General features: G+C 66.4%; 33 protein-coding genes and 2 pseudogenes. 17 read left to right on the top strand and 18 right to left on the bottom strand.

The genetic code is table 11. From position 1 onward, the window contains the following. Positions 1 to 628: hypothetical protein (locus LDO54_RS39335; protein WP_436975752.1), on the bottom strand; the 628-nt coding region annotated here is incomplete at its 3' end. A gap of 36 nt (positions 629 to 664) precedes the next feature. Here LDO54_RS39335 and LDO54_RS39330 point away from each other — a divergent pair. Next, positions 665 to 1,414, top strand: coding sequence for a pseudouridine synthase (locus LDO54_RS39330; protein ID WP_436975751.1), 750 nt, complete (start codon positions 665 to 667; stop codon positions 1,412 to 1,414). 124 nt (positions 1,415 to 1,538) lie between these two features. Here the strand turns inward: LDO54_RS39330 and def are convergent, their stop codons facing one another. From def to LDO54_RS34500, 5 genes and pseudogenes are all read right to left on the bottom strand, one after another. Continuing rightward, positions 1,539 to 2,072 (bottom strand): peptide deformylase, encoded by a 534-nt coding sequence (def, locus tag LDO54_RS34520; protein WP_224016817.1) that lies wholly within the window; start codon positions 2,070 to 2,072, stop codon positions 1,539 to 1,541. Next, positions 2,069 to 4,129: an NAD-dependent DNA ligase LigA gene (gene ligA, locus LDO54_RS34515; protein WP_224016826.1), complete on the bottom strand. Its 2,061-nt coding sequence runs from the start codon at positions 4,127 to 4,129 to the stop codon at positions 2,069 to 2,071. Before ligA ends, def begins: the two co-directional genes overlap by 4 nt. A gap of 387 nt (positions 4,130 to 4,516) precedes the next feature. Continuing rightward, a complete protein-coding gene (locus LDO54_RS34510) occupies positions 4,517 to 5,881 on the bottom strand; it encodes a cell division protein ZipA C-terminal FtsZ-binding domain-containing protein (protein ID WP_224016815.1) in 1,365 nt (454 codons plus the stop codon). Between the two features lie 111 nt (positions 5,882 to 5,992). Then, positions 5,993 to 9,511, bottom strand: coding sequence for a chromosome segregation protein SMC (smc, locus tag LDO54_RS34505; RefSeq protein WP_224016813.1), 3,519 nt, complete (start codon positions 9,509 to 9,511; stop codon positions 5,993 to 5,995). A 535-nt stretch (positions 9,512 to 10,046) separates the two neighbouring features. After that, positions 10,047 to 10,953 (bottom strand): annotated as a pseudogene (locus LDO54_RS34500) (DMT family transporter); the annotation flags it as partial. Between the two features lie 372 nt (positions 10,954 to 11,325). Between LDO54_RS34500 and dapC the strand changes: the two are divergent. The 6 genes from dapC (at position 11,326) to cls (ending at position 17,745) form a co-directional block, all read left to right on the top strand. Next, positions 11,326 to 12,549, top strand: coding sequence for a succinyldiaminopimelate transaminase (gene dapC, locus LDO54_RS34495; protein ID WP_224016809.1), 1,224 nt, complete (start codon positions 11,326 to 11,328; stop codon positions 12,547 to 12,549). Positions 12,550 to 12,678: 129 nt separating this feature from the next. Then, complete coding sequence (gene dapD / locus LDO54_RS34490; RefSeq protein ID WP_027814838.1) at positions 12,679 to 13,506, top strand: 2,3,4,5-tetrahydropyridine-2,6-dicarboxylate N-succinyltransferase; 828 nt, start codon at positions 12,679 to 12,681, stop codon at positions 13,504 to 13,506. Further along, positions 13,506 to 13,874 carry an ArsC family reductase gene (locus tag LDO54_RS34485; RefSeq protein WP_065060178.1) on the top strand — a complete coding sequence of 123 codons (369 nt, stop codon included), beginning with the start codon at positions 13,506 to 13,508 and terminating at the stop codon, positions 13,872 to 13,874. The genes dapD and LDO54_RS34485 overlap by 1 nt, the downstream gene beginning before the upstream one ends. A 148-nt stretch (positions 13,875 to 14,022) precedes the next feature. Next, positions 14,023 to 15,162 (top strand): succinyl-diaminopimelate desuccinylase, encoded by a 1,140-nt coding sequence (gene dapE, locus LDO54_RS34480; RefSeq protein WP_224016807.1) that lies wholly within the window; start codon positions 14,023 to 14,025, stop codon positions 15,160 to 15,162. A gap of 32 nt (positions 15,163 to 15,194) precedes the next feature. After that, entirely contained in the window at positions 15,195 to 16,091 is an 897-nt protein-coding gene (prmB, locus tag LDO54_RS34475; protein ID WP_224016805.1) for a 50S ribosomal protein L3 N(5)-glutamine methyltransferase, read from the top strand. Positions 16,092 to 16,305: 214 nt separating this feature from the next. Then, on the top strand, positions 16,306 to 17,745 hold the full coding sequence (gene cls / locus LDO54_RS34470) for a cardiolipin synthase (RefSeq protein WP_224016803.1): 1,440 nt from the start codon (positions 16,306 to 16,308) through the stop codon (positions 17,743 to 17,745). A 9-nt stretch (positions 17,746 to 17,754) separates the two neighbouring features. Here the strand turns inward: cls and LDO54_RS34465 are convergent, their stop codons facing one another. Continuing rightward, positions 17,755 to 18,237, bottom strand: a complete 483-nt coding sequence (locus LDO54_RS34465) for a glutathione peroxidase (protein WP_224016801.1) — start codon at positions 18,235 to 18,237, stop codon at positions 17,755 to 17,757. A 156-nt stretch (positions 18,238 to 18,393) separates the two neighbouring features. Between LDO54_RS34465 and LDO54_RS34460 the strand changes: the two genes are divergently transcribed. Together LDO54_RS34460 and LDO54_RS34455 are read left to right on the top strand one after the other, a co-directional pair. After that, on the top strand, positions 18,394 to 20,349 hold the full coding sequence (locus LDO54_RS34460; protein WP_224016799.1) for an ATP-binding cassette domain-containing protein: 1,956 nt from the start codon (positions 18,394 to 18,396) through the stop codon (positions 20,347 to 20,349). 103 nt (positions 20,350 to 20,452) lie between these two features. Further along, positions 20,453 to 21,472 (top strand): annotated as a pseudogene (locus LDO54_RS34455) (CaiB/BaiF CoA transferase family protein); the annotation flags it as partial. 437 nt (positions 21,473 to 21,909) lie between these two features. Here the strand turns inward: LDO54_RS34455 and LDO54_RS34450 are convergent. From LDO54_RS34450 to alr, 3 genes are all read right to left on the bottom strand, one after another. Further along, the gene (locus tag LDO54_RS34450; protein WP_224016796.1) at positions 21,910 to 22,173 is read right to left on the bottom strand and encodes a DUF2866 domain-containing protein; all 264 of its coding nucleotides are present in this window, start codon (positions 22,171 to 22,173) and stop codon (positions 21,910 to 21,912) included. Positions 22,174 to 22,307: 134 nt separating this feature from the next. Then, positions 22,308 to 23,684, bottom strand: a complete 1,377-nt coding sequence (gene radA, locus LDO54_RS34445; RefSeq protein ID WP_224016794.1) for a DNA repair protein RadA — start codon at positions 23,682 to 23,684, stop codon at positions 22,308 to 22,310. A 71-nt stretch (positions 23,685 to 23,755) separates the two neighbouring features. Continuing rightward, positions 23,756 to 24,826: an alanine racemase gene (alr, locus tag LDO54_RS34440; RefSeq protein ID WP_224016792.1), complete on the bottom strand. Its 1,071-nt coding sequence runs from the start codon at positions 24,824 to 24,826 to the stop codon at positions 23,756 to 23,758. A gap of 217 nt (positions 24,827 to 25,043) precedes the next feature. Here alr and lplT point away from each other — a divergent pair, with 217 nt between their 5' ends. Then, positions 25,044 to 26,354 carry a lysophospholipid transporter LplT gene (lplT, locus tag LDO54_RS34435; RefSeq protein ID WP_224016790.1) on the top strand — a complete coding sequence of 437 codons (1,311 nt, stop codon included), beginning with the start codon at positions 25,044 to 25,046 and terminating at the stop codon, positions 26,352 to 26,354. A gap of 111 nt (positions 26,355 to 26,465) precedes the next feature. Beyond that, complete coding sequence (gene thiD, locus LDO54_RS34430) at positions 26,466 to 27,272, top strand: bifunctional hydroxymethylpyrimidine kinase/phosphomethylpyrimidine kinase (RefSeq protein WP_224016788.1); 807 nt, start codon at positions 26,466 to 26,468, stop codon at positions 27,270 to 27,272. Between the two features lie 17 nt (positions 27,273 to 27,289). Here the strand turns inward: thiD and LDO54_RS34425 are convergent, their stop codons facing one another. Genes LDO54_RS34425 through tsaB form a run of 4 tightly spaced genes read right to left on the bottom strand, consistent with a single transcriptional unit; the run spans position 27,290 to position 30,855 of the window. Then, positions 27,290 to 28,561: a DUF1853 family protein gene (locus LDO54_RS34425; protein ID WP_224016785.1), complete on the bottom strand. Its 1,272-nt coding sequence runs from the start codon at positions 28,559 to 28,561 to the stop codon at positions 27,290 to 27,292. After that, positions 28,558 to 29,583: a uracil-DNA glycosylase gene (locus tag LDO54_RS34420; RefSeq protein WP_224016783.1), complete on the bottom strand. Its 1,026-nt coding sequence runs from the start codon at positions 29,581 to 29,583 to the stop codon at positions 28,558 to 28,560. Before LDO54_RS34420 ends, LDO54_RS34425 begins: the two co-directional genes overlap by 4 nt. Then, positions 29,570 to 30,064 (bottom strand): ribosomal protein S18-alanine N-acetyltransferase, encoded by a 495-nt coding sequence (gene rimI / locus LDO54_RS34415; protein WP_224016781.1) that lies wholly within the window; start codon positions 30,062 to 30,064, stop codon positions 29,570 to 29,572. Before rimI ends, LDO54_RS34420 begins: the two co-directional genes overlap by 14 nt. Beyond that, positions 30,061 to 30,855 carry a tRNA (adenosine(37)-N6)-threonylcarbamoyltransferase complex dimerization subunit type 1 TsaB gene (gene tsaB, locus LDO54_RS34410; RefSeq protein ID WP_224016779.1) on the bottom strand — a complete coding sequence of 265 codons (795 nt, stop codon included), beginning with the start codon at positions 30,853 to 30,855 and terminating at the stop codon, positions 30,061 to 30,063. Before tsaB ends, rimI begins: the two co-directional genes overlap by 4 nt. Positions 30,856 to 31,028: 173 nt before the next feature. On the opposite strand from tsaB, the gene LDO54_RS34405 reads away from it, so the two are divergent. The 3 genes from LDO54_RS34405 to aceA all read left to right on the top strand — a co-directional run bounded on the left by LDO54_RS34405 (position 31,029) and on the right by aceA (position 35,264). Continuing rightward, positions 31,029 to 31,298, top strand: coding sequence for an acyl-CoA-binding protein (locus tag LDO54_RS34405; protein WP_224016776.1), 270 nt, complete (start codon positions 31,029 to 31,031; stop codon positions 31,296 to 31,298). A gap of 507 nt (positions 31,299 to 31,805) precedes the next feature. After that, complete coding sequence (locus LDO54_RS34400; protein WP_224016774.1) at positions 31,806 to 33,536, top strand: DEAD/DEAH box helicase; 1,731 nt, start codon at positions 31,806 to 31,808, stop codon at positions 33,534 to 33,536. Between the two features lie 420 nt (positions 33,537 to 33,956). Beyond that, positions 33,957 to 35,264: an isocitrate lyase gene (gene aceA, locus LDO54_RS34395; protein ID WP_224016771.1), complete on the top strand. Its 1,308-nt coding sequence runs from the start codon at positions 33,957 to 33,959 to the stop codon at positions 35,262 to 35,264. A gap of 208 nt (positions 35,265 to 35,472) precedes the next feature. Here aceA and LDO54_RS34390 read toward each other — a convergent pair whose 3' ends face one another. Together LDO54_RS34390 and LDO54_RS34385 are read right to left on the bottom strand one after the other, a co-directional pair. Beyond that, positions 35,473 to 35,910, bottom strand: coding sequence for a universal stress protein (locus tag LDO54_RS34390; RefSeq protein ID WP_224016823.1), 438 nt, complete (start codon positions 35,908 to 35,910; stop codon positions 35,473 to 35,475). Between the two features lie 173 nt (positions 35,911 to 36,083). Beyond that, complete coding sequence (locus LDO54_RS34385) at positions 36,084 to 36,992, bottom strand: LysR family transcriptional regulator (protein ID WP_224016769.1); 909 nt, start codon at positions 36,990 to 36,992, stop codon at positions 36,084 to 36,086. Positions 36,993 to 37,160: 168 nt separating this feature from the next. Here LDO54_RS34385 and LDO54_RS34380 point away from each other — a divergent pair, with 168 nt between their 5' ends. Continuing rightward, complete coding sequence (locus tag LDO54_RS34380; RefSeq protein WP_224016767.1) at positions 37,161 to 37,925, top strand: haloacid dehalogenase type II; 765 nt, start codon at positions 37,161 to 37,163, stop codon at positions 37,923 to 37,925. 70 nt (positions 37,926 to 37,995) lie between these two features. After that, positions 37,996 to 39,588, top strand: coding sequence for a malate synthase A (gene aceB / locus LDO54_RS34375; RefSeq protein ID WP_224016765.1), 1,593 nt, complete (start codon positions 37,996 to 37,998; stop codon positions 39,586 to 39,588). Between the two features lie 104 nt (positions 39,589 to 39,692). Here aceB and LDO54_RS34370 read toward each other — a convergent pair whose 3' ends face one another. Next, entirely contained in the window at positions 39,693 to 40,121 is a 429-nt protein-coding gene (locus LDO54_RS34370; RefSeq protein ID WP_224016763.1) for a gamma-glutamylcyclotransferase family protein, read from the bottom strand. Positions 40,122 to 40,332: 211 nt separating this feature from the next. Between LDO54_RS34370 and LDO54_RS34365 the strand changes: the two genes are divergently transcribed. Next, positions 40,333 to 41,217 (top strand): AraC family transcriptional regulator, encoded by an 885-nt coding sequence (locus LDO54_RS34365; RefSeq protein ID WP_224016760.1) that lies wholly within the window; start codon positions 40,333 to 40,335, stop codon positions 41,215 to 41,217. Positions 41,218 to 41,307: 90 nt separating this feature from the next. Here the strand turns inward: LDO54_RS34365 and LDO54_RS34360 are convergent, their stop codons facing one another. Continuing rightward, positions 41,308 to 41,772, bottom strand: a complete 465-nt coding sequence (locus tag LDO54_RS34360) for a GNAT family N-acetyltransferase (RefSeq protein WP_224016758.1) — start codon at positions 41,770 to 41,772, stop codon at positions 41,308 to 41,310. Between the last annotated feature and the right edge of the window lie 225 nt (positions 41,773 to 41,997).

The raw sequence follows: 41,997 nt of genomic DNA, 5'->3' as shown, positions 1-41,997 counted from the left end.
GGAAGGCGGCGAACGCCGTTCGTTCCAGCGACGCGATGAGGGTGGCGAACGCCGTCCGTTCCAACGCCGTGACGAAGGTGGTGAGCGTCGTGAATTCCGTCCACGTGAGGACGGTGGCGAACGCCGTCCGTTCCAACGACGCGATGAAGGTGGCGAACGTCGCCCGTTCCAACGCCGTGACGAAGGCGGCGAGCGTCGTGAATTCCGTCCGCGCGAGGAAGGCGGCGACCGCCGTCCGTTCCAGCGACGTGATGAAGGTGGCGAGCGTCGCCCGTTCCAACGCCGTGACGAAGGCGGCGAGCGTCGCGAATTCCGTCCGCGCGAGGAAGGCGGCGAACGCCGTCCGTTCCAACGACGCGATGAAGGTGGCGAACGTCGTCCGTTCCAGCGTCGTGACGAAGGCGGCGACCGTCGTGAATTCCGTCCGCGCGACGAAAACGGCGAACGCCGTCCCTTCCAGCGCCGCGACGAAGGCAACGACCGCCGCGAATTCCGTCCGCGCGAAGACCGCGGTTCCGCACGTCCCGTGAAGTCGTCGTGGGGCGAGCGTGACGGCGCGCCCGCGCGCAAATCCTTCGACAAGGGTCCGCGCCGCGACGCCGATAGCAGCGACCGTGCCGCCCCGCAACGCGCGGCGCGCGCCGAAGTCGACGGCGACAACGCGATGCGCCTCTCCAAGCGCATGTCGGAACTCGGCCTGTGCTCGCGCCGCGAAGCCGACGAGTGGATCGAAAAAGGCTGGGTCTTCGTCGACGGTGAAGTCGTCGACACACTCGGCGCCAAGGTCACGCCCGAGCAGCGCATCGAAGTCGATCCCGCTGCCCTCGCCGCCCAGGCGCGCCAGGTGACGATCCTGCTGCACAAGCCCGTCGGCTACGTGTCGGGTCAGGCCGAAGACGGCTACGAACCCGCCGTGACGCTCATCACCAGTGACAACCACTGGGACGGCGACCGTTCGGGCATCCGCTTCTCCGCGCAGCATCTGCGCACGCTCGCGCCGGCAGGCCGTCTCGACATCGACTCGACCGGCCTGCTCGTCCTGACCCAGGACGGCCGCGTCGCGAAGCAGTTGATCGGCGAAAGCTCGGACATCGACAAGGAATACCTCGTGCGCGTCACCTATGGCGACGTCGAGACCGAAGTCGACCGCCACTTCCCGGCCGATCTGCTCGCAAAACTGTGCCACGGCCTGTCGCTCGACGACGTGCCGCTCAAGCCCGCCGAAGTCAGCTGGCAGAACGGCGAACAGCTGCGTTTCGTGCTGCGCGAAGGCAAGAAGCGCCAGATCCGTCGCATGTGCGAACTGGTCGGCCTGCACGTCGTCGGCCTCAAGCGCGTGCGCATGGGACGCGTGGTGCTCGGCGCGCTGCCGCAAGGCCAGTGGCGCTATCTGTCCGCCGACGAAGGGTTCTGACACGCAACGCGGTTCGGCCTGAACCGCCAGCCATGAAAAACGGGAGCCACTGGCTCCCGTTTTTATTTGCGTCCCGATAGGCGGGCAACGGCCAAAGCGAGGCCCATCAAGCGCCTCGCGCGCGTCAATCGTCGCTATTCGGATCGAGATTCGGGAACAGGATGTCCGTGAAGCCGAACTTCGAGAAGTCGGTGATACGCATCGGATACAGCTTGCCGATCAGGTGATCGCATTCATGCTGCACCACGCGCGCATGGAAACCTTCCGCGACGCGTTCGATCGGCGTGCCGTACTGATCGAAGCCGTTGTAGCGGATCATCGAGTAGCGACTCACCGCGCCGCGCAGGCCGGGCACCGACAGACAGCCTTCCCAGCCCTCTTCCATGTCGTGCGAGAGCGGATGGATGACCGGATTGATCAGCACGGTTTGCGGCACCGCCGGCGCCTCGGGATAACGCTCGTTCTGCTCGAAACCGAAGATCACCACCTGCAGGTCGACGCCGATCTGCGGCGCGGCGAGACCCGCGCCGTTCGCGGCGTGCATGGTGTCGAACATGTCGGCGATCAGTTCGTGCAACTCGGGCGTATCGAAATGATCAACGGGTCTGGCGATACCGAGCAGGCGCGGATCGCCCATCCTGAGAATTTCGCGAATCATGTTGTTTGCCCCTCCAGGAGCTTGTGCAACCCATCCTCGTCGAGCACCGGCACGCCGAGTTCCTCGGCTTTCGCAAGCTTGCTGCCCGCGTCGGCACCCGCCACCACGTAGTCGGTCTTCTTCGACACCGAGCCGGCCACCTTCGCGCCAGCCGCTTCCAGCATCTCTTTCGCCTCGTCGCGCGTGAGCGTGGGCAACGTGCCCGTGAGCACCACCGTCTTGCCCGCGAGCACGCCGACCGGCGCTTTCGGCGCAGGCGGACCTTCAGGCCATGTGACCTTGCCGGGCGCGCGCAGTTGCTCGATCACCGTGCGGTTATGTTCTTCCGCAAAGAACTGGTGGATCGATTCCGCCACGATCGGCCCCACGTCCTTCACGTCGAGCAGCTGCTCGATGCTCGCGTCCATGATGGGATCGAGCGAGCCGAAGTATTTGGCCAGATCCTTCGCGGTGGACTCGCCCACCTGACGTATGCCCAACGCATAAATAAAGCGCGCGAGCGTGGTCGACTTGGCTTTTTCGAGCGAATCGAGCAGGTTTTGCGCCGATTTTTCGGCCATGCGGTCCAGTTCCGCGAGCGTGGCGAAGCCCAGATTGAACAGATCGGCGGGCGTGCGCACGAGATTCTGCTCGACGAGCTGATCGATGATCTTCTCACCCAGACCGTCGATGTCGAGCGCGCGCCGCTGCGCGAAATGCCAGAGCGCCTGCTTGCGCTGCGCCGGACAGAACAGGCCGCCCGAGCAACGTGCAATGGCCTCGTCGGGCAGACGCTCGATGCGCGAGCCGCACACCGGACATTCGGTCGGCATGACGAACTCGGCTGCGTCGGCCGGACGGCGATCGAGCAGCGCGCTCACCACTTCGGGAATCACATCGCCGGCGCGTCGCACGATGACCGTGTCGCCGATACGGATGTCCTTGCGGCGCACTTCGTCTTCGTTATGCAGCGTCGCGTTCGTGACGGTCGCGCCGCCCACGAACACCGGCTCGAGCCGCGCGACCGGCGTGATGGCCCCGGTACGGCCCACCTGCACATCGATCGCCAGCAGCTTCGTGAGCGCTTCCTGCGCCGGGAACTTGTGCGCGAGCGCGAAGCGCGGCGCGCGCGAGACGAAACCGAGCGCGTCCTGCTCGTCGCGGCGGTTGACCTTGTAGACCACGCCGTCGATGTCGTACGGCAGGCTCTCGCGCTTCTCGCCGACCGCGCGGAAGAAGTCGAGCAAACCCTGCGCGCCCTTCGCGACCGCACGCTCGCTGTTCACCGGCAGACCCATTTCCGCGTACCAGTCGAGCAGTTCGCTATGCGTGGCCGGCATCGGCTCGCCTTCGAGGACGCCAATGCCATACGCGAAAAACGACAGCGGACGCTGCGCCGTGATCTTCGAATCGAGCTGGCGCAGGCTGCCCGCGGCCGCGTTGCGCGGGTTCGCAAACTCCTTCTGGCCGGCCTCGCGCTGGCGCTCGTTCATGCGCGCGAAGTCGCGGCGAAACATCAGCACTTCGCCGCGCACGTCGAGCAACTTCGGCACGCGCGTGCCCTTCAAGCGCAGCGGCAGCGAGCGGATCGTGCGCACGTTCTCGGTGACGTTCTCGCCGGTCGTGCCGTCGCCGCGCGTGGACGCCTGCACGAACACGCCGTCGACATAGCGCAGCGAAATAGCCAAGCCGTCGAACTTGAGCTCGCACGCATAGTCGACCTGCTCGTCCTCGGGCTTGCCGAGCGTGTCGTGCACGCGCTTGTCGAATGCGGCGATGTCCTCGTCGGCGAAACCGTTGTTGAGCGAGAGCATCGGCACGTCGTGGACGACCTGCTCGAAACCCTCGGACGCCTCGCCGCCGACGCGCTGCGTGGGCGAATCGGGCGTGATGAGATCGGGATGCTCGGCTTCGATGGCCTGAAGCTCTCGGAACAGCGTGTCGTATTCCGCGTCGGGCAGCTCCGGCTGGTCGAGCACGTAGTACGCGTGATTGGCGCGCTCGAGTTCGGCGCGCAGCCACGCCGCGCGCTCGGTCGCGGGGGATGCTTCGGAGGGACGGGCGGGATGACGGACCATGCTGGAGACGGTTTCTGACAAGTGATTTCGGAGTCAGATTATCTCAGGAAGCCGCCTGTGTCGCATCGGCTGAATGGCTAACGTCGCGCCAACTTCACGCCTGTTTCGTGCGCCGCCGAACGCGACGCCCGAAACTCCTGGCCGAACGGCTAACGTTGGGCCGGATGCATTGACGAACGCCCGCGCCGATGCGACCTTGAAGGCACCGCAACCCGAGCGCGAGCCGCGTCCAGCGCATCACCCATGCCCCTCCCGAATCCCTGTCCCACGCCTGGCGCGCGAGCCGGGCCGCTTCTGCCGCCCACGTGCATACGGCACGCCCAGAACGCAAAAAAGGCGCGGCGCCCTGACAGCGCCGCGCCTTTCGCGGTCTCGTTGCGTCAGCCCTTACTGGCTGAACAACCGGCGCGTGGCCGGCGAGCCCGCCGGAATGCCGGCCTGCTCGAGCTTTGCGTAGAGCGTCATGAGCTGCTTGTCGATGTTCTGCAACACCGACTCAGGCAGCGGACGACGCTGGTCGTCCACCACGCGCCCGCCGATGCGTTCCGCGAGCGAACGCGCATAGTCGCACATCAGGCGGAACGGCAGGATGTCCTCGTCGGCCACCGGCACGTCGAGGATCAGCGTGATCATCTGGCCGCCCTTGTAGGTGAGGTCGTCGCGCAGGAAGTTGGTGTCGCCGAACTGGAGCATGAACACCGGGCTCTGCCGGGCGTCGAGCTTGACGAAACGCGTGCCGTCGCGCGACAGCAGCAGGCCGTCCTGCGCCGACACCGCCTGCACGTAGTTCGCCGACCACGGCGCGCCGTCCGACAGCACGTTGATCGACAGCTGCGCATCGCACTGCGCGGCAAAGCCGTCGAGTTCGCGCGCCATCGCGACCGTTTCCATCATGTCGGGGAATTCGGGCAAGCCGTCCACACCGTCAGCGAACTGCTGCACGCCCGTCACGAACTCCGAAAACTCCAGTTCGTTGAGCGGGCCGTTGCGGTTCGCAAGCTGCGCCGCCGCGCGCAATTCCTCGTAGCGCACGCCGTTTTGCAGCAGCTCCCAGCCGTCGCCGCCCTCGGGCTTGCCTTCGATGTGCACCGGCTTGCTGCCCGCACGGCGCAGGCGCTGCGCAAGCGGGATCACACGTTCGCCGGGCAGCGCGGCACCCAGCCGGATCGGCACGATGCAGTCGATGCGGCGGTCCACGACGGCCGGCGGCGCCGACGAAATGGTCGTCGCGGCGGGCAGCACGGGCTCGACACGCTCGCCTTCGGCGGCTTTCGCGTCCTTCGCTTCGTTGCTGACCTTCGAGTCTTTGGCGTCCTTGCTCTCGGCAGCTTCGACGGGCTCTGCGTCGGACGTCTCGGCCGCGTCAGCGGCGGCAGCAACCGTGGCCGGCTCGCCGCCCTCGCCCTCAGCCTGCGCCTGTTCGGCTTCGGGGAAACCATTCGGCGACGTGTTCTCCGCCTGAATGTCCACGGGCGTATCGGCCGGCGCTGCCGTGCCGAAGCCCGGCTCCATGCGCTCCTCGGCCAGCTCGCCGCCCGCGAGCGAAGGCTCGCGGCGCGACGGCGCACGGGCGGGCTCGATGAACGGGCTCTGTTCCTCGAGTTCGCCGCCCAGCGGCGTATCGACCGCCTCTTCAGGCATCGGCCGCGGCATGCGCCGGCGCACCTTGGCGCCTTGCCAGGCGTTGTACACCACCACGCCCCCGACGACCACGGCACCCGCGCCGATCAACCCGAGAGTCAACTGATCCATGCATGCTCCATCTGCAATTCTTTTTCCGGCGGCGCGCGCCGCGCGCCGTCCTTGTCTAGCGATATAGACCGCGATTCAGATCGCGAATTAACCTGCGAAATAACCCGCGAATCAGACCGTATTCTGTGCGAAACCGGCAGCCGTTTCCATGTCGACCGCCACGATGCGCGAGACACCCTGCTCCTGCATCGTCACGCCGATCAGTTGCTGGGCCATTTCCATCGCAATCTTGTTGTGCGAGATGAACAGGAACTGCGTCTTGTCCGACATCGCCCGCACGAGATTGGCGAAACGCTCCGTATTGGCGTCGTCGAGCGGCGCGTCCACTTCGTCCAGCAGACAGAACGGCGCCGGATTCAGCTGGAACATCGCGAACACGAGCGCCGTGGCGGTCAGCGCCTTCTCGCCGCCCGACAGCAGGTGAATCGTCGAGTTCTTCTTGCCCGGCGGCTGCGCCATGACCTGCACGCCCGCGTCGAGAATCTCGTCGCCCGTCATGATGAGCTTCGCCTGGCCGCCGCCAAAGAGACGCGGGAACAGATCGCCGAAATGCTTGTTCACTTCGTCGAACGTGCCTTGCAGCAGCGTGCGCGTTTCCTGGTCGATCTTGCGGATGGCGTCTTCGAGCGTTTCGATCGCGCTCGTCAAGTCGGCCGACTGCGCGTCGAGGAAGGTCTTGCGCTCCTTCGCCGCGGCCAGTTCGTCCAGCGCCGCCATATTGACCGGGCCGAGCGCCGTGATCGCGTTGTTGATACGCGTGACTTCGCCTTGCAGGTACGACGGCTTGAGGTCCGGCGTGAGCTTTTCCTGCAGCGCCGCTTCGTCCACACCCGCGGCCTGCAACTGTTCGACGAACTGCTCGCCGTTCAGGCGCGCGGCCTGTTCCTTGAGCTGCAATTCGGTGATGCGGTCGCGCAGCGGCTGCAGCGCACGCTCGGCGGCGAGACGCGTTTCGTCGGCGGCGCGCAGCTTGGCGCTCAGATCGTCGAGTTCGGCGCGCGCGTTGCGCAGCAGTTCTTCCTTCTCCGCGCGGATTTCCAGCGCGTCCTGCAGGCCCGTGTGCGCGGTCTGCTCGTTGATCGTTTCGAGTTCGGCGCGCGCGTCTTCGAGCGAGCCCGCGACGCGTTCGCTCTGGTCGTGCGCGATCTGGATATTGCGGCGCAGTTCCTCGATGCGCGCGGCCATGTTGCGGGCCGCGAAGCGCGCGTCGCCCGCTGCGCGTTCGAGATCGCGCGCGGCGTTGCGCGCCGCGCCCAGTTCTTCGTCGAGCGCCTCGAACGCGAGCTGGTTGTCCTCGAAGCGCGCCTGAAGCTCGGCGAGTTCGCCGTCGTGACGCTCGAAATTCGTTTCCGATTCGGCACGCAGCGCACGCTGCTCCTCGATCTGCGCGCGGATTTCGTCGAGCTCCTCGCGGATCTGCGTGCTGCGGGCCGTGTAGCGCTCGTGCGCCTGCGTGAGCTTGAGCACGTCCATTTGCAGCGCGTGCACGCGCTGCGTGGCGCGGTCGGCCTGCTGGCGCGCCTCGCCGAGCACCTGGGCCGCCTGCGTGTGCGCAGCTTCGGCGCGCACGACAGCCGAGCGCGCTTCGTCGGCGAGCAACGCCTGGGCGCGTACCTGACGCGTGAGATTTTCGATTTCCTGCTGGCGTGCAAGCATGCCCGCCTGCTCGGTGTCGGCGGCGTAGAGCTGCACGCCCACGCGCGAGACCGAGTGGCCGGCCTTCACCACGAACGCACCGCCCTCGGGCAGTTGCGCGCGTTGCGCGAGCGCTTCGGCCAGATCGTTCGCGACGAAGGTCGTGCCGAGCCATTCGTTGAGCACCGCGCGCAGGCCCGCATCGTCGATACGCACGAGCGAGAGCAGCGGCGTGAGGCCCGCCGGCGCGCTCGCCGTCTGGCCCGCCAGCGGCGGCGCGTAGAACGCGAGCTTGGCGGGCGGCGCATCGCTGGCGAACGCCTTGACCCAATCGAGATTCGAGACTTCGAGCGCCGCCAGACGCTCACGCAGCACCGCTTCGAGCGCGGTTTCCCAACCGGCTTCGACGTGCAGCTTCTTCCACAGACGCGGCAGCGCGCCCAGTTCGTGACGTTCGAGCCACGGCTGGATCTTGCCCTCGGTCTGCACGTTCTCCTGCAGTTGCTTGAGCGCGGCGAGACGGGCTTCGAACTGGTGAATCTGCGCGTTTTCGGCCTGCACGCGATCGTGCGCGGCACGGCGCTCGGCGTCCAGACGCGGCACGGTTTCCTGCGCGTCGCTCAGACGGTCCTGGGCGTCGCGCAGGATCTCTTCCTGCTCGGCCAGCTGCATGCGCAGTTCTTCGAGCTGCGCTTCATCCGGTGCGTCGAGACCGCCTTCCTCCGACTTCAGGCGCTCGTGGCGCTGCTGAAGCTGCTGGAGCATCTGGTCGGCGTTGCGCTGATGCGCGGCTTCGAGCTTGAGCGCCTGCTCCGTGCGCGCGATGCCCGCACGCTCGTCATTCAGTTGCGCCTGGGCGTCGCGCCAGCGGTTTTCGAGCGCGGGCAGCGCTTCCTGCTTCGCGGTCGCCTCTTCCTCGGCGATCGCGGCTTTCTCCTCGCCCATCGCCAGCTGTTCTTCAGCGTCTTCGATATCGTCCTGCGCCTTCTGCGCCTGGACCTGCCATTGCTCGCGCTGCGCCGTGAGCGCGGCGATCTGCGCCTGCACACGATTGCGCGACTCGACGATGAACTTGATCTCGGCTTCGAGACGGCTCACCTCGGCATTCGCTTCATAGAGCGAGCCTTGCGCGCCCTGCATCGCGTCGCTGGCCGAATAGTGCGCCACGCGCAGCGTTTCGAGCTGCGCCTCGACTTCGCGCAGTTGCGCGGTATGCCGTTCGAGATCGATCTGCGCCTGTTCGATGGCGCGCTGCTGGCGCTGCTGCTCGCCCGCCGCCTCGTTCTTGCGCAGCAGCCACAGCATGCGCTGCTTTTCTTCGCCGTCAGCCTGCAGTTCGCGGTACTTCGTCGCCACCACGGCCTGGCCTTCGAGCTTGTCCAGATTCGTGGAAAGCTCGCGCACGATGTCTTCCACGCGCGTGAGATTCTCGCGCGTGTCATGCAGGCGGTTTTCGGTCTCGCGGCGGCGTTCCTTGTACTTCGAAACGCCCGCGGCTTCTTCGAGGAACACGCGCAGTTCTTCGGGCTTCGCCTCGATGATGCGCGCGATCATGCCCTGCCCGATGATCGCGTACGCACGCGGACCGAGACCGGTACCGAGGAAGATGTCCTGAATGTCGCGGCGGCGCGCCGGCAGATTGTTGATGTAGTAGCTCGAGGTGCCGTCGCGCGTCAGCACGCGCTTGACGGCGATCTCCGCATACTGGCCCCACTGGCCCGCGGCGCGCCCGTCGGCGTTGTCGAACACGAGTTCGACGCTCGCGCGGCTGCCGGGCTTGCGCGCGGTGGAACCGTTGAAGATGACGTCCTGCATCGACTCGCCGCGCAATTCGGACGCGCGGGATTCGCCGAGCACCCAGCGCACGGCGTCGATGATGTTCGATTTACCACAGCCATTCGGTCCGACCACTCCGACGAGTTGGCCCGGAACCTGGAAATGCGTGGGATCGACGAATGATTTGAAGCCAGCGAGTTTAATCGAGGTCAGACGCACGGCGATATCGCTGTTTGAATTGGAAGAGTGAACGGGACCGCCCGGGCCGCCGCCGCGCGCCGTCGACCGTCACTTCAGTCGCACGGCGGCGCGAGGCGCCGCAGGATTCGCATCTGGCCGAACGAACGGCGCGCACAGCACGGACAGCCGCCACGGCTCGCCGTGCGAAGCGCCTGATGCACCTCAGTGCGCGCCCGGCCGGCGAGGATCAGGGGCAATCATACCATCGCACGCGCGCCATTCTGCCCGCCATCGGGCCGGGCGCCGGGACTGCCGTGGCGATTGGCGTTTTTGTCGTCGTTTTTGTCGGCGGCTGGATCGTCGTTTTGTGAGTCGGTTTGATCCTCGCTGCGGTTGCCGCTGCGGTCGCCGCTGTGCTTGCCGTCAAGATCGCCGCGACCGTCACCCATTTGCTTGTCGTTCTGATCGCGATCGTCATGATCGCTTTCGTCGTCGAGCAGGCCGGCGTCGGCGTGAGCAATCGCGCTGGCTTCGGCGCTCGCGTGCGCGATCTGACGAGGACGCTTGCGCGCTTCCTGTGCGCGATGCACCCAGCTCGACAGCAGCGAGGCGAGCACGATACAGGCGCCGCCCGTCCATTCGCGCGGCCCCGGCGTCTCGCCCGCGAGCAGCCACGACGAGAGCGCCGTCACGACGATTTCGAACAACATGATGATCGACGCCCGATTCGCCGGCACGCGCGCGAGCCCGTATTGAACGAGCATGTTGTTCACGCCCAGCAGCACACCGAGGGCGAGCACGAGCAGCACCGCGCGGGCGAGCGGTTCGCCGGCGTGCAGCGTCGGCATCGGCTCGAAAAACGAAGCGATCAGGCCGAATATCGCCGCGCCGCCGAAAATCACGGCGGTGCGCATTTCAGGCTTCATCTGCGGCAGCACGCGACTCGTCTTCACCACGAGCACGTTGCTCATCGCGAAACCCATGCCGCCCGCGAGGCCCGCCCATTCGGCGGCGCTGCCCGGCAGCGGCACACCGAGCTTCGGCGACCAGAGCATCAGCACCGCACCCGCCAGCGACAGCGCGGCCAGCGCCGCGCCGGACCACGTCAGGCGCTCGTGCAGGATGAAATGCGCGAAAATCGCCGTCCACGCGGGCGTCAGATAGAACAGCAGCAGCACGCGCATCACTTCGCCGTGGATCGCGCCCCACACGAAACCGATATTGGTGACGCCCGCCGCCAGCCCGAGCAGCGGCAACACCCCATGCCAGCGCACCGTCGCAATCGAACGACGGCGCAGCAGCAGCACGAACAGGCAGCCCGCCGCGCTCGTCGCGGCGCCCGCGGCCGTGCCGGTCAGGCCGAAACTCGCCAGCGTGCGCAGCGGAAACCAGATCACGCCCCACACCGAGGCGCCGATCATGATGGCGAGCGTCGGCCAGCCCGCGCTCAGGTTCCGCCTGCTCGACTGGGCGCCGCTCATTGCGCGACCCTCGCGGCCGTCCCGCGTTTTTCAGACTGCATATCGATCCTTGTTTCGTTCCAGCTCGTTTGCCGCTCGTTTGCGGCTTATTTGCCGCTCGCGCCGCCACGACCGCCGCCAGGCAGCCCCAGCCCGCGCCCCATCGCCCGCCCATCGGCAAACGGCGGCCACGTTATAATTCACGTTTTGCCAGCGACAGCGGCCGCACCACCCGCGTAATCCGGCACAGCCCCATCCGGGCTAGCCGGGTCCATCAGCCGGCCGTCCGGCGCACACCCTGCGCCGCGCCAAGCGTCGCAATAAGCGCCGCAAAGCCGCCCGCGTGCCCGCGCCCGTCGCTCCATCCGCTTTTCGCTTACGCCGCCCAGCCCTGTGAATCCGCTACTCGACACCCTCCAGTCCTATCCCTTCGAAAAGCTGCGCGCACTGTTCAAGGACGTCGCGCCGAATGCCGGCCTGCGCCACATCAGCTTCGGGATCGGCGAGCCGAAACACCCGACGCCCGCGCTGATCCGCGACGCCATCGTCGCCTCGCTCGACGGTCTGTCGGTGTATCCGGCCACGGGCGGCAGCCCGGCGCTGCGCGAGGCGATCGCGAAATGGGTGAGCGAGCGTTACAGCCTGCCCGCCCTCGACGCAAGCACGCAGGTGCTGCCGGTTTCGGGCTCGCGCGAGGCGCTGTTCGCGCTTGCGCAGGCGGTCGTCGATCCGACGGCGGGCGCGCAGGACCCGGCGAAGCGCGCGATCGTACTCTGCCCGAACCCGTTCTACCAGATCTATGAAGGCGCGGCGCTGCTCGCGGGCGGCGAGCCGTACTTCGTGAACAGCGATCCGGCCCGCAACTTCGCCTGCGACTATTCGCAGGTGCCTGAGGAAATCTGGGCGCGCACGCAGCTGCTCTACGTCTGCTCGCCGGGCAACCCGACGGGCGCCGTCCTCACGCTCGACGACTGGCGCGAACTGTTCGCGCTGTCCGACCGCTACGGCTTCGTGATCGCGTCGGACGAATGCTATTCGGAGATCTATTTCGACGAATCGACGCCGCCGCTCGGCGGCCTCGAAGCCGCGCACCGCCTCGGCCGCGGTTTCGAACGCCTGATCATGCTGTCCAGCCTGTCGAAGCGCTCGAACGCGCCGGGCATGCGCTCGGGCTTCGTGGCCGGCGACGCGGCGATCCTCAAGCAATTCCTGCTGTACCGCACCTATCACGGCTCGGCGATGTCGCCGGTCTGGCAGTCCGCCAGCATCGCCGCCTGGGGCGACGAAACGCACGTGCGCGAGAACCGCGCGAAGTACGTCCAGAAGTTCTCGACCGTCACGCCCATGCTCGCCGACGTGCTCGACGTGAAGCTGCCGGACGCCGCGTTCTACCTCTGGGCCAACGTCGCGCGCACCGGCCTCTCGGACACCGCGTTCGCCCAGCGCCTCTACGCCGACTATAATGTGACGGTCCTGCCCGGCTCGTTTCTCGCGCGCGAAGCGCACGGCGCGAACCCGGGCGAAGGCTTCGTCCGTCTGGCGCTCGTCGCCGACGTCGACGAATGCACCGAGGGCGCGCAGCGCATCGTCGACTTCTGCCGCTCGCTCAAGCCGTAACTTCAGCACGAAAAGTCAGCGGTAAACAGTCAGCAGTCACGCCACCGCCGAACGCGCGCCCCGCTGCGCGCGTATCGCCGCCGAATTCCCGCCGTCCAACGGCTTTTGAACTCACACGAAATCATCACCATGTCGCAACAACTTCAGCAGATCATCGACACCGCCTGGGAAAACCGCGCCGACTTTTCGCCCAAGTCCGCGCCGAACGACGTGCGTGAAGCCGTCGCCCACGTCATCGCCGAACTGGACAAGGGCGCACTGCGCTGCGCCGAAAAGAAGGACGGCGACTGGGTCGTCAATCAGTGGGTGAAGAAGGCTGTGCTGCTGTCGTTCCGCCTGGAAGACAACGCGCCGATGGCCGCTGGCGGCTTCACGCAATTCTTCGACAAGGTGCCCTCGAAGTTCGCCAACTACACGGCTGAAGACTTCGCCGCGGGCGGCTTCCGCGTCGTGCCGCCGGCCATCGCGCGCCGCGGCTCGTTCATCGGCAAGAACGTCGTGCTGATGCCGTCGTACACCAACATCGGCGCGTACGTCGACGAAGGCACGATGGTCGACACGTGGGCAACGGTCGGTTCGTGCGCGCAGATCGGCAAGAACGTGCACCTCTCGGGCGGCGTGGGCATCGGCGGCGTGCTGGAGCCGCTGCAGGCCAACCCGGTCATCATCGAAGACAACTGCTTCATCGGCGCGCGCTCGGAAGTCGTGGAAGGCGTGATCGTCGAAGAAAACTCGGTCATCTCGATGGGCGTGTACCTCGGCCAGTCGACCAAGATCTATGACCGCGAAACCGGCGAAATCTCGTACGGCCGCATCCCGGCGGGCTCGGTCGTCGTGGCCGGCAATCTGCCCTCGAAGGACGGCTCGCACAGCCTGTACTGCGCCGTGATCGTCAAGAAGGTGGACGCCAAGACGCGCGCCAAGGTCGGCCTGAACGAGCTGCTGCGAGGCGACTGATGGCGAAGGCCGCAAAGACCGTGGTCGTCTACGGCATTCCGAACTGCGATACCGTAAAGAAGGCCCGCGTGTGGCTGGAAGAACACGGTATCGAGTTCGAGTTTCACGACTTCAAGAAAGCGGGCGTGTCGAACGCGCTGGTGCAGGACTGGCTCAAGGATGTGTCGCTCGATCAGCTGATCAACAAGCGCGGCACGACGTGGCGCGGCCTGTCCGAGGTCCACAAGGCCGAAGCCGATTCGACCGCCGGCGCGATCGCGCTGATGATCCACAAGCCGTCGATCATCAAGCGCCCGGTCGTGGCCGTGAACGGCCGCGTGAAGACGCTCGGTTTTTCGGCCGAGCAGTACGCGGAGCTGTTTGCCTGAACTGTGTTTGAGGCGCTGCGCGACCGGCGCGCCAGCCATCGGTGATGCATCGAGGCTGGCGCGAAACGGGTAGCGCACCATCGTCACAAGCTGTTGCCGGCCCCTGCATTGCAGCGGCGCCGGCATTTTTATTGAAAGTGGTCCCTTCATGTCCGCCACCCTCGCCCTTACCGAAGCCCTGATCGCGCGCGCGTCCGTGACGCCCGACGACCAGCACTGCCAGCGCATCATGACCGAACGCCTCAGCGCGCTCGGCTTCGCGTGCGAAACGATCGAATCCAACGGCGTGACCAACCTGTGGGCCGTCAAGCGCGGCACGGCCGGCGCCGACGCGCCGCTGCTCGCCTTCGCGGGCCACACCGACGTGGTGCCGACCGGCCCCATCGAACAATGGAGCTCGCCGCCGTTCCAGCCCTCGCATCGCGACGGCGTGCTCTACGGCCGCGGCGCCGCCGACATGAAGACCTCGCTCGCCGCGTTCGTGGTGGCCAGCGAGGAGTTCGTGGCGGCGCACCCGCAGCATCGCGGCACGATCGCCTTCCTGATCACGAGCGACGAAGAAGGCCCGGCCACCGACGGCACGATCAAGGTGGTCGAGGCGCTCCAGGCGCGCGGCGTGAAGATGGATTACTGCATCGTCGGCGAACCGACGTCGACCCATACGCTCGGCGACTGCGTGAAGAACGGCCGCCGCGGCTCGATGTCGGGCAAGCTCGTCGTCAAGGGTGTGCAGGGTCACATTGCCTATCCGCATCTGGCGAAGAATCCGGTGCATCTGCTCGCGCCGGCGCTCGCCGAACTCGTCGCCGAAAAATGGGACGACGGCAACGAATACTTCCCGCCTACCACGTGGCAGGTCTCGAACATGCATAGCGGCACGGGCGCGAGCAACGTGATTCCGGGCCACGCCGACGTGCAGTTCAACTTCCGCTTCTCGACCGCGAGCACGGTGGAAGGCCTGCAGCAGCGCGTGCACGCGATTCTGGACAAGCACGGCCTCGAATACGATCTGCACTGGAGCGTGAGCGGCCTGCCCTTCCTCACGCCGCGTGGCGCGCTGTCGAACGCGCTCGAAAAGGCGATTCACGACGAAACCGGCGTGACCACCGAACTCTCGACCACCGGCGGCACCTCGGACGGCCGCTTCATCGCGCGCATGTGCCCGCAGGTCGTGGAATTCGGGCCGCCCAACGGCAGCATCCATAAAATCGATGAGCACATCGAAGTCAAATTCATCGATCCGCTCAAAAACGTCTACCGCCGCGTGCTCGAACAGCTGATCGCCTGAGCGGTCCGCCCGCACGCACTGGAGCCCCTGATATGACCCATCCGCTTGCCACCACCTTTTCGACCGTGCGCGATCTGCTGCGCTACGGCGTCTCGCGTTTTTCCGCGGCGAAACTCTCGTTCGGCCACGGCTCGTCCAACGCCTACGACGAGGCCGCCTATCTGGTTCTGCACACGCTGAATCTGCCGCTCGACCTGCTCGATCCGTTCCTCGACGCGCGCCTCGCGCCCGAAGAGATCGAGAAGGTGCTCGGCGTGATCGAGCGCCGCGCGAACGACCGCGTGCCGGCCGCCTACATCACGCAGGAAGCGTGGATGCACGGCCTGCGCTTCTACGTGGACGAACGCGTGATCGTGCCGCGTTCGTTCATCGGCGAACTGCTCGCGGACGGCCTGCAGCCGTACGTGGAAGACCCGGAGCAAGTGAGCGCCGTGCTCGAACTGTGCACCGGCTCCGCGAGCCTCGCGATTCTGGCTGCGCACGCGTTCCCGAACGCCGATATCGACGCCGTGGATCTGTCCGCGCCCGCGCTCGAAGTGGCGAAGCGCAACGTGCACGAGCATGAGCTCGACGAGAAGATCTCGCTGTTCGAAGGCGATCTCTACGCGCCGCTGCCGGAACGCCGCTACGACGTGATCATCACGAATCCGCCCTACGTGAACGCCGATTCGATGGCCGCGCTGCCGGCCGAGTACCGTCACGAGCCGGAAATGGCGCTCGCGGGCGGCGCGGACGGCATGGACATCGTGCGCCGTATCATCAAGGACGCGCGCAACTGGCTGACCGACGACGGCGTACTCGTGGTCGAGATCGGCAACGAGCGCGAGAACGTGGAAGCGGCGTTCGGCGGCCTCGATCTCGTCTGGCTGTCGACGAGCGCCGGCGACGACCAGGTGTTCCTGATCCAGGCCCGCGACCTGCCGGTCTGAACCCGCGCCTGCGAGTGAGCCCGCGCCAGCGGGCGCGCTCGCGCACGCATGCCCGACACAAGCGGGACAAATGCAGGACAACCGCAGCACAACCGGCGGCCAGACGTCGCCGCCGGCCCCATAGCACGCGCCGCGTCGCCCTGGGTAAGATGACCGTTTTCCGGCTCATGCGGCTTGGACGTTGGCTCGCACGCCAGCAACGTCCCGCGCCTTTATGCACTTCGACTGGTCAACGCTCGGCACCCTGCTCGCGGTCGTCCATGTATTCGGACTGATCGCGGCCTGCCACGCCATTCTCAATACGCGCACCTCGCAAGGTGCGATCGCCTGGGCCGTCTCGCTCGCGACGATGCCCTACCTCACGCTGATCCCGTATCTGTTCCTCGGCCGCAGCAAGTTCGAAGGCTACGCGGACGCCCGGCGCATCCGCAACGAAACGCTGCGCGCGCGGGCCCACTCACCCGAACGCGACCGTCCTGCGGCCAGCACCGGCCCGACGGATCTGCTCAGCGAGCGCGTGATCCGCACCTTCGCGCAACTGGGCGGCATGCCGCTCGTGCCGGGCAACACGGTGCGCACGCTCGTGAACGGCGAAGCCACCTTCTCGGCCATCTTCGACGCAATCGAACAGGCGCGGCACTACGTGATCGTGCAGTTCTTCATCGTGCACGCGGACGCGCTCGGCGACATGCTCAAGGACGTGCTGCTCGCCGCCGCGCAGCGCGGCGTGCGCGTGTACTTTCTCTACGACAGCATCGGCAGCTTCGACCTGCCCGCCAGCTACGTGCGCGATCTGCGCGCGGGCGGCATCGACGTGCATCCGTTTTCGGCGAAGCGCCGCTTCGTCAATCGCTTCCAGCTCAACTTCCGCAATCACCGCAAGATCGTGGTGGTCGACGGCGAGCGCGCCTACGTGGGCGGTCACAACGTGGGCGTCGAATATCTGGGTGCGAACACGCGCCTCTCGCCGTGGCGCGACACGCATATCGAGGTGCGCGGCCCCGTGGTGGCCAGCATCCAGTTCGCCTTCACGGAAGACTGGTACTGGGTCACCCAGGAACTGCCGGGCTCCGAGCCGCCCGCCGTCACGCCGCGCGACGGCGACGACATGCAGTGCCTCGTCATGCCCACCGGCCCCGCCGACCGCCAGGAAACCTGCTCGCTGTTCTTCGTGGAAGCGATCAACGCCGCCAGCAAGCGCATCTGGATCACCACGCCCTATCTCGTGCCCGACTCGGCGGTGCTCTCCGCGCTGCGCCTGGCCGCGCTGCGCGGCGTGGACGTGCGCATCATGATTCCGTGCCGCCGCGACCACTACGTGGTGTTCGAAGCCTCGACGCTCTATGCCTACGACGCCGTGCGCGCGGGCATCCGCATCTTCCGCTACAAGCCGGGCTTCCTGCACCAGAAGGTCGTGCTGATCGACGACGTGGCCGCCGCGATCGGCAGCGCGAATCTGGATAACCGCTCGTTCCGCCTGAACTTCGAGATCATGGTGCTGACCGTGCACCGGGGCTTCGCCGCCGAAGTCGAAGCGATGCTGGAGCACGACTTCGCGCAGAGCTTCGAAATCGACCGCAGCGAATACCGCAACGCGCCCGCCTGGCGCAAGATCACCATGCATCTCGCGCGGCTGTTCGCGCCGATTCTCTGACGCCCCGCGTTACAGCAGCTTTTCGATGTCGGCGGCGATGGCGTCGGGCTTCGTGACCGGCGCGTAGCGCTTGACCACGTTGCCGTTGCGGTCGACGAGAAACTTCGTGAAATTCCACTTCACGCGTTCGAGCCCGAGCACGCCGGGCGCTTCCTCGGTCAGCCACTGGTAGAGCGGATGCGCGTTCGCACCGTTCACGTCGATCTTCTCGAACATCGGGAACGTCACACCGAAGTTCTTCTCGCAGAACGCGCCGATCTGCGTGGCGTCGCCCGGTTCCTGCTTGCCGAACTGGTTGCACGGAAAGCCGAGCACCGCGAGACCGCGCGCGGCGTACTGCTCGTAAAGTTTTTGCAGACCCGCGTACTGCGGCGTGAAACCGCATTCGCTCGCGGTATTCACGATCAGCAAGACCTTGCCCGCGTACTGTTCGAGGCTGACCGGCGCGCCGCCGCCCAGCGGCTCGGCCGAAAACGCATACACCGTCGTCATCTGGCTCTCCAAAAGAAAGCGCCAGTCTAATGGAGAAAAGGTGCGCTCCGCACCCTGGCCGGACGGCTAGCCGTTCGGCTAGTTATTGGACGCCCGCCGCGCAGTTAAAATAGCGCTTTACGTTTTATCCGCGGCCTCGTCCGCGCCCGCGCTCCCGTGATCCGCTTCAACCAATTCAGTCTTGCCCGCGGTACCAAGCCGCTTTTCGAACAGACCTCGTTCACCCTGAATCCGGGCGAAAAGGCTGGCCTCGTCGGCGCGAACGGCGCGGGCAAGTCCACGCTGTTCTCCGTGCTGCGCGGCGAACTGCACGCGGACGCCGGCGACTTCTCGCTGCCGCCGTCGTGGCAGATCGCCCACGTGGCGCAGGAAACGCCCGCCGTCGACCGGAGCGCGCTCGAATACACGCTCGACGGCGACGCCGACCTGCGCGAGATCGAAGCGCGCATCGCGTCGGCCTCGGCGGCCCACGACGGCGCGGCCGAAGCCGAAGCCCACGCCGCCTTCGCCGACGCCGACGGCTACACCGCGCCCGCGCGCGCCGAAGCGCTGCTGCTCGGCCTCGGCTTCACGCTCGACCAGACGCGTCAGCCCGTGGCGAGCTTCTCGGGCGGCTGGCGCATGCGCCTGAATCTGGCCCAGGCGCTGATGTGCCGCTCCGACCTGCTGCTGCTCGACGAACCCACGAACCACCTGGACCTCGACGCCATCGTCTGGCTCGAAGACTGGCTGCATCGCTATCCGGGCACGCTCGTCGTCATTTCCCACGACCGCGAATTTCTCGATTCGATCTGCAACGTCACGCTGCATCTGGAAAACCAGCAGGTCAAACGCTACGGCGGCAACTATTCGCAGTTCGAGATCCTGCGCGCCCAGCAGATCGCGCTCCAGCAAAGCGCCTACGAAAAGCAGCAGAAAACCGTCGCGCATCTGCAAAGTTTCATCGACCGCTTCAAGGCCAAGGCCACCAAGGCGCGCCAGGCGCAAAGCCGCGTGAAGGCGCTCGAAAAGATGGAACTGATCGCGCCCGCGCACGCGACCTCGCCGTTCACCTTCGAGTTCCGCACGCCCGATTCTGCGCCCAATCCCATGCTCGTCATGGAAGACGTGCGCTGCGGCTATCGCGCCGAAGACGGCACCGAAACGCCGATCGTCGAGCGCGTGGCGCTGTCGATCCAGAACGGCCAGCGCATCGGCCTGCTCGGTGCGAACGGCCAGGGTAAATCGACGCTGATCAAGACGCTCGCGAGCACGCTCGCGCCGCTCTCGGGCGAGACGCGCACCGGCAAAGGCTTGCAGATCGGCTATTTCGCGCAGCATCAGCTCGAAACGCTGCGCCCCGACGACTCGCCGCTCCAGCATCTCGCGCGCCTCGCGCCCGACACGCGCGAGCAGGAGTTGCGCGACTTCCTCGGCGGCTTCAATTTCCCCGGCGAAATGGCCACGGCGCCCATCGCGCCCTTTTCGGGCGGCGAAAAGGCGCGTCTCGCGCTCGCGCTGATCATCTGGCAAAAGCCCAATCTGCTGCTGCTCGACGAACCGACCAACCACCTCGACCTCGAAACGCGTCACGCGCTCACCATGGCGCTCGCGCAGTTCGAGGGCACGCTCATTCTGGTTTCGCACGACCGCCATCTGCTGCGCGCCACCACCGACCAGTTCATGCTGGTCGCCAAGCACCGCCTGCAACCGTTCGACGGCGATCTCGACGATTACCGCGACTGGCTGCTTCAGCACGCGGCCGAGCAGCGCGCGGCGCTCAAGGCCGCGGCGGCCGGCGGCACGGCGAATGCGGGCGGCGATATCGACAGCGCCGATTCAGGCGTGAACCGCAAGGAACAGCGCCGCCAGGAAGCGGAAACGCGCCAGCGCCTCGCGCATCTGAAGAAGCCGCTGCAGGCGAAGATCGGCAAGATCGAAAAGGAAATGGACGCGCTCAATGCGGAGAAAGGCACGCTGGACGCCTTCGTCGCCGATCCGGCCAGCTACGAGCCCGAGCAGAAGACGCGTCTGACCGACGCGATCCGCCGTCAGGCCGAAGTCCAGTCGCGGCTCGAAACGCTCGAAGCCGATTGGCTGGAAGCGCACGAAGAACTCGAGCAGATCGGCTGATTGCCTGCGCCCCGCGTGCGGCACAATGGATCCTGATCCGTCTTTTCGCCTTAACGACGTCACCGCTCTCACGTCAGGAGTCACCCGAGTGTCGACACCCGCCTTGCAAGGCCTCCGCGTTCTCGATCTGACCCGTCTTTTACCCGGGCCAGTGGCCACGCTGCGCCTTGCGGAAATGGGCGCCGACGTGCTCAAGATCGAGCCGCCGGGCGCCGGCGACGCCTCGCGCGCCATGATGCGCAGCAGCGCCGACGAAATCGCGGGCCGTCCGGGCGCGTTCTATCAGATCGTCAACCGCGGCAAGCGCGAGACGCGGCTCGACCTCAAGTCCGAGGGCGGCCGCGCCGTGCTGCTCGCGCTCGCCCGCGACGCCGACGTGCTGGTCGAGAGCTTCCGGCCCGGCGTCATGGACCGGCTGGGCCTCGGCTACGAGACGCTGCGCGCGATCAATCCCAAGCTCGTCTACTGCGCGATCACGGGTTACGGCACGACCAGCCCCTTCGCCGAGCGCGCCGGCCACGACATCAACTACGTCGCGTATTCAGGCGTGCTGCACCAGATCGCCGCGCGCGACGGCGCGCCCGTGCTGCCCAATTTCCAGATCGCCGATCTGCTGGGCGGCGCGCTCGCAGCAGTCACGCAGATTCTCGCCGCGCTCTGGCAGGTCTCGCGCGGCGGCGAAGGCCGTTTCGTCGATGTGTCGATGGCGCACGTCTCGCACGCGCACAACGTGGTCGCCCAGGTCGCGCTCGCCAACGACGACGCGGCCGCGCTCGAAGCGGGCGGCGGCCTGCTCAACGGCGGCGTGCCCTGCTACAACCTCTATCGCACCCAGGACGACCGCTGGCTCGCGGTCGGCGCGCTGGAGCTGAAATTCTGGCAGGCGCTCTGCACGGCGATCGGCCGCGAGGACTGGGCGCAGCGCCACTGGAGCCTCGGTCAGGCGATCGGCGGCACGGATGCGGCGGCGCTCACGCAGGAACTCGCCGCGATGATCGCGGCCGAGCCGCTGCAAACGTGGATCGACCGGCTCGAAATAATCGACTGCTGCGTGTCGCCGGTGCTCACGCCCGGCGAGGCGGCGAATCATCCGCTGTTCAACCCGGAAGCGCTCCAGGCGGTGCTCGACGAAATCGCCGCGCAACGCGAAGCGAAAGCGCGCCGCGCCGCGGGATTCGCGCCTGGACCTGCACCCGCGCCGTTCGTGCAGGCGGGCGCGGCCGCGGCCTATGGGATGCCGGGCGCGCAAAACCCGGCGAACGCGCAGAACGTACAGAACGCACAGAACGTACAGAATGCGTCGGCCACGCCCAGCCCCCAGAACGCCTTCGCCACCAACACGCCGGGCATGCAGGGCTACGCGCAGAACGCGCCGCAAGGCGGCGGCACGCACGCGCCCGGCCAGCCGACCGGCAAGAAGCCGTTCAACTATGGCCCGTGGAGCTAATCAAAATGAAAGTTAAGGAAAGGCAGGCTGGATGAAAAATGGGCGCACGGAGCGCCCATTTTCTTTGGCCGGGGCTGCAACCCCGAGGAACCAGCCGGTTCCTTGCCACGCGCCTAGCGCCGCGGCAGCGTTTGACGCGGCATGCGCTCGTCGTCGTACATGACGTGCTTGCGACCTTCCACATGATGGGCGATGGTGCTGCGCACCTGCGCGGCCGTCACGTTGCCGGCCACCACCTGCCGCGAAATACGGCCGTCGCCATCGATCCATTCGACGATACGGCAAGTGCCGCCGAAGGGTTGAACAAGCGGATCCGAGACGCGGCAGCCGCGCACCACGATCGAGTTTCCGACGAAGGACGATTCTGTCTGTTTCAAGTCGCTATCCTTTCCGCTGGATGCGGGGTTGCATATGCGGCCAAGGATAGGGAAATCGCAAAAGTTTCTGGTTACAGTGCGAACCAGGGTTGTTACCAATCATTACGCGACAGAGCATGCCTGCCGCATCGATATCACTCCAGTTCGCGCACCCGGTCGATCGCTTCCTCAATACGCTCGACCGCGATCACGTTCAGGCCCTCGATCGGCTGCTTCGGCGCATTGGCGCGAGGGATCAGCGCGCAGGTGAAACCGAGCTTCGCGGCCTCCTTCAGACGATCCTGGCCGCGCGGCGAGGGCCGGATCTCGCCGGCCAGGCCGACTTCGCCGAAAACGATCAGACCCTTGGGCAACGCCTTGTTACGCATCGACGAATGAATCGAAAGCAGCACGGCGAGGTCGGCGGCCGGCTCGGTGATCTTCACGCCGCCCACCGCGTTCAGGAAAACGTCCTGATCGAAACAGCCGATGCCCGCGTGTCGATGCAGCACCGCCAGCAGCAGCGCGAGCCGGTTTTGTTCGAGCCCGACCGCGAGCCGGCGCGGATTCGGCACCTGCGCGGTGTCGACCAGCGCCTGCACTTCCACCAGCAGCGGCCGCGAGCCTTCCTGCGTCACCATCACGCACGAACCCGGCACGCTCTGCTCGTGTTGCGAGAGAAAGAGTGCTGAAGGATTGGCAACGCCACGCAATCCGCGCTCGGTCATCGCGAACACGCCCAGTTCGTTGACCGCGCCGAAGCGGTTCTTGAACGCGCGCACGAGACGGAACGACGAGTGCGTGTCGCCCTCGAAATACAGCACCGTGTCGACGATGTGTTCCAGCACGCGCGGACCCGCGAGGTTGCCCTCCTTCGTCACGTGGCCGACCATGATGATCGACGTGCCCGACTGCTTGGCGATGCGCGTGAGCTGCGCCGCGCACTCGCGCACCTGCGCGACCGAGCCGGGCGCGGACGTCAGCGCTTCGGAATAGATCGTCTGGATGGAGTCGATGACGGCGACGTCGGGCTTTTCCGTCTCGATGGTCGCCTGGATCTTTTCGAGCTGAATTTCGGCGAGCAGTTGCAGCTCGCTCATCTTCGAGCCTTTTTCGAGCAAGCCGAGACGTTGCGCGCGCAACGCGATCTGGGCCGCCGATTCCTCGCCGCTCACATAGAGCGCGCGGCGGTCGGCCGCGATTTCCGCGAGCGATTGCAGCAGCAGCGTCGACTTGCCGATACCCGGATCGCCGCCGATCAGCACCACGCCGCCCGCGACGAGGCCGCCGCCCAGCACGCGGTCGAACTCGCCTACGCCGGACGTGAAGCGCGGCACGTCGGATGCCTCGATATCGGCCAGACGCCGCACCGGCGCGCTTTTCGCGAGCGCCTGATAACGGTGATTGCCCGCGGGCTCCGCGACGCTTTCGACCAGCGTGTTCCACGCGCTGCACGCGGGGCACTGGCCTTGCCACTTCGGCGCCTGCCCGCCGCATTCGGTGCAGATATAGAGCGTCTTAACCTTTGCCATGCTTTTTGCCATACCGCCTTTGTCTTGTTCTCGCTTTCGACCCGCTGCGCTTTTGGCCGCTTTTTGCCCGCTTATTCCGCGCGCACCGGCACGCGCGGCGCGACCGCGCACATCAGCTCGTAGCCGATCGTGCCGCACGCGGCGGCCACGTCGTCGATCGGCAGCTTCGCGCCCCACAGCTCGACGCGCGTGCCCATGCCCGCGCCCGGCACCGGCGTGAGATCGACGGTCAGCATGTCCATGGACACGCGGCCGACGACATGCGTGCGCACGCCGTCGACGATCACGGGCGTGCCTTCGGGCGCCACGCGCGGATAGCCGTCCGCGTAACCGCAGGCCACCACGCCGATGCGCATCGGCTTGCGCGCCGTGAAGATCGAGCCGTAGCCGACGGACTGGCCTTCGGCGACGTTCTGCGTCGCGATCAGCTCGGAGGCGAGCGTCATCGCCGGTTGCAGGCCGGTGCCGTCGAGCGCCGACGCCACGCCCGAGGGCGACGCGCCATAGAGCACGATGCCGGGCCGCACCCAGTCGAAATGCGATGACGGATGCCAGAGCGTGGCCGCCGAATTCGCCAGGCTGCGCGCGCCCGCGATACCGTGCGCGCCGCGCTCGAACGTTTCCATCGCTTCGCCGATGCCGCGCGGCGTGTCGGCGTCCGCGAAGTGCGTCATCAGCGTGATCTGACCGATGCCGGCGGCGGCACGGGCGCGCTCCCACGCGGCGCGGTATTTCTCGGGCGTGTAGCCGAGCCGGTTCATGCCGCTATTCATCTTGAGCTGCACGTTAACAGGCTTCGAGAGGCGCGCCATTTCGAGCATGCGCATCTGCTCGTCGCAGTGGACGACGGTCGTCAGGCTGTAACGGTCGATCACGTCGATGTCGGTCGGCCGGAAGAAGCCTTCGAGCAGCAGGATCGGACCGGCCCAGCCGAGCTCGCGCAGCTTCACGGCTTCTTCGAGGTCGAGCAGGCCGAAGCCGTCGGTGGCGCGCAGGCCGGGGAACGCGCGCGCGAGCCCGTGCCCGTAAGCGTTGGCCTTGACCACGGCCCAGATTTTCGACTTCGGCGCGTATTTCCGGACGACGGAGAGATTATTCGCGAGAGCGGCGGTGTGGATCGTGGCTGAGAGGGGGCGCGGCATGGGAGATTTTCGTAAAGACGCTTTCGAATCAGGAGCTTACAGGGTGTTTTCAGCGCCCGGCAGGCCCGCCTGATGGGCGGTCAAGGAATGTGCTAGTCCGAATGCAGCTATTTTCGTGATATAAAGCCCTGCGCACAACCCATTTCGAACGTAATAAGCCCGGATGCCTCCCACCCGTCCGGGGCGGACGGACCGCGAGAGGACAGCATCGCATCAGATGAAAAAAGGCTTTTACACCATCATGGCCGCGCAGTTTTTTTCGTCGTTGGCCGACAATGCGCTCCTGATCGCTGCGATTGCACTGCTGAAAGACCTTCACGCCCCGAACTGGATGACGCCGCTGCTCAAGCTGTTCTTCGTCCTTTCCTACGTCGTTCTAGCCGCATTCGTCGGCGCCTTTGCTGATTCCCGCCCTAAGGGCAAAGTGATGTTTATCACGAACTCGATCAAGGTCGTGGGCTGCGCCATGATGCTGGCCGGCACGCATCCCTTGCTCGCGTATGGCGTGGTGGGCTTCGGCGCGGCGGCTTATTCGCCCGCCAAATACGGCATTCTGACGGAGCTGCTGCCGCCCGAACGGCTCGTCGCCGCCAACGGCTGGATCGAGGGCACCACGGTCGGCTCCATTATTCTGGGCACCGTGCTCGGCGGCGCGCTGATCAGCCCGCACATCGCTGCCCACGTGATCCGCCACACGCCCGCATCGATCAACACGCCGGCCGAAGCCGCGATGCTCGTGATCATGGCCATCTACGTGATCGCCGCCCTCTTCAATCTGCGTATCCCCGACACCGGCGCGCGCTATCCGCGCCAGCAGCACGGCCCGATCCGCCTCATCACCGACTTCGCCGACTGCTTCAACACGCTGTGGCACGACAAGCTTGGCCAGATCTCGCTCGCCGTCACGACGCTGTTCTGGGGCGCGGGCGCGACGCTGCAGTTCATCGTGCTGAAATGGGCCGAAGTCTCGCTCGGCATGTCGCTCTCGGAAGGCGCCGTGCTGCAGGCCGTGGTGGCCGTGGGCGTGGCCGCCGGCGCGATGATTGCGGCCGCGCGCATTCCGCTCAAGAAGTCGCTCTCGGTGCTGCCGGTCGGCATTCTGATGGGCATCGCCGTCATGCTGATGGCGTTCTACACGCGCAATCTCTTTCCGCCGCATTGGGGCCTGCATATCGGCCACATGCGCATTCCGGGATACCTGCTGTTCGCCTATGTGTTCCTGATGGTCGTGGGCGCGCTGTCGGGCTTCTTCGTCGTGCCGATGAACGCGCTGCTCCAGCATCGCGGCCACGTGCTGCTGTCCGCCGGCCACTCGATCGCCGTGCAGAACTTCAACGAGAACCTCTCGGTGCTCGTGATGCTCTGCCTCTACGCCGTGCTCGTCTGGCTCGACGTGCCGGTGACCATCGTGATCGTGCTGTTCGGCACCTTCGTCTGCCTGATGATGTGGCTCGTGATGCGGCGCCACCAGGCCAATCAGCGCGCGTTCGACTCGGTCGCGCTGATCGGCGAAAATCACGGACACTGACCGGCCGCGCCACGGCGCCGCCGTCGTCTTCTTCATCGAACTTTTCAGCGTCCGCGCGGCGGTCTTCGAGGTTTCGGAGCGATGCGCGCGCGACGCCTTCGCGACGCTGCCATGACCTCACCGATTTCCCACGTCCTCACGATCGCCGGCTCCGATTCGGGCGGCGGCGCGGGCATCCAGGCCGACCTCAAGGCTTTCTCCGCGCTCGGCGCGTACGGCGCGAGCGTGATCACCGCGCTGACCGCGCAGAACACGCGCGGCGTGACCGCGATCCACGCGCCCGACGCCGCCTTCGTGACGGCGCAGCTCGACGCCGTGTTCGACGACATCCGCATCGACGCCGTGAAGATCGGCATGCTCGCCAACGCGTCGATCGTGCGCGCCGTGGCCGATGCGCTGCGCCGCCACAAGCCGCCGCGCGTCGTGCTCGACACGGTGATGATCTCCAAGAGCAATCACGCGCTGCTCGCGCCGGAAGCCGTCGCGGCGCTGCGCGAGGAACTGCTGCCGCTCGCGGGCATCGTCACGCCGAATCTGCCGGAGGCGGCCGCGCTGCTCGGCATCGACGCCGCCACCGACGAAGCCGCGATGGTCGAACAAGGCGAACGCCTGCGCGCGCTCGGCGCGCAAGCCGTGCTGATGAAAGGCGGCCACCTCGGCGGCGACGACAGCCCCGACTGGCTGATCGAAGCCGGCGGCACGCTGCGTCTGGGCGGACCGCGCGTGCCGGTGACGAATACGCACGGCACGGGCTGCACGCTGTCCTCGGCGATTGCCGCGCTGTGGCCGCAGAACGCGACGCTCGCGGATGCGGTCGCGCAGGCGAAGACCTATCTCACCGGCGCGCTGGAAGCAAGCGACCGGCTCGAGGTCGGTCACGGCGTGGGGCCGGTGCATCACTTCTGGCGCTGGTGGTAAGCGCCGCGACGCACGGTTTATTGCAGCGCGAAGGCGCGGGCCCGCTCGGGCCAGTCGTCGGGGACGATGAAACCACGCGAGCGCTCGATATAGCCGCCCGCGCCATCGGCGACGAAAGCGGCGACCATCACCGGATCGTGCTTGCGCGGCAGATGCGCGAATAGTGTCGCGGCATCGGTTGGGCGCGCAACGGCGAGACGGCTGAGGAAGCCGCCGTCGTCTTCAGTTTTTCTCGTGGGTGTTTCGTCGGCCGATGCAGTGGCCGATTCACCAGGCAACTGCCCCGCCGAGTCACTGACTGGCTCGCCAACCACCCTGCGAGCCGACGCTCCGGCCACGCCACCCTCGCCCGCACCGCCACCAACCTCTCTCCCACTCTCGCTCGCCGTACTGGACTGGCTGTTAGTTGCGATATCGGCGCGTTCGCGATCCGCGAATTCATGCGCGCCGAGGTGACGCGGCGCGAGCCACGCAAGGCGCGGCAACACACTCCAGCCATCCGCGCCGTGACGCTCGGCGAATGCGGTCCATTCGGCTTGCGTAATCCACCAGCCGCGCCCGTGCTCCGCCGCGAGTTCCGGCGCACTCGCCGCCGTATCGTCAGCGTGCAAATCCGCGCGATAGAACAGCCAGCCCTTCACGAACATCTGCGCGAGCCAGGGACCGCCGCGACCCAGCGCCGCAAACTCCTCGCGCTGCGTCAGCCGCAATTGATGATCGAGCAGATGCACGTACTTCCAGTCGAAGCGGTCGCGCAGATTCGGCCCGACGAAATCCGCGAGACGGCCAGCGCGCGCCTCCTGCATGTCCGCATGCAGATAGCACTTCACCGCCAGCTCCCAATGAAGCTTGCTGCCATCGGCGGTCTCGACGAGAAAATCGCACTCGCCGAGCGTGCGGCCCGCATGCCGCAGCGCGAGATTGGCGGCGACGAGCCGCGGCGCGGGGCCGAGCGTCAGCCACGCGGCGAGCAGCGTTTCGGCGTAGCGGCCAAGGCGGGTGAGATGCGCCGCTTCGAGCAGCGCATGCAGGCTGGACGGATCGCGGTCGAGTTGCGCGAGCCAGTCGGCGACGGCGTGCGCGGATTTACCGTCGGCGTCATCGATGGCATCGGCGCAGGGCTGCGCGAGCGGCGCGTGAGGTTGCGCGCGCAACAAATCGGCGCTGAGCAGCAGCCACGCGAGATCGCGCACGGCCGGATCGGCGTACCGGGCCAGCGGATCGCGCGCGGTGTCGGACATCGCGTTCGGCACCGCGAGGCGCGCCCCGCCGCACCCGTCGGCGTTCACGACTCGCCGCCCGCCGCCTTGCGCCACGTATCGCGCGCGAGGCACAGATCGGCCCACGCCTTCGACTTGTCGTGCAGGCTGCGCAGCAGATACGCCGGGTGATACGTGACGATCACCGGTACGCCTTCGTACTCGTGCACGCGGCCGCGCAGCGACGCGATGCTGCCGTCGGTCTTCAGCAGGCTCTGCGCGGCGAAGCGTCCGAGCGCGACGATGATCTTCGGCTTCACGAGCGCGACCTGGCGTTGCAGATACGGCTCGCAGCGCGCGACCTCGTCCGGCTCGGGATTGCGGTTGCCGGGCGGACGGCACTTGATGACGTTGGCGATGTACACGTTATCTTCGCGCGCGAGCGAGAGCGCGTGGAGCATGTTGTCGAGCAGCTTGCCCGCCTGGCCGACGAAGGGCTCGCCCTGACGGTCTTCGTTCTCGCCGGGCGCTTCGCCGATCAGCATCCAGTCGGCTTCGCGGTCGCCTACGCCGAACACGGTGTTGGTGCGCTTCTCGCACAGACGGCAGCGCTCGCACGACTTGACGCGTTCGGCGAGCGTGTCCCAGTCGAGCGTCGCGATGTCGTCGCGCGGCGCGCGCGCGGGCGCGTCCATGCCCTGCGGCAGCACCGGCTCGGCGACTGAGTCGAACCACGCGAAATCGTCTTCGGTGAAAGGCGGCGGTTCGTCGGCGGCGGGTTGCGCGGACTGAGCGGACTGAGCGAACTGCGCAGGTTGCACACGCTTCGCTTCGGACGGCGCGGGTTCGCGCGTCTCGGGCTGCGCGTGCGGCGCGGCGGTGGCGGCAGGCTCGCGACGCGGCATCGGCGCCGGCGAAGGTGCTTGCGTCTGTGCCTGCGTCGGCGCTTCGGCGCGCGCCACAACCGCCTCAACCGGCGGCGCGGCTTCCGTCACATCGCGCGCGACCGCCGTTCCAGCCTCGGCCGCGACGCCTGCATCAGCCGCCGCGCCCTTGCGCACCCAGCGCGGCGCGAGCCCCAGCTCCTCGAGCGCGTATTCATCGAGCGCCATCCGCGCCCTCCTCTGCAAAAGTCAGACGCATCACCATCGCGTCCTCGCGGGTGTGGTGACGGGCCGGATAGTAATTCTTGCGCCGCCCGACGGTCACGAAACCGAACTGCTCGTACAGGCGGATCGCGCGATGATTCGACGGCCGCACTTCGAGCAGCAGTCCTTCGAGCCCCTGTGCGCGCGACATCCGCACGCCTTCGCGCAGCAGTGCGAGCCCCGCGCCCGCGCCTTGAGCCTGCGGCGCGACGCACAGATTGAGCAGATGCATCTCGTCGACCACGGGCATCAGCACGCAATAGCCGATCAGCGTGCCGGTCACGTGGCGCATGCAGATGCCGTAGTAGCCGTTGCGCAGCGAATCCTCGAAATTGCCGCGCGACCACGGAAATTCGTACGCCGACTTCTCGATGACGACGACCTCGTCGAGATCGCTTTCGGTCATCTGGGACAAATAGCGGTCGGTCATCAGGACGCCGCTCATCGGCCCTCCCCGGACGCGGCCGACTTGGCGGCGAGGCGCTCGGCCGTGGTCTGCGCGACCTTGTTGCGGATGTATTCCGGCGCGGCCTGGTCGGCGGGCACGGTGCGCCCGGCGCGGAACGCACGCAGCGCGGCATGCGCGAGCGGCACGGCGTGCGGCAGCGCCTCGGCGTCGATCACGCGCGCGGTCGTGGCCGCCGTGAGGCGCGAGCCGAAGGCCGCCGCCGCGTTGCCCGCGAGCGTGAACGGCGCATCCGGCGCGACGATGCCCTCGGGTGCATCGAGCGAGGCGGCGCGCAGCGTCTGCCAGTCGTCCGCCGCCGCGTCCCACGCGTAATCGGCCCAATAGGCTTCGTCCATGCGCGCATCGAGCGCCGCCAGCACGCGCGTCGCCGACGGATCGCGCTGGCGCGCGCTTTCCGCGCAGACGAGCAGCGTGCTCACCGGCACGACCGGAATATCGAGGCCGAACGCGAGGCCTTGCGCGACGCCCGTGGCGGTGCGCAAGCCCGTGAACGAGCCGGGTCCTGCGCCGAAGGCGATCGCGTTGCAGTCGGCGAGCGCGAGTCCGGCTTCGGCGAGCACTTCGCCGATCGCGGGCAGCAGGCGCGTGCTGGAAACGGCCCCTGTGGCTTCATGCCGCACCCAGACGCGCGGCGCGGACGGCTCTTGAGCGGCGTTCTGAGCCGGATTCTGGGCAGATTCGCCGCTCGCGGGCGCGGCGGCGCGAAGCAGCGCGACCGAACAGAATTCGGTCGAGGTATCGATGGCAAGCAGCACGGTTTCAGTCATGACCGCTATTGTAATGCGGCGCCCTCGCCCAGTCGCCGCCCAGGCATGCGCGCTGCGCGCCGCCCACGCCGACAGCCTGACACCTTCTAGAGTGGAGGAATCGTTCCAGCCCCATGACAGATGTCGCTGCTACCATCGTCGGACTCGATCGATTTCAAGCGGAGGAAACCACAATGAGCGATATCAACGCCCAATTCGCGCAGGCCCAGGAAGACGTGCAGAAGCTGTCGGAGCGCCCGGGCAACCTGACGCTGCTGCGTCTGTACGCGCTGTTCAAGCAGGCCAGCGAAGGCGACGTGCGCGGCGACAAGCCGGGCTTCACCGACATCGTCGGCAAATATAAGTACGACGCCTGGGCCGCACTGCAAGGCACCGCGCAGGACACGGCGAAGACGCAGTACGTGGAACTCGTCGAGTCGCTCAAGAGCGGCGCGGCAAGCTGAACCAGCGAGGCGCGGGGGGCGACGCGGCACACGAAGCAGCAATAAGCGGCAATAAGCAGCAATACGCAGCACGACCCGCACGGCCGAAGCCCTACGCCCGGCCGCCCCGGATTCCCGCCGATTTCCCGTTGTTCGCACCCTCTTTTGCACCGATCCGCGTGCAAGTATCCGTTCGCCCGTCACAACGCTGGCGCGCTGCAACAAAACGAGATATAATCTCCGCTGCGTTGCGCTCCGGTCGCCTTTGCGATCAGCCCAACGCCACGTAGCGTTTAAGCTCCAATCCAGTTTAGAACCTGTCCCTCCCTGCCGTGGCCCTGCTTCCGGGCCGTCAAGTATCAGGCTGGCGGTTGGCCAATCCGGGCTGAGCCGCACCCAAAACAGCTTCTAACGAAAATCCGCCCCCGTGTGCGGATTGCCCCCGTTTTTCGATTTGTTTGCACAATCCGACGACTTGGGTATGCCGATTGGCGCCGACGTTCTATTTCCTGTGTACCAAGGATTTTCATGACTTCGAGCAATACCCAAAGCCCCCTCGACGCGATCGCCAACGACGCCCTCGGCCTCGAGCAGCCTGTCGCCGCCGCCGCTGAAGGCGCCGCGCCTGCCGCCGACACGCCGGAAGGTCCGACGTTCGCGTCGCTCGGTCTGTCGCCGGAGATCGTCTCCGCGCTGACCGCAGCGGGCTATAAGGCTCCGACGCCGGTTCAGGAACGCGCCATTCCTGCAGCCATCGCGGGCCGCGACCTGCTGGTCTCCAGCCCGACCGGTTCGGGCAAGACCGCAGCCTTCATGCTGCCTGCCATCGAGCGCTTCGCGCAGATCCAGAAGGCACAAGCCGCGCAGCCGCGCGAGCCGCGTCCGCAAGGCGCGAACGGCCAAGCCGATCGCCGCCCGCAACGCCGTCCGCAGCCGGTGGCACGCCCCGGCCTGCTCGTCCTCACGCCGACGCGCGAACTCGCCATGCAGGTGACGACGGCCGCTTCGACGTACGGCCAGCACCTGCGCCGCCTGCGCACCGTCAGCATTCTCGGCGGCGTGGCCTACGGCCAGCAGCTGATGCTGCTCGCCAAGAACCCCGAAATCCTCGTGGCGACGCCGGGCCGTCTGCTCGACCACCTCGAGCGCGGCCGTATCGACCTGTCCGAGCTGAAGATGCTCGTGCTCGACGAAGCCGACCGCATGCTGGACATGGGCTTCATCGACGACATCGACACGATCGTCGCCGCCACGCCCGAAACGCGTCAGACGATGCTGTTCTCGGCCACGCTCGACGGCAAGATCGCTTCGATCACCGGCCGTCTGCTGAAGGACCCGGAGCGTATCGAAATCGTCCGCAAGATCGAAGCGAGCTCGAACATCGCCCAGACCGTGCACTACGTCGACGACCGCGATCACAAGGATCGTCTGCTCGACCATCTGCTGCGCGACGAAAAGCTCGACCAGGCCGTCGTGTTCACGGCGACCAAGATGGACGCGGACCAACTCGCGGGCAAGCTGGCCGACGCCGGCTTCGAAACCGCCGCGCTGCACGGCGACCTGCCGCAAGGCGCGCGTAACCGCACGATCCGCGCACTGCGCGAGCGTCGCGTGCGCGTGCTGGTCGCGACCGACGTCGCGGCACGCGGCATCGACATCCCGGGCATCACGCACGTCTTCAACTACGACCTGCCGAAGTTCGCGGAAGACTACGTCCACCGTATCGGCCGTACGGGTCGCGCGGGCCGTTCGGGCACCGCAGTGAGCCTCGTGCACCACGCCGAGCAAGGCGCGCTCAAGCGCATCGAGCGTTTCGTGCGCGGCACGCTGCCGGTCAACGTCGTCGAAGGCTTCGAGCCGCGCAAGGCACCGCCGGCTAACCGTGGCTTTGGCGGCCGCGGCCGTCCGGGCGGCGGCAACGGCGGCGGCCGTCGCTTCGGCGGCAAGCCGGGTGGCGGCTACGGCAACAACCGTGGCGGCTACGGCGGCGGCAACGGCAACGGCGAGCGCAGCTTCGGCGACCGTCCGCAAGGCGATCGTCCGCAAGGCGACCGCAACGGCAACAGCTGGGGCAACAAGTCGTCGGATTCGCGCGGCGGCTACGGCCAGCGTGAAGGCGGCTACGGCGCCTCGCGCCGCGAAGGCGGCGATCGTGGCGGCTACGGCCAGCCGCGCGGCGACGGCTACGGCCGTTCGCGCGAAGGCTTCGGCGGCGGCCGCCGTGACGGCGGCCCGCGTGGCGCACGTCGCGACAGCTAAGCAACGCTGAAAACGGCGTCGAGCGGCGGTCAACACCGCCCTCGCGCCCGCAGCCAATAAAAAGACCGGTGCTTTGTCACCGGTCTTTTTTTGTCCGCAGACAGAATTTCACGATACGAAAAATTTTTTTGCTTCGTAAAATCTCGTGCTGCGTGGCACAAACCGGGCCATTGCAAGATGGAAAATTGCGTTTCTTATCGCGAAACGTACGTCATAACATATTGATTTTATTCATTTAAAAAACCACAAAAATCCCCATTGCCGCCCTGTTGCCGGCGCATCGGTTTGCCTAGACTCTTATATAAGAGTTCGCGAAACGAAACGCCTCCAGGCACCCACGAGACACTGGCTTCGCGACGTTCACCGGTTCAGCAGTTCCGATCAGCGGTTCATCTATCAGGTAAACAGAAGGAGCGCACCATGTCGACTCGTCAACAGCAAGCACAGCAACTCCAGCAGCAATGGGATACGGATCCGCGCTGGAAGGGCGTCAAGCGCAACTACACGGCTGAAGACGTGGTGCGCCTGCGCGGTTCGATCCAGCCAGAGCACACGCTCGCGAAGCAAGGCGCGGAAAAGCTCTGGAAGGGCGTGAACACCGAGCCGTTCATCAACGCGCTGGGCGCCCTCACCGGCAATCAGGCGATGCAGCAGGTCAAGGCCGGCCTCAAGGCGATCTATCTGTCGGGCTGGCAAGTCGCGGGCGACGCCAACCTCGCGGGAGAAATGTACCCGGACCAGTCGCTCTACCCGGCCAATTCGGTGCCGCAAGTGGTCAAGCGCATCAACAACACGCTCACGCGCGCCGACCAGATCCAGTGGTCCGAAGGCAAGAATCCGGGCGACGAAGGCTACACCGACTTCTTCCAGCCGATCGTGGCCGACGCTGAAGCGGGCTTCGGCGGCGTGCTGAACGCGTTCGAACTGATGAAGGCGATGATCGAAGCCGGCGCCGCGGGCGTGCACTTCGAAGACCAGCTCGCTTCGGTGAAGAAGTGCGGCCACATGGGCGGCAAGGTGCTCGTGCCGACGCGCGAAAACATCGCCAAGCTGACGGCCGCGCGTCTGGCCGCCGACGTCTGCGGCGTGCCGACCGTGCTGCTCGCCCGCACCGACGCGGAAGCCGCCGACCTGGTCACGTCCGACATCGACGACAACGACAAGCCGTTCCTCACGGGCGAGCGCACCGTGGAAGGCTTCTTCCGCACCCGCAACGGCCTCGATCAGTCGATCTCGCGCGGTCTCGCCTACGCGCCATACGCCGACATGATCTGGTGCGAAACGGGCAAGCCGGATCTGGCGTTCGCCAAGCAGTTCGCCGAGGCGATCCACAAGGAATTCCCGGGCAAGCTGCTCTCGTATAACTGCTCGCCGTCATTCAACTGGAAGAAGAATCTCGACGACGCGACGATCGCCAAGTTCCAGCGCGAGCTGGGCGCGATGGGCTACAAGTTCCAGTTCATCACGCTCGCGGGCTTCCACTCGCTGAACTACTCGATGTTCAACCTCGCGCACGGCTATGCGCGCCAGAACATGAGCGCGTTCGTGGAACTCCAGCAGGCCGAGTTCGCCGCCGCCGAGAAGGGTTTCACCGCCGTGAAGCATCAGCGCGAAGTGGGCACGGGCTACTTCGACGCCGTGACGCAGACGGTCGAGCACAACGCGTCGACCACGGCGCTGCACGGTTCGACGGAAGACGAGCAGTTCTTCGACAAGAAGGTGGCGTAAGACCACCGCTGGCGAGGGTTTGGGGTGCCCTCGCCCGTTCTGGCGCCGTCCGCGGCGCGGCGGCCGGCCTGCGAAACCTTGGCGGGGCATGCCGGCCGCCGCAACCGCCGGACGCGCGCCGAACGTCCGCACGATCAAAGCGACCTGAGAGACACCGGCAAAACAACAAGAACACGAGACACACGCCGACAGAACGCCGCCCCGTTTCTCACCGATACACGATCACCGGAATCTTCGTATGACTGAGCACGCGCTGGGTCTCGCTGCCGATCAGCAGGCTACCCAGGCCGCGGCGCCCGTGCGAGGCCATGAAAATCACGTCGCAGCCCCGGTTTTCGGCGGCTTCGATAATGCCGAGATAAGGCGAAGGATGGACGCTGGTGCAGCTGTCGCACGCCACGCCCACGCTGTGCGCCGCCTCCTCGACTTCCTGCAGATGCGTGCGCGCCTCTCGCTCACTGCGCGTCTGGAAGTCGCCGGGAAGCTCGATGGCGATGTCATCGGGATAAGGCGAGTACGGATATTGCGGCATGCAGGCGTAGGCCGTGACGCGCGCGCCTACCGTGCGCGCGAGCGCGATCGCGCCGTCGATCGCTTTTTTCGACAGATCCGTGCCGTCGGTCGGAACGAGGATGTGCTTGAACATGACGCCCTCCGTGTTCATGTGCGCTGCCGACTCATGCGCCGATCTCATGTGCCGATTGTAGTGCGCTAAAAAACGCGGCGCGGCGGGCATGCGGGCATCTCCCCATATCGGAAACACCCACATCCCGCCGCGCGCGATGACAAAGCAAGCCGAAGAAAGCGAGACCGACGCCGTCAGTCCTGGCCCCAGTAACCTGGTTGACCGTACGTATGCTTGAGAAAGTCGAGAAAGAGGCGCACGCGCAACGGCAGGTGCCGGCGCTGCGGAAACACGGCATGAATGCCGATGGGCGGCGCGGCGTAAGCGTCGAGCACGCGCGCGAGCCGGCCCGCCGCAATGTCCTCGCCGACTTCCCACCACGAGCGCCACGCGAGACCGTGGCCCGCCAGACACCACTCGTGCAGCACCGCGCCGTCCGAGCACTCCATCGTGCCCCCCACGCGGATCTGCACCACCTTGTCGTCCTGCTGGAAGGTCCAGCCGCGCTGCTGGTTTGCGCTCGCGCCGAACGCGAGGCAGTTGTGGCGCGCCAGATCGGCGAGTGTTTCGGGTTCGCCGCGCCGCGACAGATACGAGGGCGCGGCCACGACCACGCGGCGGTTTTCGCCGAGCTTCAGCGAGACCAGCGACGAGTCGGGCAATTCGCCCAGACGCACGGCGCAGTCGAAGCCTTCGTTGACCAGATCGACGAGCCGGTCCGAGAGATCGAGCGTGATCGTCACGTCCGGGTGCGCAACCGTGAAATCGGGCACGAGCGGCGCGACGTGGCGCCGTCCGAAACCCGCCGGCGCCGACACGCGCAGGTGCCCGCTCGCCTTCACGCCGCCCGCCGAGACGCTCGCCTCGGCGTTCTGCATGTCGTGAATGATGCGCTGGCAGTCTTCGAGAAACGCCGAGCCCTCGAAGGTCAGCGTGATGCGCCGCGTAGTGCGCACGAACAGCTTCACGCCGAGGCGTTCCTCGAGCGCGTCGATACGGCGTCCGATGATCGCGGGCGCGACGCCTTCGGCCTGCGCGGCCGCCGAAAGACTGCCCTTCGCGGCGACGATCGCGAAGGTCTCGATTTGCTTGAATCGATCCATCTGGAGAAAAAAGGAGCCGGATTGCGCAGCGCAAATGGCTGCAAAAAAGCGAATGGTCGTCAGATTAGGTGGGTAAAAGTAAAAGATCAAGTGATCAATCCCGCCTTTTTCAGCAATCCACCTCATGAATACAATTCACCTCGACCTCTGACGACGGAGTGCAAGGCTATGTCGGCCACAACGACAACTCATTTTCCCAAGGCTGTGATCTTCGACGCGTACGGCACGCTGTTCGACGTCCATTCGGTCGTCGCCGCTGCCGAGCAGATGTTCCCGGGCCAGGGCGAAGCGCTCTCGCAGCTCTGGCGCCTCAAGCAGATCGAATACACGCAGTTGCGCACGCTCTCGGACCCCGCTGGTGCGCGCTACAAGCCGTTCTGGGACATCACGCTCGACGCGCTGCGCTATGCCGCGCGCCGTCTGAACCTCGCGCTCACGGGCGCCGGCGAAAAGCGTTTGATGGACGAATACGCCTGCCTCTCCGCCTTCCCCGACGTCCTGCCCGTGCTGCGCCGCCTGCGCGAGCCGCGCGAAGACGGCAGCCGCACGGGTCTCGCAATCCTCTCGAACGGCAATCCGCAGATGCTCGACATCGCGGTCAAGAGCGCGGGCATGAACGGCCTGTTCGACCACGTGCTCTCCGTGGACGCCGTGCGCGCCTACAAGCCCGCCGCCGCCGCGTACGCACTCGGCACGGCCGCGTTCGACGCGGCCGCGCGCGAGATGGTGTTCGTATCGTCGAATGGCTGGGACGCCGCGGGCGCCGGCTGGTTCGGCTACACCACGTTCTGGATCAACCGCCAGCGACTGCCCGCCGAGGAACTCGGCGTCGCGCCGCACGGCACCGGCGGCGGCATGGCTGAACTGGCCGCCTTCATCGAAACCGCCGCGCCCGCCGAACGAAGCCGCCCCCGCCCCAGCCCGGGCGCGTGACGGCATCGCTCAGCGAGCACGGATAGCAGCACATCACGCATTCACATCTGACCGACCAAGGAGTTAGCAAATGGCGAACACGTTGCAACTGCCGCAAGGCATGCAGATCACGGCCGAGATCCAACCCGGCTTCGAACAGATCCTCACGCCCGAGGCGCTCGAACTCGTCGCGAAGCTGCACCGCGCTTTCGAACCGCGTCGCCAGGAACTGCTGAAGGCGCGCGTCGAGCGCACCCAGCGCCTCGACGCGGGCGAGCGCCCGGACTTCCTCGCGGATACGAAGTCGATCCGCGAAGGCGACTGGAAAATCGCCGCGCTGCCGAAGGATCTCGAATGCCGCCGCGTGGAAATCACCGGCCCGGTCGAGCGCAAGATGATCATCAACGCGCTGAATTCGGGCGCGGATTCCTACATGACCGACTTCGAGGATTCGAACGCGCCGAACTGGGACAACCAGATCACCGGCCAGATCAACCTCAAGGACGCGGTGCGCCGCACGATTTCGCTCGAACAGAACGGCAAGTCGTACAAGCTCAACGACAAGACCGCCACGCTGATCGTGCGTCCGCGCGGCTGGCACCTCGACGAAAAGCACGTGACGGTCGACGGCCAGCGCGTGTCGGGCGGCATCTTCGACTTCGCGCTCTACCTGTTCCACAACGCGAAGGAGCTGCTCTCGCGCGGCAGCGGCCCGTACTTCTATCTGCCGAAGATGGAAAGCCACCTCGAAGCGCGCCTGTGGAACGACATCTTCGTCGCGGCCCAGGAAGGCGTGGGCATTCCTCGCGGCACGATCCGCGCGACGGTGCTGGTCGAAACGATCCTTGCCGCGTTCGAGATGGACGAAATCCTCTATGAACTGCGCGAACACAGCTCGGGCCTGAACGCGGGCCGCTGGGACTACATCTTCTCGGCGATCAAGAAGTTCAAGAAGGACGCGGACTTCTGCCTCGCGGACCGCTCGCAGATCACGATGACCGTGCCGTTCATGCGCGCCTACGCGCTCGAACTGCTGAAGACCTGCCACAAGCGCAATGCACCGGCGATCGGCGGCATGAGCGCGCTGATTCCGATCAAGAACGATGCGGCCGCGAACGACAAGGCCATGGGCGGAGTGCGTTCGGACAAGGCGCGCGATGCAAGCGACGGCTACGACGGCGGCTGGGTCGCGCACCCGGGTCTCGTGCCCATCGCGATGGAAGAGTTCGTGAAGGTGCTCGGCGACAAGGCGAACCAGATCGGCAAGCAGCGCCCCGACGTCAACGTGACGAACAAGGATCTGCTCGACTTCCGCCCGGAAGCGCCGATCACCGAAACGGGCCTGCGCAACAACATCAACGTCGGCATCCACTATCTCGGTTCGTGGCTCGCGGGCAATGGCTGCGTGCCGATCCACAACCTGATGGAAGACGCCGCGACCGCCGAAATCTCGCGCTCGCAGGTGTGGCAGTGGATCCGCTCGCCGAAGGGCAAGCTCGACGACGGCCGCAAGGTCACGGCCGAACTCGTGCGCGAACTGATCCCGCAGGAACTGGACAAGGTGAAGGGCGTGGTCGGCGGCGATACGAAGCCGTATGAGCGCGCCGCACAGATCTTCGAACAGATGTCGACGTCGGAAGACTTCGTCGAATTCCTGACGCTGCCGCTGTACGAGGAAATCTGATCGGCTTCGCTTGACGCGATACGCCGATGAAAAAAGGCCCGGCGGATGGGAGTCCGCCGGGCCTTCGTGTTTTTGGCTCTCTTATCGAGCGTGAGGTTCGGGCTTTAACGCGCGCGCCGATGCTCCACCCAGTCGCCGCTCGCGATCTCGGGACGGCCCGCGACCGCACCCGGCGCGACCGGATAGTACAGGCAGTCGATGCGCTCGCCCTGCACTTCGATGCTCACGGCCTTCGAGACGAACAGGCCGTCGACGCCCGGATACACCTGCTCGATTTCGTCGAGCACGGCCAGCAGCGCATCGTCGATTTCGTAGACGTCGCCGACTACGCGCGCCTGTTGATCCGCTTGCTTCGCAGCAGCATCGTGCGCGCCGGCCACCATGCCCGGATACGTGCCGAAGTCGAACAGCCGACCCGACAGCGACGTAAGCCCGAGATGACGCGGACGCGCGATCGCGTTGCGATCCGCCGCGAGGTTGATGTCGTTGATCTCGCCCGCGCGCAGCGTGCCGTAGACGAACACGTATTTCATGGATTCCGCTCCTTGCTCCTGATATCCGCAGCATTATGCGATGCCCAAAATGTTTGCGTGCGGCGCTTCGGCGTTGCATCGGCACGGCTGCGCGCCGATCCGCGCACGCGCCTACAATGAAGCACTTAATCTGAGCTGTTCGCGCACCTGTTCTCGCACCTCTTCGCGCACCTGTTCTCGCCCATCAGTACCCGCCATACGCCCGCACGCCATGACCGCCGACGCCCCCGCCATCGACGCGACCGATGCCCTTTCGGCGACGTTCGCCCAGATCCCGCCCGAGTTCGCGCCGAACCTCGAGCATCCGATCCGCGTGCGTTCGCGGCCGATGGCTGCCGGCGTGCGCATCTCGAAGCACACGCATGCGTGGGCGCAACTCGCGTATGCGTCGCGCGGCGTGCTGCGCATGGCCACGCCCGGCACCACGTGGATGGTGCCGCCGTCGCGCGCGATCTGGGTGCCGCCGCACGTCACGCACGAAGTGGCGATCGTCGAGGACGCGTTTCTGCGCACGTTGTATGTCGATCAGTCGGTGATTCCGGCCGGGCTCGACGCGTGCCGGGTCGTGGAGGTGTCGGGGCTGCTGCGCGAATCCATCGCCGCCTTCGACGAGCAAGGCATCGCACCGGCGCGCGAGCGTCTGCTCGGCGCGGTCGCGCTCGACGAGATCACGCGCTCGGCGCCTCTGCCGCTCGCGGTGCCGATGCCTGAGGAAAAGCGTCTGCGCGCGCTCTGCGAGGCGCTGCTCGCCGATCCGGCCGGTCCCGGCTCGCTCGAATACTGGGCCGCACACGTAGGCGCCAGCACACGCACGATTGCGCGGCTGTTCCGGCTGGAACTGGGCGTGAGTTTTTCGCAGTGGCGTCAGCAGGCGATCCTCGCGCGCGCGATTCCGCTGCTGAACCAGGGCAAGCCGATGTCGATCGTCGCGCAGGAACTCGGCTATCAAAGCCAGAGCGCGTTTTCGGCGATGTTCCGGCGCGCGTTCGGTGAAAGTCCGCGGGCCTTTATCGCACGCGGCACCGACGACCGCGAACAGGATCTCGACGAAACCCACTCGGCGAACGACGAACCGCTCGAAGCGCCGGACGACTGACACGCGCGACGCACGCGTTCATTGCGCGCTCAACGGCCAGCGCGGCTGTCAGCGGCTGCCAACGGCCGCCAGATACGCGCAAAACCGCGCTCAGACCAGCCGCGTCATGTGCCGGATCGAGCCCAGCCGCGCGAGCCGCGGCCCCGCCACCCGATACCCCTTGCGCAGATACAGCCGCGCCGCCGGGTTATCGACGAACACGCGCAGCTGCAATTCGCGCAGACCGCGCTCGCGCGCCCATTGATGCGAGATGTCGAGCAGGAAGGTGCCCGCACCGTTGCCGCGATAGCCCTCGGCGATCTGCACATCGCGGATATGCAGCGAATCGCCCTCCTGCGTCACGCGCAGCACGCCGATCGCTTCGCCGTCGAGTTCGAGAATGAAATTCTCCGATTCGCGGTAGCTCGCGAGAAACAGATCGCCGCGCCAGATCAGATGATGCCGCTGGTAATAGCCGCCCATGTTCCGCCGCGTGAGCGACTCGGCGAACTCGAAGTCGTCCATGGTGGCGTGACGCAGCTGGAAGCGCGACGGAATGTCGTTCGGTGCGAACATGGGAGGCAACGCGGCAATCGCGGAAATTCGGAGTTTCGACAACGCTACGATAACGCGCCGCCTCAGGCAATGGCATTTTGTCCGTACGCGTCGACGAACAGCCCGTAGGACTGCGCCGCACCAAAGATCGGAGGAGAAAGAGCGCGCGAGAAGAAACTGGCGGCGGAAAAGAAAAAAGCCCGCTGGAACTTCCAGCGGGCTTTGATTCTGGCGGAGCGGACGGGA

It is taken from the genome of Paraburkholderia tropica (assembly GCF_914484835.1).
Taxonomy (GTDB): Bacteria; Pseudomonadota; Gammaproteobacteria; order Burkholderiales; family Burkholderiaceae; genus Paraburkholderia; species Paraburkholderia tropica_A.
Note: the sequence above shows the minus strand (reverse complement) of the source record. Positions and strands in the feature narration are given on the sequence as shown.

Coding starts and splice junctions, on each gene's coding strand:
- LDO54_RS39330 (WP_436975751.1), top strand. CDS start 665: ATGCGCCTCTCCAAGCGCATGTCGGAACTCGGCCTGTGCTCGCGCCGC.
- def (WP_224016817.1), bottom strand. CDS start 2,072: ATGATTCGCGAAATTCTCAGGATGGGCGATCCGCGCCTGCTCGGTATC.
- ligA (WP_224016826.1), bottom strand. CDS start 4,129: ATGGTCCGTCATCCCGCCCGTCCCTCCGAAGCATCCCCCGCGACCGAG.
- LDO54_RS34510 (WP_224016815.1), bottom strand. CDS start 5,881: ATGGATCAGTTGACTCTCGGGTTGATCGGCGCGGGTGCCGTGGTCGTC.
- dapD (WP_027814838.1), top strand. CDS start 12,679: ATGTCGCAACAACTTCAGCAGATCATCGACACCGCCTGGGAAAACCGC.
- LDO54_RS34485 (WP_065060178.1), top strand. CDS start 13,506: ATGGCGAAGGCCGCAAAGACCGTGGTCGTCTACGGCATTCCGAACTGC.
- dapE (WP_224016807.1), top strand. CDS start 14,023: ATGTCCGCCACCCTCGCCCTTACCGAAGCCCTGATCGCGCGCGCGTCC.
- prmB (WP_224016805.1), top strand. CDS start 15,195: ATGACCCATCCGCTTGCCACCACCTTTTCGACCGTGCGCGATCTGCTG.
- cls (WP_224016803.1), top strand. CDS start 16,306: ATGCACTTCGACTGGTCAACGCTCGGCACCCTGCTCGCGGTCGTCCAT.
- LDO54_RS34465 (WP_224016801.1), bottom strand. CDS start 18,237: ATGACGACGGTGTATGCGTTTTCGGCCGAGCCGCTGGGCGGCGGCGCG.
- radA (WP_224016794.1), bottom strand. CDS start 23,684: ATGGCAAAGGTTAAGACGCTCTATATCTGCACCGAATGCGGCGGGCAG.
- alr (WP_224016792.1), bottom strand. CDS start 24,826: ATGCCGCGCCCCCTCTCAGCCACGATCCACACCGCCGCTCTCGCGAAT.
- lplT (WP_224016790.1), top strand. CDS start 25,044: ATGAAAAAAGGCTTTTACACCATCATGGCCGCGCAGTTTTTTTCGTCG.
- thiD (WP_224016788.1), top strand. CDS start 26,466: ATGACCTCACCGATTTCCCACGTCCTCACGATCGCCGGCTCCGATTCG.
- LDO54_RS34420 (WP_224016783.1), bottom strand. CDS start 29,583: ATGGCGCTCGATGAATACGCGCTCGAGGAGCTGGGGCTCGCGCCGCGC.
- rimI (WP_224016781.1), bottom strand. CDS start 30,064: ATGAGCGGCGTCCTGATGACCGACCGCTATTTGTCCCAGATGACCGAA.
- tsaB (WP_224016779.1), bottom strand. CDS start 30,855: ATGACTGAAACCGTGCTGCTTGCCATCGATACCTCGACCGAATTCTGT.
- LDO54_RS34405 (WP_224016776.1), top strand. CDS start 31,029: ATGAGCGATATCAACGCCCAATTCGCGCAGGCCCAGGAAGACGTGCAG.
- LDO54_RS34400 (WP_224016774.1), top strand. CDS start 31,806: ATGACTTCGAGCAATACCCAAAGCCCCCTCGACGCGATCGCCAACGAC.
- aceA (WP_224016771.1), top strand. CDS start 33,957: ATGTCGACTCGTCAACAGCAAGCACAGCAACTCCAGCAGCAATGGGAT.
- LDO54_RS34390 (WP_224016823.1), bottom strand. CDS start 35,910: ATGTTCAAGCACATCCTCGTTCCGACCGACGGCACGGATCTGTCGAAA.
- LDO54_RS34385 (WP_224016769.1), bottom strand. CDS start 36,992: ATGGATCGATTCAAGCAAATCGAGACCTTCGCGATCGTCGCCGCGAAG.
- LDO54_RS34380 (WP_224016767.1), top strand. CDS start 37,161: ATGTCGGCCACAACGACAACTCATTTTCCCAAGGCTGTGATCTTCGAC.
- aceB (WP_224016765.1), top strand. CDS start 37,996: ATGGCGAACACGTTGCAACTGCCGCAAGGCATGCAGATCACGGCCGAG.
- LDO54_RS34370 (WP_224016763.1), bottom strand. CDS start 40,121: ATGAAATACGTGTTCGTCTACGGCACGCTGCGCGCGGGCGAGATCAAC.
- LDO54_RS34365 (WP_224016760.1), top strand. CDS start 40,333: ATGACCGCCGACGCCCCCGCCATCGACGCGACCGATGCCCTTTCGGCG.
- LDO54_RS34360 (WP_224016758.1), bottom strand. CDS start 41,772: ATGTTCGCACCGAACGACATTCCGTCGCGCTTCCAGCTGCGTCACGCC.